Annotated in this window: 49 protein-coding genes and 3 pseudogenes (2 of these 52 cut by a window edge); 35 read left to right on the top strand and 17 right to left on the bottom strand. The window is 53.2% G+C overall.

Annotated elements, in window-relative coordinates; translation table 11 throughout:
- From ACR0IV_RS10795 to ACR0IV_RS10780, 4 genes are all read left to right on the top strand, one after another.
- Positions 1-203: the end of a glutathione S-transferase family protein gene (locus ACR0IV_RS10795; RefSeq protein WP_480659068.1), read on the top strand. 517 nt of this gene lie to the left of the window's left edge; the window shows 203 of its 720 coding nt (coding positions 518-720); the start codon falls outside the window, past its left edge; the stop codon is at positions 201-203.
- Between the two features lie 3 nt (positions 204-206).
- Complete coding sequence (locus ACR0IV_RS10790; RefSeq protein WP_480659066.1) at positions 207-860, top strand: DsbA family oxidoreductase; 654 nt, start codon at positions 207-209, stop codon at positions 858-860.
- Positions 861-1052: 192 nt separating this feature from the next.
- The gene (locus ACR0IV_RS10785) at positions 1053-2243 is read left to right on the top strand and encodes a low temperature requirement protein A (RefSeq protein ID WP_480733994.1); all 1191 of its coding nucleotides are present in this window, start codon (positions 1053-1055) and stop codon (positions 2241-2243) included.
- A complete protein-coding gene (locus ACR0IV_RS10780; protein ID WP_480659063.1) occupies positions 2236-3198 on the top strand; it encodes an ion transporter in 963 nt (320 codons plus the stop codon). The genes ACR0IV_RS10785 and ACR0IV_RS10780 overlap by 8 nt, the downstream gene beginning before the upstream one ends.
- Positions 3199-3202: 4 nt before the next feature.
- On the opposite strand, the gene ACR0IV_RS10775 is transcribed toward ACR0IV_RS10780, so the two are convergent.
- On the bottom strand, positions 3203-3814 hold the full coding sequence (locus ACR0IV_RS10775) for a TetR/AcrR family transcriptional regulator (RefSeq protein WP_480659061.1): 612 nt from the start codon (positions 3812-3814) through the stop codon (positions 3203-3205).
- Between the two features lie 93 nt (positions 3815-3907).
- Here ACR0IV_RS10775 and ACR0IV_RS10770 point away from each other — a divergent pair, with 93 nt between their 5' ends.
- Entirely contained in the window at positions 3908-5047 is a 1140-nt protein-coding gene (locus tag ACR0IV_RS10770; RefSeq protein WP_480659059.1) for an aromatic ring-hydroxylating oxygenase subunit alpha, read from the top strand.
- A gap of 636 nt (positions 5048-5683) precedes the next feature.
- On the opposite strand, the gene ACR0IV_RS10765 is transcribed toward ACR0IV_RS10770, so the two are convergent.
- Both ACR0IV_RS10765 and ACR0IV_RS10760 read right to left on the bottom strand, forming a co-directional pair.
- Positions 5684-6586 carry a glutaminase gene (locus tag ACR0IV_RS10765; RefSeq protein WP_480659058.1) on the bottom strand — a complete coding sequence of 301 codons (903 nt, stop codon included), beginning with the start codon at positions 6584-6586 and terminating at the stop codon, positions 5684-5686.
- 175 nt (positions 6587-6761) lie between these two features.
- A complete protein-coding gene (locus ACR0IV_RS10760) occupies positions 6762-8189 on the bottom strand; it encodes an alanine/glycine:cation symporter family protein (protein ID WP_480472170.1) in 1428 nt (475 codons plus the stop codon).
- Between the two features lie 207 nt (positions 8190-8396).
- Here ACR0IV_RS10760 and ACR0IV_RS10755 point away from each other — a divergent pair, with 207 nt between their 5' ends.
- On the top strand, positions 8397-9239 hold the full coding sequence (locus tag ACR0IV_RS10755; protein WP_480659411.1) for a helix-turn-helix domain-containing protein: 843 nt from the start codon (positions 8397-8399) through the stop codon (positions 9237-9239).
- A gap of 357 nt (positions 9240-9596) precedes the next feature.
- A complete protein-coding gene (locus ACR0IV_RS10750; protein ID WP_480659057.1) occupies positions 9597-10961 on the top strand; it encodes an alpha/beta fold hydrolase in 1365 nt (454 codons plus the stop codon).
- A 344-nt stretch (positions 10962-11305) separates the two neighbouring features.
- Here ACR0IV_RS10750 and ACR0IV_RS10745 read toward each other — a convergent pair whose 3' ends face one another.
- The 4 genes and pseudogenes from ACR0IV_RS10745 to ACR0IV_RS10730 all read right to left on the bottom strand — a co-directional run.
- Positions 11306-13285 carry a bifunctional 2',3'-cyclic-nucleotide 2'-phosphodiesterase/3'-nucleotidase gene (locus ACR0IV_RS10745; RefSeq protein WP_480659055.1) on the bottom strand — a complete coding sequence of 660 codons (1980 nt, stop codon included), beginning with the start codon at positions 13283-13285 and terminating at the stop codon, positions 11306-11308.
- Between the two features lie 616 nt (positions 13286-13901).
- A pseudogene (locus tag ACR0IV_RS10740) lies at positions 13902-14755 on the bottom strand (IS110 family RNA-guided transposase); the annotation flags it as partial.
- 592 nt (positions 14756-15347) lie between these two features.
- Positions 15348-15710, bottom strand: a pseudogene (locus tag ACR0IV_RS10735) (TniQ family protein); the annotation flags it as partial.
- Between the two features lie 35 nt (positions 15711-15745).
- Positions 15746-16582 (bottom strand): annotated as a pseudogene (locus ACR0IV_RS10730) (ATP-binding protein); the annotation flags it as partial.
- Between the two features lie 165 nt (positions 16583-16747).
- On the opposite strand from ACR0IV_RS10730, the gene ACR0IV_RS10725 reads away from it, so the two are divergent.
- Together ACR0IV_RS10725 and ACR0IV_RS10720 are read left to right on the top strand one after the other, a co-directional pair.
- Positions 16748-17212, top strand: a complete 465-nt coding sequence (locus tag ACR0IV_RS10725; protein ID WP_480659053.1) for a phage regulatory CII family protein — start codon at positions 16748-16750, stop codon at positions 17210-17212.
- Between the two features lie 75 nt (positions 17213-17287).
- Positions 17288-18652, top strand: a complete 1365-nt coding sequence (locus ACR0IV_RS10720; protein WP_480659051.1) for a type IV secretory system conjugative DNA transfer family protein — start codon at positions 17288-17290, stop codon at positions 18650-18652.
- Positions 18653-18774: 122 nt separating this feature from the next.
- Here ACR0IV_RS10720 and ACR0IV_RS10715 read toward each other — a convergent pair whose 3' ends face one another.
- Both ACR0IV_RS10715 and ACR0IV_RS10710 read right to left on the bottom strand, forming a co-directional pair.
- Positions 18775-22209 (bottom strand): tetratricopeptide repeat protein, encoded by a 3435-nt coding sequence (locus ACR0IV_RS10715; protein ID WP_480659420.1) that lies wholly within the window; start codon positions 22207-22209, stop codon positions 18775-18777.
- A gap of 886 nt (positions 22210-23095) precedes the next feature.
- The gene (locus ACR0IV_RS10710; protein WP_010442296.1) at positions 23096-23329 is read right to left on the bottom strand and encodes a hypothetical protein; all 234 of its coding nucleotides are present in this window, start codon (positions 23327-23329) and stop codon (positions 23096-23098) included.
- A gap of 135 nt (positions 23330-23464) precedes the next feature.
- Here ACR0IV_RS10710 and ACR0IV_RS10705 point away from each other — a divergent pair, with 135 nt between their 5' ends.
- From ACR0IV_RS10705 to ACR0IV_RS10650, 12 genes are all read left to right on the top strand, one after another.
- Positions 23465-24217 (top strand): Crp/Fnr family transcriptional regulator, encoded by a 753-nt coding sequence (locus ACR0IV_RS10705; protein ID WP_480659049.1) that lies wholly within the window; start codon positions 23465-23467, stop codon positions 24215-24217.
- 473 nt (positions 24218-24690) lie between these two features.
- Positions 24691-24972: a hypothetical protein gene (locus ACR0IV_RS10700; RefSeq protein ID WP_480734155.1), complete on the top strand. Its 282-nt coding sequence runs from the start codon at positions 24691-24693 to the stop codon at positions 24970-24972.
- A 3-nt stretch (positions 24973-24975) separates the two neighbouring features.
- A complete protein-coding gene (locus ACR0IV_RS10695; RefSeq protein WP_010442293.1) occupies positions 24976-25329 on the top strand; it encodes a hypothetical protein in 354 nt (117 codons plus the stop codon).
- Entirely contained in the window at positions 25319-26173 is an 855-nt protein-coding gene (locus tag ACR0IV_RS10690; RefSeq protein ID WP_480659047.1) for a hypothetical protein, read from the top strand. Before ACR0IV_RS10695 ends, ACR0IV_RS10690 begins: the two co-directional genes overlap by 11 nt.
- A gap of 92 nt (positions 26174-26265) precedes the next feature.
- Positions 26266-27465, top strand: coding sequence for an N-acetyltransferase DgcN family protein (locus tag ACR0IV_RS10685; RefSeq protein WP_480659046.1), 1200 nt, complete (start codon positions 26266-26268; stop codon positions 27463-27465).
- Entirely contained in the window at positions 27462-28577 is a 1116-nt protein-coding gene (locus tag ACR0IV_RS10680; RefSeq protein ID WP_480659045.1) for an alanine/ornithine racemase family PLP-dependent enzyme, read from the top strand. The genes ACR0IV_RS10685 and ACR0IV_RS10680 overlap by 4 nt, the downstream gene beginning before the upstream one ends.
- A 172-nt stretch (positions 28578-28749) precedes the next feature.
- Positions 28750-28884 carry a hypothetical protein gene (locus tag ACR0IV_RS10675; RefSeq protein ID WP_260026602.1) on the top strand — a complete coding sequence of 45 codons (135 nt, stop codon included), beginning with the start codon at positions 28750-28752 and terminating at the stop codon, positions 28882-28884.
- 79 nt (positions 28885-28963) lie between these two features.
- Positions 28964-29536 (top strand): hypothetical protein, encoded by a 573-nt coding sequence (locus tag ACR0IV_RS10670; protein ID WP_170743321.1) that lies wholly within the window; start codon positions 28964-28966, stop codon positions 29534-29536.
- 570 nt (positions 29537-30106) lie between these two features.
- A complete protein-coding gene (locus ACR0IV_RS10665; RefSeq protein ID WP_170766037.1) occupies positions 30107-30739 on the top strand; it encodes a tyrosine-type recombinase/integrase in 633 nt (210 codons plus the stop codon).
- A gap of 1502 nt (positions 30740-32241) precedes the next feature.
- Positions 32242-32379 carry a hypothetical protein gene (locus ACR0IV_RS10660; protein WP_480659044.1) on the top strand — a complete coding sequence of 46 codons (138 nt, stop codon included), beginning with the start codon at positions 32242-32244 and terminating at the stop codon, positions 32377-32379.
- Complete coding sequence (locus tag ACR0IV_RS10655; protein WP_480659042.1) at positions 32379-33068, top strand: hypothetical protein; 690 nt, start codon at positions 32379-32381, stop codon at positions 33066-33068. The genes ACR0IV_RS10660 and ACR0IV_RS10655 overlap by 1 nt, the downstream gene beginning before the upstream one ends.
- 73 nt (positions 33069-33141) lie before the next feature.
- Positions 33142-33390: a ParB N-terminal domain-containing protein gene (locus tag ACR0IV_RS10650; RefSeq protein ID WP_170452343.1), complete on the top strand. Its 249-nt coding sequence runs from the start codon at positions 33142-33144 to the stop codon at positions 33388-33390.
- Here ACR0IV_RS10650 and ACR0IV_RS10645 read toward each other — a convergent pair.
- The 3 genes from ACR0IV_RS10645 to ACR0IV_RS10635 all read right to left on the bottom strand — a co-directional run bounded on the left by ACR0IV_RS10645 (position 33382) and on the right by ACR0IV_RS10635 (position 35568).
- Positions 33382-34449: a fatty acid desaturase gene (locus tag ACR0IV_RS10645; protein WP_480659040.1), complete on the bottom strand. Its 1068-nt coding sequence runs from the start codon at positions 34447-34449 to the stop codon at positions 33382-33384. The genes ACR0IV_RS10650 and ACR0IV_RS10645 overlap by 9 nt on opposite strands.
- A gap of 18 nt (positions 34450-34467) precedes the next feature.
- Positions 34468-34674, bottom strand: coding sequence for a cold-shock protein (locus ACR0IV_RS10640; RefSeq protein WP_170430361.1), 207 nt, complete (start codon positions 34672-34674; stop codon positions 34468-34470).
- A 504-nt stretch (positions 34675-35178) separates the two neighbouring features.
- Positions 35179-35568 (bottom strand): MerR family transcriptional regulator, encoded by a 390-nt coding sequence (locus ACR0IV_RS10635; protein WP_480659039.1) that lies wholly within the window; start codon positions 35566-35568, stop codon positions 35179-35181.
- A gap of 98 nt (positions 35569-35666) precedes the next feature.
- Between ACR0IV_RS10635 and ACR0IV_RS10630 the strand changes: the two genes are divergently transcribed.
- From ACR0IV_RS10630 to ACR0IV_RS10595, 8 genes are all read left to right on the top strand, one after another.
- Positions 35667-35990, top strand: a complete 324-nt coding sequence (locus ACR0IV_RS10630; RefSeq protein WP_170499188.1) for a hypothetical protein — start codon at positions 35667-35669, stop codon at positions 35988-35990.
- A 4-nt stretch (positions 35991-35994) separates the two neighbouring features.
- A complete protein-coding gene (locus ACR0IV_RS10625; protein ID WP_480659038.1) occupies positions 35995-36213 on the top strand; it encodes a GDCCVxC domain-containing (seleno)protein in 219 nt (72 codons plus the stop codon).
- A 1019-nt stretch (positions 36214-37232) separates the two neighbouring features.
- The gene (locus ACR0IV_RS10620) at positions 37233-38273 is read left to right on the top strand and encodes a sugar ABC transporter substrate-binding protein (protein ID WP_480659037.1); all 1041 of its coding nucleotides are present in this window, start codon (positions 37233-37235) and stop codon (positions 38271-38273) included.
- 167 nt (positions 38274-38440) lie between these two features.
- Positions 38441-39973, top strand: a complete 1533-nt coding sequence (locus ACR0IV_RS10615) for a sugar ABC transporter ATP-binding protein (protein WP_480659035.1) — start codon at positions 38441-38443, stop codon at positions 39971-39973.
- Between the two features lie 12 nt (positions 39974-39985).
- Complete coding sequence (locus ACR0IV_RS10610) at positions 39986-41146, top strand: sugar ABC transporter permease (protein ID WP_217354249.1); 1161 nt, start codon at positions 39986-39988, stop codon at positions 41144-41146.
- An 83-nt stretch (positions 41147-41229) separates the two neighbouring features.
- Positions 41230-42297 carry a substrate-binding domain-containing protein gene (locus ACR0IV_RS10605; RefSeq protein WP_480659033.1) on the top strand — a complete coding sequence of 356 codons (1068 nt, stop codon included), beginning with the start codon at positions 41230-41232 and terminating at the stop codon, positions 42295-42297.
- Positions 42298-42357: 60 nt separating this feature from the next.
- Positions 42358-43341: a carbohydrate kinase family protein gene (locus tag ACR0IV_RS10600; RefSeq protein ID WP_480659031.1), complete on the top strand. Its 984-nt coding sequence runs from the start codon at positions 42358-42360 to the stop codon at positions 43339-43341.
- 34 nt (positions 43342-43375) lie between these two features.
- Positions 43376-45724 (top strand): glycoside hydrolase family 65 protein, encoded by a 2349-nt coding sequence (locus tag ACR0IV_RS10595; protein ID WP_480659029.1) that lies wholly within the window; start codon positions 43376-43378, stop codon positions 45722-45724.
- Between the two features lie 51 nt (positions 45725-45775).
- Here the strand turns inward: ACR0IV_RS10595 and ACR0IV_RS10590 are convergent, their stop codons facing one another.
- Positions 45776-46267, bottom strand: a complete 492-nt coding sequence (locus ACR0IV_RS10590; RefSeq protein ID WP_480659027.1) for a hypothetical protein — start codon at positions 46265-46267, stop codon at positions 45776-45778.
- A gap of 803 nt (positions 46268-47070) precedes the next feature.
- Between ACR0IV_RS10590 and ACR0IV_RS10585 the strand changes: the two genes are divergently transcribed.
- Positions 47071-47733, top strand: coding sequence for an HAD family hydrolase (locus tag ACR0IV_RS10585; RefSeq protein ID WP_480659025.1), 663 nt, complete (start codon positions 47071-47073; stop codon positions 47731-47733).
- A gap of 480 nt (positions 47734-48213) precedes the next feature.
- Here the strand turns inward: ACR0IV_RS10585 and ACR0IV_RS10580 are convergent, their stop codons facing one another.
- Positions 48214-48846, bottom strand: a complete 633-nt coding sequence (locus ACR0IV_RS10580; RefSeq protein ID WP_480628407.1) for a tyrosine-type recombinase/integrase — start codon at positions 48844-48846, stop codon at positions 48214-48216.
- 292 nt (positions 48847-49138) lie between these two features.
- On the opposite strand from ACR0IV_RS10580, the gene ACR0IV_RS10575 reads away from it, so the two are divergent.
- The 5 genes from ACR0IV_RS10575 to ACR0IV_RS10555 all read left to right on the top strand — a co-directional run bounded on the left by ACR0IV_RS10575 (position 49139) and on the right by ACR0IV_RS10555 (position 53095).
- The gene (locus ACR0IV_RS10575; protein WP_480659023.1) at positions 49139-50053 is read left to right on the top strand and encodes a LysR family transcriptional regulator; all 915 of its coding nucleotides are present in this window, start codon (positions 49139-49141) and stop codon (positions 50051-50053) included.
- A 196-nt stretch (positions 50054-50249) separates the two neighbouring features.
- Positions 50250-50768, top strand: coding sequence for a peroxiredoxin family protein (locus ACR0IV_RS10570; protein WP_480659022.1), 519 nt, complete (start codon positions 50250-50252; stop codon positions 50766-50768).
- A gap of 56 nt (positions 50769-50824) precedes the next feature.
- Positions 50825-51895: a DUF4331 family protein gene (locus ACR0IV_RS10565; RefSeq protein ID WP_480659020.1), complete on the top strand. Its 1071-nt coding sequence runs from the start codon at positions 50825-50827 to the stop codon at positions 51893-51895.
- 84 nt (positions 51896-51979) lie between these two features.
- Positions 51980-52537, top strand: a complete 558-nt coding sequence (locus ACR0IV_RS10560) for a cytochrome P460 family protein (protein WP_480659019.1) — start codon at positions 51980-51982, stop codon at positions 52535-52537.
- A gap of 99 nt (positions 52538-52636) precedes the next feature.
- A complete protein-coding gene (locus tag ACR0IV_RS10555; RefSeq protein WP_480659018.1) occupies positions 52637-53095 on the top strand; it encodes a hypothetical protein in 459 nt (152 codons plus the stop codon).
- Between the two features lie 235 nt (positions 53096-53330).
- Here ACR0IV_RS10555 and ACR0IV_RS10550 read toward each other — a convergent pair whose 3' ends face one another.
- The 3 genes from ACR0IV_RS10550 to ACR0IV_RS10540 all read right to left on the bottom strand — a co-directional run.
- Positions 53331-54539 (bottom strand): linear amide C-N hydrolase, encoded by a 1209-nt coding sequence (locus tag ACR0IV_RS10550; RefSeq protein ID WP_480659016.1) that lies wholly within the window; start codon positions 54537-54539, stop codon positions 53331-53333.
- A 358-nt stretch (positions 54540-54897) separates the two neighbouring features.
- Positions 54898-56829: an amidohydrolase gene (locus ACR0IV_RS10545; RefSeq protein WP_480659015.1), complete on the bottom strand. Its 1932-nt coding sequence runs from the start codon at positions 56827-56829 to the stop codon at positions 54898-54900.
- A gap of 548 nt (positions 56830-57377) precedes the next feature.
- Positions 57378-57671 carry the end of an autotransporter family protein gene (locus ACR0IV_RS10540; protein WP_480659014.1) on the bottom strand. The gene runs 1983 nt beyond the window's last position, so 294 of the gene's 2277 nt are visible here — the last part of the coding sequence; the start codon falls outside the window, past its right edge; the stop codon is at positions 57378-57380.

The raw sequence follows: 57671 nt of genomic DNA, 5'->3' as shown, positions 1-57671 counted from the left end.
GTGCTTATGTCTGGGCACGGGTAGATGTGTCAGACCTGCCGCATCTGAATGCATGGTTCGACCGCGTTGATGCCCGGCCCGCCGTGCAGCGAGCGCTGACCATCCCCAAGGCAAACCCTCAATTCTGGGATGCAGACGCAGATGCCAGTGCCTTTGCCAAGGAGAACGCCGCGCGTTTTTCCAGCGATGTGAAAGGAACCTGAACCGTGCAAGACGCTCTCTCCATCCGTGTCGACATCGTGTCGGACGTTGTCTGCCCGTGGTGCGTGATTGGCTATCACCAACTGGCCAAGGCCGCGCACGATGCCGGGATCGAACTTGATATCCATTGGCACCCGTTCGAGCTGAACCCCCAAATGGCCGAGGGCGGAGAGAACCTGCGCGAACATCTGGCTGCAAAACACGGGACGACTCTGGAAGGATCGATCAAGGCACGTGCCCGCCTGACGCAGTTGGGAAGCGCGCTTGGGTTTACCTTCAACTATGCGGACGACATGCGGATGTACAACACGTTACGCGCACATCAACTGATCGACTGGGCCTCTGAACAAGGCAAGGGGCACGACATGAAACAGGCGCTGTTTGCAGCGTTCTTTACGCGCCGCGAGGACGTCTCGGACTTGCAGGTTCTGTCTGATGCAGCCGCCAGTATCGGGTTGGACCGTGCCAAAGCTTTGACTATGCTGCAAAGCGGGGAACGGGCTGAAAGCGTGCGCCAGGAAGAGCAGTTCTGGATCCGCCAAGGCATTCAGGGCGTCCCTGCAATGGTGTTCAACCAACGTCACCTCGTGACCGGCGCACAAGGCGAAGAGAACTACGCCCGAATCTTGCAGCAACTGCAAAACGATCAGGCCGCGTGACGCCTGCAGAGCCCGTCGCGGTTCGAACACCCCATGACAGATGCTTTTTGCCCGGCATGCCCTTGCCGAGCAGCCATCGCAGGGGTTGTATGGTGTCGGTCTGCGCGACAAGCTTGGTGCAATACCAAAATCAGACATAGGGTGGCCGCATGTCGGCCACCTCAATCTATCAACTTCATGAGTTCATTCTTTATGGCCCTGCACGAACACCCCATGTGGCGAAAGCCTCAACATCATCAAGACCTTGACCATGCACATGACCACGTCCACTGGGCCGAGCTGTTCTATGACCTGATCCATGTCGTGACGATCTTCCTGTTGGGCAACTACCTGTCGCACCACCTTGATTTGCACGGATTTCTTGTGTTCGCCGGGGTTTTCATCACGCTATGGTATGCGTGGGGTGAGCTCAGCATTTTCAATTCGATCTACATCAGCACCGATTTCTGGCACCGCCTCATCATGTCGGTGATGATCTGTACGGTGATGTTCATGGCCGCGGCGATCCCTGCGATTGACGGCAAGGGCTGGGTCTTTTTCGCCCTGGGCTTTGCCGCGAACCGGGCCATGATTGCAGCGCTTTACTATCGGGCTCGACGGGTCAATTCCTCGGGCGAGTCGATGTCGTCCGTGCAGATCCGCAACTTCTCGGCCTTTGCGGTTATCTTTGCCATCACGGCGTTTCTGCCGACACCTCTTGCCAATTGGGTATTCGCCGCCGCAATGGTGGCCACACAGGCGTTATACATGATCCCCGGTGTCACTGTCCTGCGCTTCGAGCGGTTCGTCCCGCGGCTTGGTCATATGGCTGAACGGTTTGCCCTGCTGACACTTATCGTATTGGGCGAAGGGTTCTTCAAACTCGTTGTCACCCTGTCCGAAAAAGGCATCTACAAAGTCTCGCCCGACGTGTTGGTCAACTTCATCATCGGCGGCGTTTCGATGTTCGTGATGTGTTGGATCTATTTCGATTTTGTCGGCAACGCCAAACCGAAGGACAAAAAGGTGTCGACCCTGGTCATCTGGTGGCTTGCGCACCTGATATTGATGCTTTGCGGCGTCATGGTCGGTGTGGCCCTTGCTGCAGAGGTCAAAGTCGGGTTCTGGGAGCCATACCCAATTGAATATGCCGCCTTTGGCTGTTTCGGCCTAGCCGGTTACATCGCCATGCTTTGGGTGCTTCAGAACGTCATCGAACACCGCCTTGCCTCGAATTTCGGGCGCTGGGATGTGCGGGTGTTCGGAATTGTTCTGGCAATTGCCTGTTTCTACATTGTCCCACATGTCCCTTCATTGGTTGGCAATCTGGTCTGGGGTATCGCCCTACTCTCGCAAATCGCGTTTCCGTTGATGCGCGCCTGGTCGAAGTTTCGACATGAGTGAAGCTGTGACAGGTTCAAGCGGGCTAAGAAGAAGAGTGTATTGGTGGCTCGAACGCCCGGACCGGGCTGCCAAGGGTCCTTGGTTGCTGGAAATAGCCCTGATCGCCCTGATAACGCTGAACGTGGCTGCCGTCATCCTTGAGACGGTCGACTCTATCTACGACCGCTGGGGTTTTGCGCTTAACCTGTTCGAGGGTCTTTCTCTGTTCGTATTCGTGGTCGAATACGTGGCCAGACTCTGGGTCGCGGCGGAGAACCCAAAGTATGAAACGCGTGCGTCCTGGGCCGTTTCTCCGATCGCCATCATCGACTTGCTGGCGATATTGCCAGCACTGCTCTACCTGTTCTTCCCGGTTGACCTGCGTCTGCTACGGACCTTCCGTATGTTGCGGCTACTCAAACTCACGCGGTACTCGCCCGCACTCGGCATGTTGCTTGCCGTGTTCGAGGAAGAGGCTGGCGCGTTCTTTGCGGGTTTCTTCATCCTGATGGTGATGCTGATCTTTGCGGCGAGCGGTGCTTGGCTGGCAGAGCATAAGGCGCAACCCGAGGCGTTCGGTTCCATCCCCGCAGCGATGTGGTGGGCGATGGCGACATTGACAACCGTTGGCTATGGCGACGTGACCCCCGTAACGGTCGCGGGCAAGGTTTTCGGCGCTGCGATCACAGTGATCGGCATTGGTATGGCCGCTTTGCCCGCAGGGATCATCGCCAGCGGTCTGAATGATCAGCTGCACCGCCGACGTGCCAGCCTGGAGCGCGAGTTTAGAAAGGCGCTGGAAGACGGCGACATCTGTGAGGCGGACGAGGCAGACATCGATGCCGTTCGCAAGCAGTTGGGGTTGTCTCGCCGCGCGGCAGACCAGATCCGGGATCGTGTGCATGCTGAAACGTTGTCAGAAACCGATCACTGCCCTACCTGCGGTCAACCGACTGAGCAAAAGGCCAAGCCCTGAGCGATCATTTGGTTCCAGTATCGGTTGGTTTGTTCGCTCCAAACAGGCTGTCCACTGTGCCCGAGATTTGCTGGGAAAAACTGCCAGCCAGCTCTTTGGCGTTGGCTTTTCCGTACATTCCGCCGATCGCGTTCAGGGAAATGGCAAAATACTGAATCGCTCCGATCAGCTGAAAGACTTGGGTGCGCAGTTCGGTTTCACTGGCATGCTGACCAACTGGTGTACTGCGAGAAATTTCCACTAACCTGTCCAGATAGACCTTCATAGGCCAAACCTTTGCGTTCTCATCGGCGTCCAGCAACGCCCGAACGGTCAGGCGTGCGTCATCAGGCCGTGACAAGTTGGACGCCAGAAAACGATTGAAATAGGCTTTGAGGTGCATCATCGAGTCAGGATGCTTTGCCGCTTCAACTTCGGCAAATTGCCGATCAGCGAGACCTGAAAGCACCTCCGAGTACAGCTGTTGCTTTGTCCCAAAGAAGTGCAACAGCGCCTGTTTTGAAACACCTGCTTCACCCGCCAATGCAGCAAGGCTTACGCCATGATAGCCGTTCGCAGCAAACTGTTTCGAGGCAATTGCCAGATAGACCGCCCTCGCATCATTCTGCCTGTTCATCTATCGAACTCCGTTTCTGACGTTACGTATCAGGTGCACTGCAACTTACCAAGTGGTAAGTAACTTACCGATTGGTAAGTAGAGGATCGAGCGATGGACAGACAAACCGAAATCGGGCTGATAAAGGAGATCATCGGGCTCGCGGATCAGAAATCGGCTTTTCTTGACGATACGATCGCGCATTCCCCGATTTCACGCTACTCCAGCCCCGAACGGTTCGAGCGCGAGCGCGCTATGATCTTTCAGCGGCGCCCCGTCATCGTCGCGCAAAGTTCGGAGCTGGAAGGACCCCGCGCTTTCCTTACCAAACGGTTCTTTGACTTACCCGTTCTGCTGACACGTGACGAAGATGGAACGGCCCGCGCCTTTCTCAATGTCTGCCGTCATCGCGGTGCAACGTTGGAGCGGGAGGCCAAAGGCTGCAAGCGCGTCTTCACTTGCCCGTACCATGCCTGGAGTTGGACCAACAAAGGTGAGTTGCGAGCCGTGCCGCAAGAAGCACAGGGATTTCCCGATCTGCCCCGCGCCGAACGCGGCCTACGCCAATTGCCCTGCGTCGAAATGCAAGGATTTATCTGGATAATCGCCAATCCCGGTGCTGCAGAGATGGACAATTGGCTTGCGGGTATAAGCCGCGATCTGGACTGGATTGGTTTAGATCAACACCGCATCGCAGCGATTCAGGAAATTGACATCAAGGCAAATTGGAAGCTGTTGATGGAAGGCGGGATGGAAGCTTATCATTTCCGGGTTGCTCACAAGAGCACAATAGGCCCCTATTTCCCTGACAACCTACTGACATACCAGATGTTCGGCCCTCACATGCGTGCAATTCTGCCTCGCATTTCGATGCCGGATCTGCGCGATACACCCGAAGACAAATGGGAGATCCGACGGGATGCCAATATGGTGTTTACCCTGATGACGAACACTCAGCTGCTGGTGCAGCAGTATCATGTTATGTGGTTCCATTTCGAACCCATTGCCCATGACATGACCCATGTCCGCATGGCAACGTTGGTTCCGAGATCCGCGCCAGATACGGAGGAGATGCAGGCGCATTGGGATAGAAACCAAAAGATCACCGTGACCGCCTTGAAGGAGGATTTCGAGTTGGGCGAAGAAATCCAATCCGGCTTTGCCACACGCGGCAATCCAAGCCATCTATTCGGGCGTTTCGAGGGGGCACTAAACAGGTTCAATATCTGCATCGAAGAAATGCTTGCGAACTAACGATCTCAGTCTTCGTATCAGCGGTTCGGCATCGCAATATTGCATTGGCTTGCGACGGCTTCTGGGTGCTTATATGGTAAGATCTTCTATCAAATTACACTTTCGATAATTGTTTGCCCGCATTATGTTCCATGCAAACGCTTGGCAAATTTGACAGATCACCGATAGGCAGAAGAAACAGGTCGTCAATGCTTTCAAATTCAGCAGTTGCTTGCTCGATTCGCGACAGCAGTAAATGCAGCATGGGCGGTTCCCGGACGGTCTCATGCACGCGCGACTGTACTGTGGGATGTAGATTGCGAACGACGCCGGTAATCCGCCGGATAGCAGTCATTGATCCTGTGCGCGGAGAACGTTTGTTTCGAGCCCAAACCAACCGATGCTGTTGAAAGCACCAATGTCTGCGATGCGCAGAAAACGGACTTTGCAATTTTCGGCGTGAAGCCCATAGCCGACATCTAACCCGATCCTCCAAAGCGGCGCTATGCCAGTCAAAGCCACCATTCGTTGCAAAAGCAGAATCTGTGTTCCTCTCAATCTTACAGCCTGCGGATAATCCCGTTGTCTGGCTACTTTCTCGCCAAATCGCGTGCAGTCCCCTCTTATTCCGAGCCAGGAGGACCTTCTTGGAACTCGCTAAAAAACTGACCAATTTGTCGCCTGAGAGAGCATTGAAGCAGCGCGTGTTCCGGCATGCGAATTGCCATAAGTATTCAGCCCAGGAGACCACAATGCGATAGAAGCGATTTTTGGTGCGATAACAAGCAAACCACCACCAACACCGCTCTTTCCGGGCAGACCCACCCGGTAAGCGAAATCACCCGAACCGTTGTAGTGTCCGCAAGTCATCATCAGAGCGTTTACCCGGCGGGCATGATGTCGCGAAATAACGCGAGGAGCGCCATCCAACCCAGCAAGAATGCGGCCAGCCATTGCCAACTGTTTGGTCGTCATTTCGATCGCACATTGATGAAAATAAACCCCAAGCGTAAGTTCCGGTGAATTAAAGAGGTTCCCATGGGATTTGAGGTAATGCGCAAGCGCAATGTTTCTGGATCCGGTCGCCTGTTCGGACGCGGCTACCCTGCGATTGATATGAATTTCGTCTGATCCAGCCATTTGCCGAACAAGTCCAAGTATTTCTGAAAGTGCAATTTTAGGCTCTCGCTTGGATAGCAAAGCATCCGTGGTAACAATCGCGCCAGCGTTGATGAATGGATTGCGGGGTCGACCTTTCTCGATTTCCAATAGAACGACAGAATCGAAAGTGGCCCCCGATGGTTCTCTGCCAACCCTTTTCCATAGTTGGTCCCCCACTCGCCCAAGCGCCGCCACAAGCGTAAAGACCTTTGATACACTCTGAATGGAAAACGGTGTGTCAGCCGAGCCCGCGCTAAACACATGTCCATCGTTCAGGCATACGCTTATCGCGAACTGCTTTGGGTCAATTTCAGCAAGTTCGGGAATGTACTGAGCCGTTCGCCCCCAGTCATCCTGTTTGAATATTTCAGCCGCAATGTTCTGCATCACACCGTTCATTAGGATCCCCCCACGCGTTGGCCGCATGTCGGGCCAGATTTCATGTGCAATTCGGACCGGAAATTTCTGTTTCCTCTAATACAACAAAGAACCTCGCCAAAACTGGCGAGGTTCAAGTTAGTTAGAGCTCGAGCATTGAAGACGAACATTAATCCGTCACGCTCCTTTGTGGAAATCAGTCTTTCACTTTCCCGGTCCATGCCGTGCGATCGATGTCCAGATCAGGAAAATCGTCTGGGTTCAGAACCGGGCGTTCCACACCTGCTGCAAGCTGCTTACGGAAGTCTTGCAAGATGCGGAGGCATGTCGGCAGCAGCATCATGATCACGACAAGGTTGACCAGGGCTAGCAGACCCATTGCGGGGTCAGAGAATGCGAACACCGATGTCGCACCCGGCGCTGTCGCCCCAAGAAACACGATACCCATAATAGCAACGCGCAGAACGTTGATCGCCATGGGGTGTTTGGTAATCACAGTCAGCGCGTTTTCACCCAGATAGTAGTTGTAGATGATCGAACTGAACGCGAACAGCAGGATGATGAACGTCAGGAAATACTGGGTCCATTCGCCCAGATGGCTTACCAACGACTGCTGCGTCAGGACCACCCCATCGATATCTGCACCGGGCTGATATACGTCGCTCAGCAACACGACCAAAGCGGTGCATGTGCAGATGACAATCGTGTCGATGAAGACTGAGAACGACTGGGTGATGCCTTGGCTGATCGGGTGACGTACATCCGCTGTTGCGGCCACGTTCGGAGCGGAACCCAGACCGGCTTCGTTCGAAAACAGACCGCGTCGCAGACCGTTCGCAATGGCCGCGCCCATGCCGCCACCGACTGCTTCTTCCCAACCGAAGGCGTTCGCAATAATCGAGACGAACACACCCGGTACGTCAGCGATATTGATTAGGATGATCACAAAGGCCATCAGCAAATAAGCCATTGCCATGATAGGAATAACCACATCCGCTACTTTGGCGATCCGATGAATGCCGCCAAAAACCACGAAGCCGGCAATCACAGTGAGCACAGCACCGGTGACGAAACGGCTAAGGCCAAGACTTTCTTCTGCAGCGCCCGCAACTGTGTTACCCTGAAACGCGTTGAAACCGATGGCAAAGGACGCGATCAGGCAGATCGCATAAACAATGGCCAGCCAACGGTACTGCTGCCCAAGCCCGTGTATGATGGAACGTGCGGGTCCGCCGCGGAAATCTCCATTTTCCTGACGACGCTTATAAAGCTGCGCCAGCGAGCATTCGACCAAGCTGGTAGCCATACCGACAATCGCGATCGCCCACATCCAGAACACCGCGCCCGGGCCACCAAGCGTAATGGCAACCGCAACCCCGGCGATGTTCCCGCCACCAACGCGACCGCCGACCGACACCAACAGCGCCTGCCGAGCCGAGATGGCATTTGGATCAGCGCTTTGGTTGTTTGAAGACAGCACACGGAACATGCGCTTGAAAAACTGAAACTGAACGAAACCGGTCAGTAGAGTGATGAAGACGCCAAAGATGACAAGAATTGGTACAAGCGACCAACCCCATGTCAGGTCATTAATGGCGCCGAACAGGCCGTCGAAAATTCCCATGTTTCCTATGTTTCCCTGTTAGTGATGACCATGCGCCGTGGGCAATGGTCTGATCGCCGCACCGCATCAAGTCTGGTAGCACCGGGCCCGCGTTCGACTCAATTTGGTGAGGTGATGCAACCAGTTGCAAAAAGGTCTTGCATGAGCGCCAGATAGCGCCACATTTTTGTCGGGTGTTGATCAAAATATCTGATGTTTTTGGATTCGATGATCCGAAAAGAAGGGAGTAAGCCAAATATGGCGGATGATTTCCAACGGAACCTGAGGTTGCTGACGAACCATTTCAAGTCTGTGGCCGAGGTTTGTCGTCAGCTGGAGATCAACCGGTCGCAGTTCAACAAATACCTCAACGGTGCCTCTCGGCCATCGCAACATGCCCTTGCGAAGATCTGTGATTTTTTTGGTGTCGAAGAAGGCGAGATACTACTTCCGCATGATAATTTTGCGGAACTGGTTCGACTTCGGCGTGACGCCAACGTTGGCCCATTGGCCTATTCTGCCTATCTGGAACAATTGGCCAGGCGCTCTCGCAATGATCTGTCCCGGTATGATGGTTTCTACCACGAATATTCCTATGCCATGACATATCCGGGATTGATCTTGCGGACTCTGGTGCGACTGTCGACAGAAGGAGGAGTCACGCGTTACTCGCGCATCGAAAACATGGCGATCAAGGGCCGGGACAAGGCCCGCATGCATGGTCGCTATAACGGGCTGGCCTTCTACCTGAACGACCGCATCTTTCAGGTCGATTTCGATGCGATCACTGGCGAAGAAATCAGTCAGACAATTCTTTATCCTAATTTCAAGAACCGTCACAATCGGCTTCCCGGACTGAAGCTCGGAGTCTCGACCAGCAGTTCCAGAGAACCGCTTTGCGCGCGCGTTCTCTATTGCTTCCTCGGAAAAGAAACCAACATTAAGGACGCTCTTAAGGCGTGTGCTGTTTTTGAACCTGACGATCCGGAAATTGATCGATCAATAGAGATGATGGTAAGAAACACAATGAACATCGACGACTCTCACTTTCGAGTAATGAGCGACTTGTAGGCTGCACTCAGAACCACATCTCGAAAGACGGAATTTTTGCCCATTGGAGGTCGATGTGAATAAGTCCGCTTTAGGCTGCCACCGCTCACTGATGAGGAGGGCAAGGGGCTGACATTTTTTGAATGAATATTGCGAAGTGAAACTTCATTAGCAACGCGAAGCCCGTCAACTATTCACCTGAGTTTTAAGTATCGCCAGCCGATAAGACATTTTGTTCGGTCAATGTGTTGCGATGCTAGTTTAGGAATTTGAAGACTTAGCTCAGTGCTCAAACACAAGTTTTGGTCACAAAAATCTATTCCTCTGTTAATTTTAGGTCACAAGAATTGGTTTTAGCAAAAAGGATCACATCAACTGATGAAGCGGAAAATTGCTGCGATCCTGAGCCTGGATGTCGTCGATTATACCAAGCGTATGTCAGAGGATGCTGAGGCCACGCTGAACACTCTACAACACATCTTGGATGATGTGATCAGGCCGTTGGTCCATGAATACAAAGGGCGAATATTCAAGCTGATGGGAGATGGAGCTTTGGTTGAGTTTGTCGCTGCCACAGATGCAATTGATGCTGCAAGCCAGATTTTCAATCAGATGAGAGATGAAGACGTAAATCTTCGAGGAGGTCTCCACGTTGGCGACGTAATGCCAAATGGCACAGACTTGTTCGGAGAGGCCGTGAATGTTGCGTCTCGCCTTCAGTCCAGTGCCCAAAATGGAAGTTGTCTCGTCAGCAAGACCGCTGCTGAAGTTGCGGGAACTTCGCTGGCAGTTGCGTTGCGACCAGAAAGCTCGATACGGCTGAAGGGAATTCCAAATCCGGTGGAAGCCTACTCAATTGATTTGGATGGTGACAAAAAACGCGCAAAGAACAAGCTGCTGGCTAACTCTCAAGACATGCGTTTTGCAAAATCGAAGGACGGTACAACGCTTGCTTGGACATCGACTGGAAGCGGTAGAAAGCTACTGGTCACACCAAACTGGCTTAGGCATCTGGAATACGATTGGACGATGAACACCATCGCCGGATGGTTGCCTCTACTTTCGGAGAACCACTGCCTTTATCGGTTTGATGGTAGAAACAATGGCTTGTCCCAGAGGGGTGTGCAGGATGTATCTCTGAACCGGATCGTCGAAGATGTTGAAGCCGTTTTGGACGCAGCCGGGATCGAAAAAGTGCCATTGTTTGGCATTTCCTTCGGGGCAACTATTGCTGCAGCTTTTGCCGCACATAATCCTGACCGTGTTTCGGGGTTGGTTCTACTTGGTGGATTCGCACAAGGGCTTGCGGTGCGCTCACAGCCCGGTATTGCCGCGCTTGGGCAAGCTATGATGGATATGAGTCTTGAGGGCTGGAACGATGAATATCCTTCTGCAAGAGACTTGATGGCCCAGTCATTTGCTCCAACTGCAAGCCCGCATGACCAGCGCGCTTATGCAGAGTTTATGAAAGTGGCAATGGACCACCAGGATTGGCTCAAGATTGGACCACTGGTCGCCGAAGTCGACGTAACCGATCTGCTTTCGCAGATCTCGTGTCCTGCTTTGGTCATGCACGCTAATCGAGACAGGATGCACAGTGTTGAACAAGGCAGGATATTCGCCTCCGGCATCGAGAATGCGCGCTTCATTGGCATTGAGACGGCAAACAACACAATGCCAGAGTATGATCCTGCCTGGCCTAAAGCCCTAGTGGAAATAGAGCGTTTTTTGAGTTCAATTTGAACAGTGTACGTTGTTCGTCGTCAAACCTTTATTGTTCGAAGGTAAGAGGATGCCGTGCGCCCCTCGATTCTCGATACTGGAATTTGAAATCTCAAGGCCTCTCGTCATCGACCGCTTTGTCTTGCATTGCAGTCCTCACCAAACGGCGTTTCGCATGGTAGGGTTACGCAGCCACTGGATGTTTTTCGGCGTCATATCATACCGCAGACATGTCTGAAGGGGTGTTATGTGAATCGCCTTCTGGTTGAGTGCGCTACCCATCGCCGCTTAGGACCAACAATCAATCAATGCAAGCCCGCCACCGGCTTCATTTGGTGGCGGGTGATTTTCGTGCTCACATTGAATCAGAGCTTGATCCGGAAAGCTGCGAAACCGTCGGCGCCTTCTCCGGCATCCTCGATTGTGACACCTTTGACGTCGCCCATATAATCCCGCGCTTTTGGGCCAGTCTCGAACAACACCGTGGTGTCCGAAAGCGGCGCAAAAGACCAGTTGGCATCTGCCTTTGGATCGATCGTGCCCTGCTCTACGATATAGCGCACGATGACGTCGCGGTTGGTATCCGGGGCTTCGAATACGATTGTGTCACCCAACGCGCCGGGGAATGATCCGCCGCCTGATGCGCGATAGTTATTGGTGGCGATGATGAACTCCATATCATCCCTGACCGGTTCGCCATTGTAGGTGAGGTTCACAATTCGCGCTGCATCGGCGTTAATCTCCTCGCCTTTCGGTCCAAAGCGCGAGGGCTGGGACAGGTCAATTTGGTAGGTCACACCGTCCACCACGTCGAAATTGTAGGATGGGAACTCCGAATTCAGCAGGATCGCATCTTTTGATCCGGCCTCCACCTGATTGAACATACCGGCCGAACGTTCCAACCAGCCCCTGACCTGTGCACCATTCACGCGGACTGCTCGCACCGTGTTCGGATAGAGATAAAGATCGGCAACGTTCTTGATGGCAACGTCGCCAACGGGAACATCGGTGTAATACTCTGGTCCACCGCGGCCTCCAGCTTTGAAAGGCGCTGCCGCCGACAGGATCGGCAGGCCTTCGTGCTCGGTGCCTTTCAGCATCTCTTCGACATACCACTTTTGCGCAATCGATACGATCTGGACAGATGGGTCATCTGCGACCAGAGCGAAATAACTATGCAACGGGGCCGAGGTCTTGCCGACAGCGCGACGTATATAGGCCAGCGTTTCGTCGTGATCTGTCGCAACCGAGTTGAGGACACGCTGATCATCTCCGACCAAAGCGGTGATTGAGCGATCCTCGTTTCTTCTGGAAATGGGTCGCGCCTCGGATGTGGTGGTCACCACTCGCCATTCATTTCCGTCCCTTTCCAGTAGCAGATCAAGCAGGCCAAGATGCGAACCCCAGAAGCCGCCCATAACGGCGGGTTTACCCATCAGCGTGCCCTTGTCGACATCGATACCGGCACGGTCTGCAAATGTTGGCGAAGGAAAGACCAAGTGGTTGTGTCCTGTGACCAGCGCGTCGATCCCTTCGACACCGGCAAGCACAACCGACGCGTTTTCCATTCCATCTACATGGTCGGCATCACCAATTCCGGAATGCGACAACGCGATGATCAGATCGCAGCCTTGCTCCTGCATCTCAGGCACATATGCCTGTGCCGTCTCGACGATATCCCGCGCTTCGACATTGCCCTCGAGGTGCTTACGATCCCAGTTCATAATCTGTGGAGGCGTAAAGCCAATCACACCGATTTTAATCGGGTGCTTCGTGCCGTCGCCCATTTCGATCTCGCGGTCGAGAATGGCGTAAGGTTGGACAAGCGTCTTGTCATCGCGCGGGCTTGCGCCTTTCTCTTTCGCTACGTTGGCCAGAACCACTGGGAAATCCGCACCTGCCAAAGAGGTCTCAAGGAAGTTTAGCCCATAGTTAAACTCATGATTGCCCAACGTGGCTGCATCATAACCCACCGTGTTGAATGCGGTGATGATTGGGTGGCTGTCTCCCTCTTTCATGCCGCGTTCATAGGCGATGTAGTCGCCCATCGGATTGCCTTGCAGAAAATCTCCGTTATCAACCAAAAGCGAGTTCGTCGCCTCAGAGCGGATTTCATTGATGATCGAGGCCGTGCGGGACAGGCCCACCGTGTCGCGGGGCTTATCGGCATAATAGTCATAGGGAAACACATGGACATGGATGTCGGTTGTTTCCATGATCCGAAGATGCGCCTGATTGTTGGCTGCAGCAGCCGAGAAAGGGTGCAGTGTAATTGCAGCAGCACCGATAGCAGTTGTGGAGAGAAATTGGCGGCGCGAAAATAGTGGACGATTAGAGAAAGACATTGGGCACCTCTCAAGTTGGTTGGCCAGCGTGCCTTTTGCAAGCTATCCGCGACATCCATATGACACACGTTGCAAGAGCATTTGACACGTTATTCATAGGCGGTGGTATTCAGCACCATACCCAAACATTGTAGGTTTGCTAAGGTCCAGAAGGCGGTGAACTTGAGCTTCACGTTGCTTGAACGATTAAACCAGAAATTTTTCAGCATACGAGCCTGAATGAAGCAAACAGGATGCCGAAAAGAGTCTCCTGTGACATAAATTCACTCGTTCATGCACCACTCCTTCGCAGTGGCGCAGCAGATGGTTGCCCCTGTCCGCAAACCGTTGGCTAGGCACCCAAAATTGCCGCGGCAGCGAATGTCATGTGTGGATGGCTCCTGCATAGCAAGACATTTTTTTGAGCTGATATGAGCGTCTGTCAGATGCAGTCGTGTGTCCGGCCTATTGGCGCAGCGCACGCGGCGGCTGGCCCTGATGGTTTCCGCTGACCAAGTCCCAAACGGCAATACGGACAACATGGTGTCCCAGACATTCGACGGGGTGTCTTGGTTGGCGGGCTGACATTGCTCCATCATCTCAATGGTCTTGCGTCTCTTATGTTCCTTTTGTCAGTTTATGCCGCATGGGGTTGGTAGCGTTCGTTTCGTGTCAGGACGGCCCAGATGATCCGAGCGGTTTTGTTCGCCATGGCCACGGTTGCCAGTCTTGGCGGCTTTCGGTCCAACAAGGCGACTGCCCATGGATCGGCGCGGTCCGGATTATCCTTCATGTGTCTCAGGCGTGCCGTCATGCCTGCCACCAAAAGGCGTCTGACATATCTGTCTCCCATTTTTGAGATACGCCCCAAACGTTCTTTGCCGCCGCTTGATCGGTTGATTGGTGTCAGTCCCAGCCACGCCGCAAACTCTCGTCCATTCTGGAACTGATGTCCGTTCCCTGCTGTTGCAACAATGGCTGAGGCGGTCACCGGGCCGACCCCGGGAATGGTTCGCAACAGCATCACCTGACGGTCTCTTCGACCCTCAAGCAGGATGCGTTTGTCGTACCAAAGAATGCGCAGATGCAGAGCAACCATCTGGTTACACAGGTTCGTCAAAACATCGACGGCAACTTCAGGAATACTCGGACGCTCTCCGTCCAGCACCGCCTTTGCAAACTTTACAGCTCTGCCGACCCCCTGCGCGATCACGATCCCGAACTCGCCCAACAGTCCGTGTAGCATGTTGCTGAGCTGGGTTCGCTGACGCACGACCATGTCTCGGGCACGGTGAAGGAACAGCACGCCCTGCTGTTCCTCGGTTTTGATCGCGACAAAACGCATCTTGGGGCGTGTTACGGCCTCACAGATTGCCTCTGCGTCGATGGCGCCCGACTTGCCGCGCTTGACATAAGCCTGCACGTACATCGCAGGCATCAAGCGGACTTCATGGCCAGCTTTTGGAATTGACGCGCCCAGTGGTGGCTCGACCCCATGTAGCTCCCGCGCGCGTTCAAGTGTGATGAGTTTGGGCGCTGAGATTTCCGTACCCAGAACTTTTGCGCCGGTCTGCAGCGGATAGTTTTCACGCACAAAATCCTGCACGCAAGCCCTTAGCACTGCTGTCGCCGGGTCCTCTTCAGTGTATTTAAGCCAGGTGCAGAATTCGCCCATATCTGTCGTGAAATAAGACCGTTTAGAGGAAGACTGGCGCCTGGCGCGCTCCAACTCAGATTTCAGGGCTTCCGGCCCACTCTTCAAAACCTCGAAACCAGCCGACATGCAAGCACGCTCTTGTTCGAAGTCCAAGTCCGAACGGTAGACGCCCCGGTCCATAGCAATCGCCATACCTAATGTCAGAGCGGCCTGATGAAGATGCGTCAGCTCCAGCGAGTCCAACCAGTCATCAGCGACCCCAAACTCATTTCGGCGGCTCAGGTAGGTTTCAAACGAAGATCGCCTAAGATTTGTTGCGTCTTGAGCGGCCTCAAAGATCAGATCCTGGTGACGCGTCACTTGCTCAACCACGTCGTAGGTGAGATGCGCATGCGACGCGTTGGGAAGCTGGAGCAACGGTACGCCATGTTTGGCACAGGTCCCGATCGACAGCACCAACCACTCAAGAAGTTGAAACGCGCTCTCAGGACCCGACCCATCAATGACATCCACAATACACTTCGGACAGATTCGGGTGGTAGCACGGCGGAACGAGCCTGTGGTGGCATAGGAATGCCCGACGCGGTACCGACAGGGGCCAACCAATCTGGCTGCCGCCAACTCCAACGCTTCAAGTGGCACCCCAGCCAGTTGTGACAGCCGCTCCAGCTGATCCGGATGAGCCGAGCAGATATGGGGCCATCTCAGACCCAGATCTGAGCAGAATTCCCTCGTAACACTAAGATTGCGACGTGACAGCCGGGCGACATAGGAAGCAGGCGTCTCCATGTGATGATGAGGCAGAGTGAGAGCGAGTTGTCGTTTCATTGCAAACCTCCGTCCAACGAGGGGTCGCCGTGATCCAACCAGCCCATGATGGTCCTAACATCTATGCTAATGTAGTCTTGGGCAAGGAATGGGTTGAAAGCAGGTATACAACCCGACTTGCGCCGGAATGCTCCTGCAAAATGTCCAAGTCGGAGCTGGGTTTCTCCGTCGTAGAGCGCCTCTTCTATCCCACTCAGACACATTTCGATGATCATTCCAAACTCATTGCCGCCTGCGTGAACCAGCCGCTTGAGAAACTCTCTCTGTTGAAGTTCGCTGGAATGTGTCAGACCAGACTTCTCAACGAACTCAGTAAAGATCTCTGTGACCTCGGGTTCGTGGGATATCCAGCTCACTGCACCCAGGTACACAACATCTATGCGCCTTTTAAGCTGAACATCAGAATTGATCATCTCGATCAGATCGGGCGTGCCAGACAGAACAAGACCAACCGGCCAGTCCTTATCGTTCATAAGCGATTTTAGGGTGTTCACCACATCATTGCGGGTTTTGACGCCTTTGCTGATGTAGAGGTCCTGAGCCTCGTCCAGATGCACAAACAGGGTCCTTCGCATTTGGAGAAACTGACGCACCTGCGTCCATATGATCCCAACCGATTTGTCCCGAGCGAGCGGATACCCCAGACTGGACAGGATCGTCGTGCCAACGTTCTTTAGCGTCGCTGGTGACGGCACCAATAGCCGGATCACTTCCGCCACGTCCAAGCCCTCCGTTGGCAGGATCAGGTCAGTATGATTGTCAAACAAGCGGTCTGCGAGAGTGGATTTCCCACTGCCGGACGCCCCGATCAGAGCAAGACCACACGCCTCACTGCGACTAGGGGTTGTTTGTGATGTGTCCCCTTCTCGTTCAAAGCATAGAGCAGGATAACTTCAGTCAGTTTGACATCCCAAAAATCGCAGCCCCCCAACGTCTCATAGACTCCGATGCCTTTCCGGTGCACCCTGTCAGAATAAAGGGTTGGATCTGGTGGACTTATGCGCGGAAATGACTTTGCTTCACTCGTTCACCGAATTCTGACGACTGAAGCCCAATTCAGCTCAAAAGAAGTCGCGAGGCATATGGGGCTGGAATACGATGCCTTTTATGCCCGTCTGCGCAACCGGACAGTGTTCTCGGCGAATGAAATTAAGGATTTGCTTTCGGCCATGCCTGACGCACGGCTTGTGGGCTATTTCCTCGAAGAAACAAATTTTGTAGTAGGCGACCGTATCGAAACCAGCGGGCATAAAGACGAAGAAAACCTGTACCGCGCCACCAACCGGATCGTTCTTGAAGCAGCAGAAGTGATGCGCGCCATGCATCTCGCACTGAAAGATCACTGGGTAGATCATCAAGAAGCCCTAACCATTCAGGCCGAGATAGAGGAGGCTGAACGCGCGCTCGTTGCCTTGCGTCTGCACATTGCCGAAGCATCCAAGAATCGCAGCATGTCAAAATAACACGCGTTAAATTGATTGCGCCAGACGTCGGAAACACTCATTTCCCTTGCTCCACCCGAAAAACAAGGAGCCCCAATGGATAGTTTTTCCGGCCAGCACAATCCTTTTGGCATTCGGTTAGGTTTCACCACGCCACAACACAAGAACACAGGGTTTTCCAACCGCCCACCCAATGAGCCGACAACACAGGAAATCCGCACCGGAGCAGAAGGCCACCTTATCAGCTTTGCGCCAACGGGCTCCGGTAAGACTTGGACATTGGCCATCCCCACCTTGCTGGATTACCCTGGGTCCGTTGTGGCCTTTGACCCGAAGGGCGAACTAACGAAAGCAACAGCCGGCGCGCGGCAAGCCATGGGTCAGGACGTGATCATTCTTGACCCCTTCGAAATTACCAGCCTTGAAGCAGAATGCCTGAACCCGATGGATCTGGTTTTGGGCAAGGAGCCAACACTGGAAGACGCCCAAAGTCTCGCGGCATCTGTCATCAACAGGGTGAGCGATCTGGATCCGTTTTGGGATATCAGCGCGCGAAACCTAGTCGCCCAACTGCTAATCTACACACAGTATGAAAGCCCGAAGGGGCTGCGAACCCTACACGAAATCAACTATCTGCTGAACCAAAGCCTGAAAGATTTCGGCCTCACCATCCGCGATATGGCGCGATCCAAAAACAATCTGGTTGCAAGCGGGGCTCATTCCCTTCCGACACAAGCAGACAGAACAGTGGCCTGTATTCTGGCATCCGCCCGAAGCCACACCGAAATTTTCAGAGGCGAAGCCGTTCGAAAAGCAACCAGCGCCACAAGCTTTCCCTTGGAAAAACTGGATGGGGATAATGGTATAACTGTCTATCTGGTTCTACCACCTGTTTACTTGCGTAGCCATTCCGCGCTTGTCCGTGTCTGGATGGAGGCTTTGATTGGCTGGCGCATTCGACAGGCTAATGAAGTCAAACGCGAAACACTATTTCTCTTGGATGAGGCCGCGCAATTGGGGCCAATGGATTTTTTGCTCACTTCGGTGACCCTGCTGCGCAGCTACGGAGTAAAGTGCTGGACCTTCTGGCAAGATCCCCAGCAACTTCAGGCCTGCTATCCTCAGGATTGGCAGACGCTTTTCAACAACTGCCGTTACCACACTGTATTCGGCCGCCAGTCATTCCTTGCCGAAGAAGCTTTTGCGCCGCTTTATGGAACAGTCGAAGCGGGCCTGAAGCAAAGCGGGTATTTCGTTGAACTCGGCGAAGCGCCTCATGCCTTTACACGCCCGGACTTTGATAGCGTGGCTGAACGCGTTCGTTCCCAGCCTAAATTCATGGTCGAAAGAAAAAAGCCAAAGCCAAGTAAAGCAAATGCGGCTTTGAGAAATCTGCTCAAAGAAGTTCGCGATCGCCCTGAGCCAGATGGCGGCGCGTGCGTTGATCCGATCCCATTCTAGTAGGTGCCCGCCGCTTGTAGATATGTTTGGGCTCACGTGACATTTCCTGTTCCAATCAGCTTCGGAAAACGTCCTCGCGAATGGGCGTTTTTCTACAGTGACGCTTACTGCACCACCCCGAATTACCCTCCTGCTTGCTTCAGTCTTCGCTCAAGCTCTTCCAGAAGCCAGTGGTCCGAAGGTAGTAAACGCCCTTCCTGATGAAGTGCCTGCGCAACATTCAAGGCAGCCTTGTACCCCTCGGCAGCGTCACTAACTGCTTCCGCAAGCTTGACATGGCTCACTACCAAGTCACGTTGCCACTCCGCGTTACCCGGATCGCGCGCCGCAAGTGTGGCGACAATCTCCAAGGACTTGCGGTATTCCGACAATGCCTCTGGGCCATCCCCCGTCGCCGCCAAAACTTCTCCGACCTTGGTGTGGCTGACAGACAGATCGCGTTGCCAGTTCGCATTGTCAGGATTGCGCGCCGCGAGTGTGGCGGCAATCTCCATGGCCTCGCGGTATTCTGAAAGTGCACCCTGGCGGTCTCCCGCGGCCGCCAGCATATCTCCGACCTTGTTGTGGCTGATCGAGAGGTCGCGTTGCCAGTTCGCATTATCAGGATCGCGCGCCGCAAGTGTGGCGTCAATCTCCAAGGACTTGCGGTACTCAGCAAGCGCCCCCTGGCGGCTCCCTGTGGCCGCCAGCATATTTCCGACCTTGGTGTGGCTTACCGAGAGATCACGTTGCCAGTTCGCGTTGTCCAGATCGCGCGCCGCGAGTGTGGCGGCAATCTCCATAGCCTCGCGGTATTCTGAAAGCGCACTCTGGCGGTCTCCCGTGGCCGCCAGCATATTTCCGACCTTGCTGTGGCTGACCACAAGATCACGCTGCCACTCCACGTTGTCCGGATCGCGCGCTGCAAGTGTGGCGGCAATCTCCATGGCCTTGCGGTACTCTGAAAGCGCCTCTTGGCGGTCCCTTGTGGCCGCCAGCATATCTCCGACCTTGTCGTGGCTAATCGAGAGATCGCGCTGCCACTGCACATTGTCCGGATCCCGCGCTGCGAGTGTCGCGGCAACCTCCATAGCCTTGCGGTACTCAGCAAGCGCCCCCTGGCGGTCCCTTGTGGCCGCTAGCATATCTCCGACCTTGGTGCGGCTGACCGAAAGATCACGTTGCCAGTTCGCATTGTCAGGATCGCGCGCCGCAAGTGTGGCGTCAATCTCCAAGGACTTGCGGTACTCAGCAAGCGCCCCCTGGCGATCTCCCGCGACCGCCAGCATATCTCCGACATTGTTGTGGCTGACAGACAGATCGCGTTGCCAGTTCGCATTGTCAGGATCGCGCGCCGCAAGTGTGGCGTCAATCTCCATGGCCTTGCGGTACTCAGCAAGTGCCCCCTGGCGGTCTCCCGTGGCCGCCAGCATATCTCCGACCTTGTTGTGGCTGACCGAGAGATCGCGTTGCCAGTTCGCATTGTCAGGATCGTGCGCCGCGAGTGTGGCGGAAATCTCCATGGCCTCGCGGTATTCTGAAAGCGCACCCTGGCGGTCTCCCGTGGCCGCTAGCATATTACCGACCTCTTCGTGACTGACAGAGAGTTCGCGCTGCCAGTTCGCATTGTCCGGATCGCGCGCCGCGAGTGTTTTATACTTGGATAAGAGTTCCTCAAAGATGCGCGTCGCCGCAACTCTATCGCCCCTCCGGAACAGAGTATTGGCTACGTTCCCCAACAAATGAATTGAGGCACCACCTAGTATCCAAGATGCACCGGAGCCACTTCCATGCTCTGCGCTGAACCGTTCCGCAGCTTCATAAGCCCCTTCATAGTTGCCGAGTTCGTTCTGAATATGCACAAGTCGCGCAAGAGCCAAACCCGCTTGGGGTGAGCCTGAGAGCAACATACGATCCGACGCCAAAGCAAAGGCGTGCGCAAGATCATCCTGTGATAATCTGGCAAAGGAACCAGGTTCTTCGACTAATGCTTCAAGCAATTCATCCAGTATCTGATAAAGCTCACCCTCCTTCGGCCAGTTCTCGAGGCTGACCGAGGCCATACCAGAGTGCCGGTAGGTTTCAGCAGCCTCTGCAAAAAGCCGTTCCGTGAAACGCGCGATGTCATTGCGGGACTGATCGACAACATCGCGCACAAATCGGTAACGGATTTCCCCGTCTTTCAATCCGCCGCGCGCTGTCGTTTCAAAACGCGCCTCGGACAGCCGGTCGACCAGACTGACGACAAAGCGGTTTCCCAGCACACTTGCCAAGAGCAAGGCCCGCCTTGCATCAGGAGCTGTATCGTGCAGCCGTTCAAGAACGATTTCATCAATTGGAAGTTCGGATAACTCCAGGACCTTTACGCAACCATCTTCTGTCAAATCCGCCTGCTGATCCATGTCTTGAAACCAGATAGGGCGTGATTTCATTCGCGCTGCAATCTGCTCCAGTTTGCGTGGGTTCCCTCCGCTTTTCTCAACGATTTGCGCAACGATCTGTTCAGAAAGCCCCGGAAATTGGTTCTTCAGGGCCGGCGATAGATCATCAACAGGGTCTCCAAGATCAATCTGGACATAGCGCTGTTCTGACAAAGTATCACCACCGACTCCTGTAAATGGCCCGGGATCGCTCGACCTGCGGCTGCTCGCATGGTGCAAGACCTCTGCGATTTTACTGCGGGGTTGCTCAACGTTCTGCCCATCTCGCCACTTAAGAAGCTGGCGGCTCCAATGTGTGAGAACAAGCAACAAAGGCCATCCTTCCCTGGTACTCGTCGCGATTAGCTTTTCGGTAAATGCTGCTGTTGCTTGATCCCTGTCAGCAAACTGCGCGTCGTCAATTAGGACGACAAGCGGAACCCCAACAAACCCCTTTGAAGCAGGTGAAAAGAGGCGGGACAAATCGGCAATAACACCATCAACAACAGAGTCGATCCTTTTCCCAGCAGCATCCAAAGGAGCATCGCCGTCATTTATGTGCTTTTTGACAATTGAACCGATATTCAAAACACTCGCGCCGATGCGCTTGATCAACCCTATGCCGATGGCTTCACCGGCGACTTCTATCGAAGCATCCGCAAGTTCGATTCCAACTTCTGACGCCAGATCTAACGCCTCAACGACAAGCGCACGTTTGCTCGACTTTCGGCGCGCCCATAGTTGTGCTGCTGTTAGGTGAGGAAGCAAATCTTCCAGGCCGTTAAAGACAGTATTCCCGGGGTTGGGACCATCGGCAACTGCAAGACCCCACCAGACAAAACTCGAGGTTGCGCTGTAGTTGAACTGGTTGTTCTCGGCTTCTGGCATCACCGCAACACGTTCAGCTAATCGAGCATAGTCATCAGGCCAATAATGTTCCGGATCATATTCCGTTGTCAGGTGTCGATACAACTCCATTGCTAACCGGGTTTTACCCAATCCTCTCTCCGCGTGGATCATCACTACGCGGTTAATTGGCTTTTCCACTGGTTTGCTGGGTTTTAGCTGCCGCGCGGCTTCTGCGACTTCTTCATAGGCACTCTTCGATCGTTCTAAGTCGGCATGGCGATTCTCACCGCAAAAGCTTAGTTCTTGCACGCTAAACCCTCTAATCAATCACTAGGTATGAGAGCACCACCACCTACTAAGGAGTGCCATCGTAAGGAACACGTTCTATTTGATTGAATTCTTGCACGGCCTTGATGTCTAAACAAAACTTTTTTGGGAACCTCCTAGAGAATGCAACGTTGAGGAGATTTTCTTGGTAGCGCCCGCATGTTTCTGTCGGACAAGTACAGAAGGTGTGTGCCTTGTTTCGCTTTCCAAAAATCTAGCACGACTAATCAGGCTCGAAAGCTATTACACCTAACTGGAATGCTGCGCCCGCATCTAAAGTCAAAATGTGCCATTCCTGATTCTCGTTGCTGTCGCGAAGCGCGCGATCCGGACGTTTGTTTCTGGAGAGGCAAAGGCGGCTCAGTCCACTCTCCGGACCTCCGATGCGTCACATGTGGACGGAAAAAACGCGGACAAACCGGACTTGTGCGATTGCGGCAATTGCTGACGCAGCATTGATTTGCTGTCGCAGCACATTCATCGCTGCGTTGCAGCTGTTGTCGCCAGACCGGTCATTCAAAGCTATGATGATGCGATACTATCAAACTGTAGTTTCGAGGCACATAGGATCAGCAACTTAGACGCCGAACAAAGCCAACGTTTGCGTTGTCGCAGGCAGTGCAGCAGGACAGGCCATGCGGGCCTTCAGCCAGTAAGCAAATTCTCGTTGTGGCTCATGCAGGTGGCGGGGAAGAGGGAGTAATTCGCGGTCGTGGAATTTTTCATTAAGTTGAGATATTGCAGAGATTGGATCTTTGGTTCTTGCTTCGTGTTTGAATTGATCGGGAACGAAGCACCAATAGTGCTTCTATTTGTTGTTATGCTTTTTTGACGAGCGTAATCTTGTTTTTCTGACAGGAAATTAACGTTACTGCCGAACGCGATAGCCGGAAGCAATGATCTTGTTTATCAGAACAGCGGCGGCCTGGTGCATGTCCTTTTCATCGTTATTGCCGACCGCTGTTTCGTGGACAGCAGCTGCGTCATGCAGAACTCCCACAATTTCATGTTCGGGCAGAAGCTCACGATCTTTAATTGCAAGCAAAAGCGCTTCACAAATTGAGAGTGCGGCCATTCCTGAATGGTCTTGCCGGTCAGCCATGGTAGACGTCCTTTTCTAACAGGCGTCCAAGCATGGAAGCGCCACGATGAATTGCACCATACTGGCATAGATTGCTGTATACTTAACTGATCGAAAGCAGTCTTGGCGTCGGATAGTTTCGCGGGCTGCTCATCGATGAAGGAAGAATATTTGCCCACTATCAATAACAGCCCCCTCACCCGAAAGCTCTCAAACTTCGTCTCTCTGACTGAGGTTGAACTTGCGGTATTAGCGCGCCTGCACAAGCGTCGCAGGACCTTTGAAGCGGGACGTGACCTTGTGCATCAAGGGCAATCAGAGCAGGCTGCCTACGTTCTGTCCTCGGGCTGGGTTTGTTCCTACAAAACCCAGACAGACGGGTCGCGTCAGATCGTCGACTTCCAAGTACCGGGTGACTTTCTGGGCTTGCGGAGCGTTCTGCTGCACACCTCGGATCACAGCATAGAACCAATCATGGAAATCCAAGCCATTGAAGTAGTAGTGGATGATCTCCTGGAAGCATTTGCGCAGACGCCCCGGCTGGCGACAGCAATTCTTTGGGCGGTCTCTCGAGATGAAGCGATGGTGGTTGAGCACCTGGTCAACATAGGACGGCGAGATGCGGGTGAGCGTATGGCGCATTTTCTTTTGGAACTTGGTGTTAGGCTGACTCAGGTCGGGATGGCAAACAAGACGGGATACACTTGCCCCCTGACACAATACCACCTTGCCGATGCGCTGGGACTGAGTGCCGTGCATGTTAATCGTGTCCTACGGCAACTGCGGGAGAAGGGGTTGGTTACTTTTCAATCCGGGCAAGTGGTATTTGATGATTATGACGGACTGGTGACGTTGGCCGGTTTTGACTCCACTTATCTGGATCAGGCCGGGCCACTGTTGAAGCAATAGGTTCACCCCTACAGAGATGCCGGGATTTTGATGATAGTTGCCTGGTTAGAGACGCCATTCGCTTCGGCAGATTTTGGATTTCACCGAAAAAGAAGCGCAAGATAAATACAGTCCAATTGCGGTACTGGATTTCCTGCGCTTCTCAAATACTCGTTAAGAACACGCCAGCAAATATCCCGCCAACACACATCACGTTGCCGGAATCCAAACATCGTTGCACTGACGCAGGTTAGTCAATTTTTGGCAGTACCTGATCCTCGGGCACCAAATGCATTTAAGATTCCAATAAAATCTCAGGTCATTGGCCGCAGACTAACATCGATCAGCGCGCGTCTGCCATTTGCACATTATTCTAAATTACAACGCCAGTACTACCGCAGCGCTTACGAGCGTGTACCGCGGCAGACTGCGCGGGGAAGATCCAACAAACTAAATGGAGGACCAAGGTGAGCACGAGATCGTCCAGTTCTTTGGTGACGTTTTCAAATCCGTTCTCTTTGTCCGGCTACCCGGATGAACTTCCTGCAGGCGAGTATGAAGTAGTTGTTGTTGAAGAACTACTACAGGGCCTGAGTTTCGAAGCATATCGCAGAACCGGAACCTACCTGACAGTTCAGGGCAAAGGCAGCAAGCCAGACCGCACGGAAATGCGCCCAATTGACCCAGAAGATTTTGAACTGGCGCTCAAGCAAGACCAAACCTTGGCCACATCTAACAATGACAGCGATGCGGCGCTTTCCCCGCAGGAGGAATAGATTATGAACACGCCCGAATGGCTTAAACCCGGAATCTACGGCGCCCTGATCGGAGGGGTTTTCGTAGGCGTCGTTGGATTTTCTTGGGGTGGATGGATGACCGGCAGTAACGCGGACAAGATGGCCAACGCCATGTCCCGCGACAATGTAATCGCTGCGTTGGTTCCGATCTGCGTCGACATGGCGAGAACTGACACCCAACGCGCCGAAAAAATAACGACGATCAAAGAAGCTACTTCTTTCAAGCGAAAGGATGCCGTTATGGCAGCCGGCTGGGCAACGGTACCGGGATCCCAAACCCCCAACAAAGATCTAGCACAGGCCTGCATTGAGGGGCTGAACCTGGATGGATCGTAACTCAATCACTCAACATTCGGACAACGTCGTTTGCACCAGGACAAATCGAAAAAATCAGCACTGGTTTTACTCTCACTTCATGACGGCGCTGTTTGTTGGCGTTTTCAGCTGCTTGACGGGCTCCCTTATCTCATCAAGTCCCGCATCGGCAGAAACAAATTCGATCCCGGATAACGCGCATCCCAATAAGTATGGCGACGGTTGGGAATGCGATTTGTCCTATCGGTTGGAAGGCGAAGAATGCGTGGCCATTGTCGTGCCGGGAAATGCATACCCCACAAACAGAACCTACGGCTCAGGGTGGGCATGTTTGCACGGCTTTGTTGAAGTTGGCGGCACCTCATGCACTGAAGTGATTGTGCCTGAACGTGGATATCTCGATCCATCAGGTGAGAGGTGGCGGTGCCTGCGTGGATACACAAGAGTAGACGATAGCTGCCAGAAAATCGTGGTGCCGGATAATGCTTACCTGACGAATAGCACTTATGGATCTGCATGGCGTTGCAACCGTGGCTACGAAAAAAACGGAGAAGCATGCGTGGCAGTAGCGGTGCCGGAAAACGCTTTTCTGAACGCATCAACCAGCGGGCGTCCCTGGACGTGCGAGCGTGGGTATTTTGAGCGCGACGGACGATGCGATGCCGTCTTTGTGCCTGAAAATGCTTTCTACGATGACGCGATCCATGGAGTTGGATGGAAATGCGAACGTGGCTACGAGGCGTCCGGTGATCGCTGCAATGCAATCGAGCTACCGGCAAATGCCCATATCGACCGATCCGGCAATGGGTGGCAATGCCACAAAAACTATCATCGATCAGAAGGGCTGTGTGTTCTGAACCAGTGAGAATTCAGACAGAAAGCCCACTTTCCCAAACTTCACAATTTTTGCCCGTCCTTACCAAGGACGCGCGTTTCACACTCTAAAAAGGAACAAATATGAAACCCGTACCCATTGCGTCGGATGCCAAGCAGTTCATTGCCAGCGATGCGCAAAAGCTGGCGCCTGAACAAGCAGTTTTTCCAGAGCTTCACCGCAAGACACTCGTGACAGATACACCGACTGCAATTGTGTATTGCGAAGGAAACTTCGCAAAGATCGATGGCAAGACGGCTAATGGTCTCGTTCGACATTCACAGGCCTATCGCGTTCTTTCGGTGATCGACAGCACGTATGGCGGTTGTGACAGTGGCAAAGTGCTTGATAATATCGCAAATCAGGTTCCCATCTTCGATGATCTTGATGCCGCCGTCGCTAATGAAGCTACGATCCCCGACACTTTTATTTACGGAATGGCGCCGGCCAGCGGCAGAATGTCCCTTGAGGATCGCGAAGTTGTTGTGGACGCGATAACGCTCGGAATGAACATCGTCAGTGGGCTGCATGAATTTCTTAGCGATGACAAAGAGCTCGCCGGATTTGCCAAAATTCACGATGTCACGATACGGGACATTCGCAAGCCGCGACCCAATCGCGACCTACGCCTGCTAGATGGTAGTGTTGGCGACGTCCAAGCGATCCGCATCGCGGTGTTCGGCACCGATTGTGCAATTGGAAAGCGTACAACCGCAACAATCCTGACAAGTGCCCTTAACGCGCATGGGATCAAAACAGTTTTGGTCGGCACCGGCCAAACAGGTTTGATGCAGGGCGCCAAGTATGGTGTCGCGATGGATTCAGTGCCGCCGCAATTTTGTTGTGGCGAACTTGAGCGCGCTGTCGTTGCGGCATCCGAAGATGAGCGCCCGGATGTCATAGTGATCGAGGGCCAGGGCGCGCTAAGCCATCCGGCCTTTTGCGCATCAGCCTTCATTCTGCGAGGCAGTCAGCCACATGCAGTTATCCTTCAACACGCGCCTAAACGAAAACGTCGATGTGATTTCCCCAACATGACTATGCCCGACCCTTGCGATGAAATCACCCTGATCGAGGCTTTTGCGAACACAGAGGTAATTGGCATGACGATCAACCATGAAGGAATGAATGATATTGAGATTTCAAAGGCCATCACAGACTATAACCGCAAATTGTATCTCCCGGTCACTGACGCATTGAACCGTCCTCCAAAAAACTTGGTGAATATGGTTCTATCTGCCTTTCCGCGCTTGCAACCCGTACGTGCTACGACGATTGAATGAGCAAGCTGCGTATTGACGTTGATCTGGACAAAATTCGGTACAACACACGGTTCCTGGTCGACCACCTTAGACCCCGCGGAATTACGGTGACAGGTGTGACAAAAGCCGTTTGCGGTCATCCTGAGATTGCGAATGCTATGCTTGAAGGTGGCGCGACAGGGCTGGCGGACGCGCGGATCAGCAATATCATGCGTATGCGCGATGCTGGGATCTCGTGCTCCATATCCTTGATCCGAACGCCCATGCTGAGCCAGGTCGCGCAAGTTGTTGATAACTGCAATGTCAGCTTCAACACAGAGATGGACATTATCGCAAGCCTGGCCGTGAGTGCGCTGGGAAAGAACATTACTCACAATATTATCCTGATGGTGGAAATGGGGGATATGCGGGAAGGCATCTTGCCTGAACACATTGAAAGCACTGTGTCTCAAATTCTTAGAATGGAAGGGATTTCTCTGAAAGGGATTGGTGCAAATTTTGCCTGTCTGGGTCATGTGGCACCCTCTGCAGGAGCAATGGAATTGCTTTCGTCGCTTGCCGTCGGCACCGAACTTGCAAATGGACCCGCTCTGGAAACAGTGTCAGGCGGCGGTTCAGCCAGTTTGCCATGGGCGCTTGGCAAGGGGGCGACCGGGAAGATCAACAACCTGCGTCTGGGTGAGGCCATCCTGCTGGGTACTGATCCCGTTTCGGGGTACGCGATCGACGGGCTTTACACCGATGTTTTTACACTTTGGGCGGAAGTGATCGAAACGAAAACCAAATTAAATCCAAATCCTGTGCAAATGACTTATCCTATGCCTTCAATGCGGTGTGTGACTTTAGACAGTCCTTCGAACACTCGGTCGATCCTCGCCATTGGACTTCAGGACACCGATGCTGCGGGTCTAATATTCCCTGCTGGCGTCACGTTCGTCGGAGCCACCAGTGATCATATCGTTGTTGAAACCACCGATTGTCCGGCTCGCGCTGGTGGCGAGATGAAGCTGAGAATGAAGTATGGCGCGCTTTCGCGTAGCATGGCAGCACCCGATGTAGCAAAGGTCTTCCGGGGTGCTAGCGCATTGGCAGAATTCAGCGCTGCGAACAATGATCGCCCATATTCGAAGTGAAGGCAGCGCACCAAGATCGTCGCCGATTAAACCCAAACCTCAGTCTACCGTCTTATTCTACAGCTTTACGTAGTAAATTGGGCCACCAACACCTATATTGGTGGTATCCGCATTCACTTTTCACACCCTATCTGGGCTCGTGGGTGTTGCGGACAATCAAAGGATCAAAATGATGTCTTTCAAAGACCTGACGACCAGGGCGGCTGCCGCACTGAAGGAAAACGATGCGGACGCGTCAAAAAAAGAAGTGACGTCGAAAGGGCAGGACACCGTCCCCGAAAAACCAAAGCCTAAACCCCAAAACTGATAATACCCTGCCGGGAGTGGGTGGCTTGTTCTTGTCTGCATCTCCGAGCGAGCGGTATCAGCAAAGGAGAACTACCCAAATGAACCAACTAATCAGCAAGACAATCGCAGTCTTTTCCAGGCCGTTTACTTTCCCTGGCTTTGACGAATTGCTCCCGGCGGGCGAATACGACATAGAAACTGAGCTTTCCGCACCACCAGATTATTTGGATCCAGAAGCCTGGAAAGCATCAGTGCTAATCTTTCTGCTTCCACGGAAATCTCACCCCGGTCTGGCGCGAACCTTGACCGTTTCTCTTACTGATTTGGAGAGAGCCCGCGCAAAGGATAAATTGTCTTCAAAGCAGTTGTCGCAGTTCTTGCTCGACCAACTTTTGGCCGATCCCATGGTGCAATTGATTATGGAAGCGGATGGTGTGTCTGAGACTCAACTTCGGCACCTCTACTCGGAGTCGCTCATTTCTGAGGCAGACGACGGATCATCAGATCAACGAGCCATACCACGAGGATGCGCAAGCGGTTCTCGGTATGCTTTCGCTGTCCAAGCTGCTGAGAACGAAGGAATGCCAGTTCGTCCTATTAAAACCCCTCGGATTACAGGCCGTCCCATCGGACAGTCTGAACCAGGCAGCTCCTTCAATCTCAAGGCTTAGGGCTCGGAACTTTCTTTTCCAGTCGCTGTATAAACCAAAACAGAAATCGAGGCCAAGAACTGATGGAAGACTTCGACAACGAAGCAGATCCGATCGTGGCTCGCGCCCACAATGATGTGCCGCAAGAACGCCCGTGCCTACGTTGCAGAACGCCATTCTGGAGCGAAGGGTTCGGAGAGCGGATTTGTCGACGCTGCAAGGGGTTGAGCGCGTGGCGAAATGGCGTATCGGTAAGCCCCGGGTTAGCTCGGCGTCGCTGATAACCTGACGCCGGTCTTACCAGCTTTTCTGATCAAATCTCATTTTATCTTATTGGTGCTGACCCAGCCCGCTGACCCGGGCCTTTTAACCTGGAACCCGATCGGTAATCGGTGCTGAAGACGAAGCGCATGCGCGGTTTGGATTCGAACCGTTTTTCTGTGTGGCGATACGGGCTCAAGCTGCCGAATGCACACACTTAAACCATGCCAGTATTCATAATCGGACAGCAGGCATTCACGCCGCTTGTACTATTCGGTGGTCAGCGCGGTGCTGTTGCTTGGGTGCGGAGGGTGGATCGGAGTGCAAAATATGCCAAGAGTCCAACTACCTGCAGTCACCCCAAAACCCAGAGCTTGGAACAAGGGGCGGATCATCGGTCAGAAACGACCGCTACTCCCAAAACAGGTCTGGGCGATCCGTGCACGGCTCGAACTTGCTGGAAATCTGCGTGATCTCACAATGTTCAACGTCGCGATTGATAGCAAGCTACGCGGCTGCGATCTGGTCAAACTCGCTGTGACCGATCTTGTCAAAGACGATCGCGTCCGTGAGCGTGTTTCGGTGATCCAGAGCAAAACCAAGCGATCTGTTCAATTCGAATTGACGGAAAACACGCGAGAAACTGTATTGGTATGGGTAAAATCACCGGAAATGTTTGCTAGCCGGTTCATGTTTCCAAGCCGATTCCATGATCGACCACACATCTCGACGCGCCAGTATGGCAGGCTGGTTCGAGACTGGGTGACCGCAATCGGATTGGAACCGAGCGGATATGGCACGCATTCGCTTCGCCGAACCAAAGTAGCTGAGATCTACCGCAAGACAGGAAATCTCCGCGCGGTCCAACTTCTGCTTGGGCACACAAAGGTCGATAGCACCGTGCGATACCTGGGCGTTGAATTGGAAGACGCGCTAAGCATTGCAGAGCGCATAGACATCTGAGACAGTTTGGCGAGCGGCGCTGTCGGTCGCCAATCCATAGTGGTTCTAGTTCTTTTACGCAGGAGTGGGACGTAGCGTGCCCTGAGCGGAAGTGTCAAAATCTTGTTGCGTACGCTCGCAGCACAGTTTTCTCGGCTCAGGCGCAATTTACAGGGTGCGGGACCGAGCGACCATTTGATCGCACCGCGGGTACTTGTGCAGAAGCGGCGCGAAAATCGCCGCGTTGCAGCCAATGTCATCAGGCCTGTCATTCATAGTCACGGGGAAGCCTTGATCACATACTCCTCTTTCGCCGCACTCAGGCCAGACAATTTCTTTCGGTAGTTCACTAAGGATCTTGGTCACCGGCAGTTTCAAAAACTACCTGCCCTGGCGGTACTTGCATTGCGACAAGGGAAACTTCCTTGACTCTATTCTGGCTAAGGACCACAAAAGTGCATTGGTGAAAATTACTCGTCGCCGCGATGCTGCCGGCTTCGATGATCCAATGGCCTTCAGAATAACTGTAGCATGTGCCCCAGCATAGGAACGGGTTTCGCTGGGGTCTTCGCTATGAGCTCGTTCCTCGCAAGCATTCGCAACTGTCACCCGCCATACACCAGTTATCGCGTGACCCAGGAAAGAAGGCGCCGTATGAACAGCACATGGCTCATAAATTGCGTGCTTGATGCCCGATAGATCAGGTCTCAGGCTCCGTTTCAATCAGTCATTAATCGTGTTTACACGCTGCATTCTTTGTTTGATCCCGGCACTCTTGGTGTTGCTCCCAGGAACGCAGCTTCCTGCCCAAGTCGCAGGCAATGCTGATGGATCGGTCTGTGACGAAGGCTTCGAAAACAAGAACGGATCGTGTCAAAGAACAGACGTACCAAAAAACGCATATTTGACGGGTAGCTCCTATGGCAGCGGCTGGGAATGCAATCATGGTTTTCAAAACGTTGAAGAACTCTGTGAGGAAATAAGAGTTCCGGAAAATGCCTATCTTGCCTCAACCGGAGATCGGTGGGAATGCAACCGGTTGTTCCAGCGTATCGGGGACGAGTGTGAAGAGGTGATTTCACCTCAAAATGGGTACGTCGAAACTAGGTTTGGCGCACAAGAAATACACTGCAACTGGGGATTTCGTAAGGAGGACCAGGATTGTGTTGCGATTAATGTCCCGAGCAACGGCCGCCTGACTGACAAAAACAGCGCGGATGGTTGGGTGTGCCTCAGAGGTTACAGGGCAGCGGAGAGTAGCTGTGAACCTGTGGCAATTCCACAGCATGCATATCTTGCGCCTGAAACCTTTTCTGGATGGAAATGCAAACGAGGTTTTCGCGCAAACCGGGACAGATGCATTGCGATCCGTGTCCCTTCAAATGCTCACTTGAATCGGAGAGGTGACGGTTGGGAATGCAATCGGCCGTTTACACGACAGAACGATAAGTGCACCGAAAATGTGCCGCGACAATAGGTTGGTGGGAACCAATACCTCCTGACATATCCGGAAGGACGAATCCGTGAACCATAACTCGATTGACGAAAACCTGGGTAAAATACTCAAGGCCGAAAAGGCGCAACGCTGGTCCTACAGCATAAAGATGTTTGTCGCGTTGGCGGTGTTTGTTGCGGCCATAATTGTGGTGGTGTTTCTCTGATGCGTAAAAGCACCCCTCAGGTTAGCCTCCGGCACCCAAAATCGGCAATTCGCGTCCTAGATCAAAGAGCATTTCAGGAACGCAGTGTTCGTAAGTCGCGGAACGCTGACGTAGCCGGTGTGATTGAGGAAGAGTTTGGCAAGTACTTGATTAAGGCTGGCATTCTGAGCGGTAACAGCGTTGCGCGCGCATTCCCCAAGCCACCAGCCAAAACGCAGGCAATGATTGCTGATGCAGTCGGCGAAACACCAGCATTGGCCATTGAAGCCTTAAAAGGAATTCTCGAAGAACGAGACAGGAAACGTAGCGGTCAACGCCGTTTGGAGGGAAACTCCGGCACCTTCGTTCCCAGTGAAAGAGAATATGCAGAGGCATTGCGCCAGATCAGGCTCACCCCTGCGCAGGTCACAATGCTCAAAGCACTTACAATCGCGGGCAAGGACGGTCTGACTATTGGTCACTTGTCACAGGCAGCCGGTTACAAATCGCGCGAGGCGTCCATCAAGGTCTTCAAGAAAATCGGACTATTGATCGCTGAATATCTGGAACTCCAACTTCCCGAAGCCGGATCGGTGCAGAATGATGGCGCCGCGCAAGTTCTGGCATTTTCTCACGTCGAAAATGACGATGAGCCAGCCACTTGGATCATGCATCGGGAACTGCGCGATGCTGTTCGTTCGGTTCTTTGACGTGCGTTCCCGCCCCGCTTTTGAAGCGAGCTCTGTACCGGAATAAATGCAAGAAAGGTTGCACACGTAGCTTATGCTGGAGAAGAAACCATACCCGCTCGACCTGATCTATGTACCTGTGAAGCGTGCAAAAACACTTGATCAGCAAAAAGTCCTGACGCTGGCCGAAGATATTCTGAAGAACGGCCAGAAGACCCCGATCCAGATACGCGCGGACAACAAGAGGTTCGTGCTGATTGAAGGCCTTCACCGACTAGAGGCCATTCGCGCCCTCGGCGGTGATACTGTCGAAGCCTTTTTGGTGCGCGCCAGGCTACACTAGATGCCAATTGGAATTGGCGTTCGACAAAGCCTCGGAAAAAGTCAGCAGACGTTGACTTTTTTCATCCCAAAGATGCAATCGTGCGCAATGAAGGCTCTCATATAGAGTAATACGCTGGCAATTTTCCAACTCGGAATGGTCACGCAATACCTCGTTTAGCCGATAAAACGGTATGCGGCTGGCAAGGTGGTGAACATGGTGCACACCGATATTGGCAGAGAACCACCGCAGGATGCCTGGCAGGGCATAGTGAGAACTTCCATAGAATGCGGCGTTCTGAAGATTCCACACTTCTTCCCGCTCCCAAGTCGTGTGTTCAAACTGGTGTTGAATATAGAATAGCCAAATACCAATCGATGCGGCGACGATCATGGTTGGAAGGAATACAAAAACCAGTACATCCAGGCCTCCGGTCCAAAAAATCAGAGCCAGGGCCACCGCAATCGCGGCGTTTGTTCCCATTGCACTTGCCCAATACAGCCAGCCTGACCGCATGAAACCAAAGGGCAAGCGATTTTGAAAAAAGAACGTGTAGACCGGTACGATACAGAACAGGAAGAAGGGGTTCCGGATTAACCTGTAAGCGGCACGACCGGACCACTTGCGCTTCAGGTATTCCTCTACAGTCAACGTAGGGATATCGCCCATCCCGCGCCGATCAAGGTTGCCGGTTGAGGCGTGGTGAATCGCATGGCTTTGCCGCCAGACGTCATAGGGTGTCAGGGCGAGAACAACCAGAACCCGGCCAGTCCAATTGCAAACATTGCGGCTTCTAAAGAAAGATCCGTGACCACAATCATGCATGATGATGAAGATACGCACCAGAAATGCGGCGTTCAGGATGGCCAGTAGAACAGTGACCCAGATACTAAGGGATAGCGCAAACCACGCTGCGCCCCATAGCGCGAAAAAGGGGATGACAGTGATTGTCAGTTCAAAAACGCTACGCTTCGTATCGGGCACACGGTATTGCGCGAGCGCCCGGGTCAATTCCTGCTGTTGCAACTGACTTGTTCTCCAAGGGCTTTTAGCAGCCCGTTGTGCAAACGAGCACCCCATAAGGGTGCCCGTAAAAGGTCAGGCCAGTGCCAGATTGGCGGCGCTGTCGCGTCCGTCACGGCCAGCTTCGACGTCAAAAGTGACCTTCTGGCCGTCTTTCAATTCGCTGATGCCGGAACGTTCAAGTGCTGAGATATGCACGAACACATCGCGCTTACCATCTTCAGGCTCGATAAAGCCAAAACCCTTGGTCGAGTTGAACCATTTTACTGTGCCATTTGCCATGGTGGAAGTCTCCTAATACTTGCCGCCCGCATCATTGCGGCGACTCGGCGTGGTCGGTCTGAATCGAAAGACTGAACGCCGAGTTTGGGAGACAGCAGGTCGAAAAAGAAAAACGTAAGCCTTGTGTATATGGAATTTGAGTACACACGATACAAGCCTTGATACAATGGAAAGCAACAGAAGATCTGAGTCTGCCTAGCCCAATTTGGGACAAAGATAGGCAGAACGCATTGCTCTGCGTTTCGGAAATCAGAGGTCGGCTTCTGATAAAACCTGCCGAATGCGTATGCAGCAAATTGATTGCTCAGGCACGGCAGGTAGGGCTCACTGTCCGAAATCGCCGCGTGCTTCAAGAACACCGCGGCCAGGCACAAATGTTCATTGATTGATTGAAACATTACTAAATCAACGAGTTGACCTCTCTAACGAACGGTAGATTCTGCGCGGCCCGAATCTTGGGTCATGCTGCGTTGGCATAGGGCGACTGCGAGCCTCAAAGTGCCATTAGTAGGTCCGTATCTGCGTAAGCATCGGGCAAGAAACGTTACCGATGTTACAGTTGGCCGTAGGTTCATTCAGGGCGGCCTCCAATCGCTTAAGTTCGATTATCTTCATACGCACATTGGAGATATGAAGCTCGGCCAGTTCCTTAACGGATTGGCAATCCTCGCTATCACCTTCGGACAGGTTGAGAAGCACCTTTGCATCGGCAAGCGCAAAACCCAAGTCTCGGCACTTCCTTAGAAAACAAAGCCGTCCCACATCGTGCGCAGAGTACATGCGTCGATTATTCGATGCCCTTTCTGGTTTCGGCACGATCCCTTCGCGTTCGTAGTAGCGGATAGTTTCAATTCCGACACCGCTTTGCCGGGATGCCTCCCCAATCGCAAACATGTGAGATTTCCTGTCTTGATCCTGTAGTGGCTACAGAAGTTATTCGAGAGGTTGTTGTCTCTACAACTCCGCGCGACGTAGTCCATCAGGGAAACAGAATGCAGAAGTACCTTAGCCTCAGCTATTTGGGATCGCTATCAGCGCTTGGCGTCGCGACTTGCTGCGTTTTGCCCATGATGATGATGTTACTGGGGCTGGGCGGCAGTTGGTTGGCAATCTTTGGGAAGGTTGCGGCAGCGAGTTACTATGTGCTGACGATTTCAACGGCGCTCGTCGCGATATCGTGGCTGGTATCTTATCGGCGCGGTTCCTTACCGACGTTAAAATGGCGGCTTGCAGGAACAACTCTAATCACCGGCGTGGCTTGGGTCGTTGTGTTTAACGAGGCACGGATTAACGATTACCTGATCATGCAGATGTGAGACTATGACAAAACAAACTGTAGTCCTAGAAGGCACCCTGATTTGCCCGAAGTGCGGCCACAGCGAAACCGAGCAAATGCCAACGGATGCTTGCCAGTGGTTCTATGAATGCAAGTCGTGCAAAACAGTTTTGAAGCCGTTGGAAGGCGACTGTTGTGTTTACTGTTCATATGCCACGGTCCCGTGTCCACCAATTCAGCTAGGCGATAGCTGTTGCGGATGAAGTGAAGGACGGCTTTGTTGAGCAAACTGTGAACTGCCGCCGCGAGCATCGCTGCTATTTGCATGAATGACAGTTCTTTCCGCTGCTTGGCCGCACAAGATATTCGGCAGTTGCAATGTTGTTACTGCTACAAGCGCATGCAGCAATAAAATCCAGGGTACAGGTTGGGCTCTTTGCAGGCTTTCTCTGCGACTTGCACCAAGAGCCGGTCTGTATGAAGCGACGTTCGCTGCACGCCGCATGAATAGGCGAGACGTGGACTTTGCTGCCATTGCCATTTCAGGTGTTTGCTAATGTAGCATTCTATTGCAGGTGCGGCACGCTCATCGCTGCGATGCAGCCGATGTCGTCAGAGCGGTCATTCAATGCCAGTCAGAGGCGCGAAATTCGAACCGCCCTTTCGCTGCAACCACGACCGACTAACGAGAAGCGGGAAAATACCGTCATTGGCGTTCGTGATCTGAACGGCCACTTTTTGTCCTTCGCGCCGGCGGCGAAAACAGCAAAGGATAAACCGGACCTTCGCTGCTCTCGCGAAAAGCCATTCCCAGTCTTGCTTAGCGGTCATTCGACGACGTCTGCGTGAACTGACTTATTGGTCCGCTTGAGTATGCAAACAGAGAAACCGCCAAACGGTTTCGGCCTGGCTATCTCATCAGGATGTTTGATTGCCGATTTCGCGGCTTTGCAACCCGCTTTGCGATTATGGCACAACTCTGTCGCGGCCTGTCCAAGAGGATTCAATGTATTCAATTAGTGAGTGGCAATCAATTATGGTGTTGTTAAATATGTAAAATCCCTTTGGGCGCAGAAGTCCCAACGGTATTGAGAATATCTATGCTTTCTAAATATACAAATTCTCCTCTCAATCTTCACCGCTATGTTAGCGTTATCGCTTTGAGATTGACGCTTGTTCTTACCGGTTAGCCGGCACCCAGCACAATTTGCGAAGCATTTAGCGTTGCCAACCCGATTGGACCGGCAGCCAAGGAACATACACTGGAGGAAATATGTCCCTTTTGCAGACCATTACCCGTAGAGCCGCCTTGCTTTCTGTCGCCGCCGTCGCACTAACTGCCGGGACAGCGTATGCAGGCGATGTCAAAATTGGCTTTCTGCTGAAAACCATGCAGGAAGAACGCTACAAGCGTGACCGCGCCGCGTTTACTGCGAAAGCTGAGGAACTGGGCGCCGAGGTTATCTTTGATTCAGCGAATAATGACGAGCTGACGCAGCTCGCGAAATTCGAAAACATGCTCGCCAAGGGAGCAGATGTCATCGTGTTGCAGCCCGTGAATACCGGCACTGCCGGTAGCATGGTCAGCATGGCAAACAGCGAAGGTGTGCGTGTTGTCGGGTATGACTCAATGCTCGTGGATGGGCCGCTGGATGCGATGGTGATGCAAGACAGCTGGGCCGTGGGCCGCTTGCAAGGCGAAGCCATGGTCGAATGGCTGCAGGAGAAGAATGGAGAGGTGTCCGGCAAAATCGCCTTGATTCAAGGTCAACCGGGCGACTCCAACGCGATTGCCATGAGCAGCGGTGTGTTGGAGATTGTCGAAGCGAACCCGGGGTTGGAACTGGTAACAAATCAGGCGCATGAAGGTTGGTCATCTGAGAAGGCCATGGCGACTGCAGAAAACACGCTGACCTCTAACAGCAACAGCATCGACGCGTTTATCGCCAACAACAGCGGCATGGCCCGTGGTGTTATCGCGGCATTGGAAGCACAGGGGCTTGCGTCATCAGACAAAGTATTTGTAGCCGGATCCGATGCCGACCTGGCAAACATCCAATACGTGGCGCAAGGCAAGCAGGCTGTAGAAATTTGGAAACAGATCGATCCACTTGCGGAAACCGCGGCAGAAGTTGCAGTGGCGTTGGCTAATGCGCCGGACACTGCACCTGCTGATCTGGTCGAGGTGGACAAGGTTATCAACAACGGTTTCGCCGATGTGCCGACAATCGTGACTCCGATCACGCTTGTGACACAGGACAACATCGATGACACGATCATCGCTGGCGGCTTCTACTCCAAGGAAGAAGTCTACGGGAACTGATCCTCGGGACCTTTTCCTGAAGGAGGGCTTTTCGCCATCTGGCTCCCTATGCGTGTACTCCCCGCGCGCTGCTTCATGGTGCCCTCCTTCCTTAACCCGTCACGGCGAAACTGCCGGTCAGGGTGGGGAATGTCCGAAATACCTTTCTGAATGTGATGGGAAAAAGCATGTCTGAAGTCGTCCTGAAAATGCAGGGTATCATCAAGGATTTTCCCGGTGTTCGCGCCCTGAACAATGTCAATTTCGAAGCCCGCTCGGGCGAACTCTTGGCGTTGATGGGAGAAAACGGAGCGGGCAAATCCACGCTCATGAAAGTGCTTAGCGGGGTTTGGCCCTATCCAACTTACGAGGGCGATATCTTTTTGCGCGGTGAAAGAGTCCGGTTCGCGAATACGAAAGAGGCCGAGGCGGCCGGCATTGGCATCATCTATCAGGAACTCAACCTGATCCCCGGTTTGTCGGTTGCCGAAAACATCTTTCTGGATCGCCAGTTCACCGATGCCAAGGGCAGGATCAACTGGAACCAGACATTTGCCGAAACCCAGAAACTGCTGACCGAACTGGGTATCAACGACATTCGCCCGACAGATCTGGTGCAGAACATCACTGTGGGCAAACAGCAGATGGTTGAGATTGCCAAAGCCCTGTCGCTCAAGGCCGAGATACTGGTGCTGGACGAACCGACGTCGGCACTGACCGATAAGGAGGTCAAGGATCTCTTCCGTATCATCCGCAAGCTGAAAGCCGACGGCGTCTGCATGTGCTACATTTCGCACAAAATGGAAGAGATCGAGCAGATCGCCGACCGGATCGCGGTTCTGCGCGATGGCCAAACGATCGGTGAAGTCACTCCGATCGCGGATATCACGCTGGATCAGATCATCGCCCGAATGGTCGGGCGCGACATCAAGGATATGTTTCCCAAGGTCGATTTCACACCGGGTGAGGTGACTTTGGAGGTCAACGATCTGTCCGTCACAAACCCCGATCTGCCTGGCAGCTATCTGGTCAAGAACGCCAGCTTCGTTGCCCGCAAAGGCGAGATATTGGGCATCTCCGGGCTAATGGGCGCGGGCCGGACCGAATTGGTTGGCGGTGTATTTGGTGCCTATCCGGATCAGACCACCGGTGATGTGAAGCTGAACGGGCAAAAGCTGGATATCAAATCTCCGAAGGACGCAATCGATGCCGGTATCGCGCTGCTGACCGAGGACCGTAAGGCACTGGGTTTGTTTCTCGACAAATCCATCTCCTTCAACACGACAATTTCCTCGCTTGAGACGATCAGTTCAAAGGTTCTGGGCATCATCAACACCCAGCAGGAACGCAAAGTCGTTAAGGAATATGTCGACCAGCTTGGTGTCAAAACACCTTCCATTGATACAGTAATCGGAACGCTTAGCGGCGGTAACCAGCAGAAGGTCATTCTGGGTAAGTGGCTGAACTCGCGCCCGGATGTGTTCATCCTGGATGAGCCCACACGCGGGATCGATATCGGCGCTAAGGTCGAGATTTACAAGTTGCTGAACGAACTGGTCCAGCAGGGTGTCACCGTCATCATGATTTCTTCGGAACTGCCCGAGGTTTTGGGCATGTGCGATCGGATTCTGGTGATGTGCGAAGGCGAGATCGTGTCGAACTTTGAACGGGACGACGCGAAGAAAGAAGCAATCATGGCGTATGCCACCGGCAGCGCATAAGGGAGGAAGCAAATGAGTGCTGACAGCAACGTTGCAGGTGTTGGCGTCAACGGCGCCAAGGAAAACCACCTGATAAACTTCATAAAGGACAATGCGACGCTAATTGCGTTGATCGTGCTTGTCGTTGGGCTCAGCTTTGCCGACGACGCGTTCTTCACCGCGCGGAACCTTAGCAACCTGTCCCGTCAGGTTACCATCATCGGGATCATTGCCGTAGGCATGACCATGGTCATCCTGATTGCGGGTATTGATCTATCCGTTGGCTCTGTCGTCGGGTTATCAGCAGTCGTCTGTACGCTCATGATGCAATGGGGCGTGCCGACAATATTGGCGGTGCCTGCAACCCTTTTGATCGTGGGTGTTGGAATAGGTCTGTGGAACGGGTTCTGGATAGCCAAGTTCAACATACCACCATTCATCATAACCCTTGGAATGCTGACCATCGCACGCGGTTTGGCACTGACCCTAACCAACGGCAGTTCTGTCCCGGTAACGAGTAATGTGTTCCCATTGATTGGTGGGGCTTATATCCCGCCGATGATGTCCAGTATCGTGCTGATTGTGTGTGCTGCGCTTGCTGTTTATTCGATCTTCCGGGACGTTCAGCAAAGCAAGGCGCATGGCGTCGAAGTGAATATGCAGGAACTGCTAGTCAACGGGGCCGTAATGATCGGCGGGTTTGCTTTGGCCTTCCACGTGTTCACCAGCTACAAAGGGATCCCTGTTCCAGTCGCGATCTTTGCAGTCATTGCGTTTGCCGGGATCTATACGCTGAACAGCACCCGTTTTGGTCGCCGCCTCTATGCGCTTGGCGGAAACGAAGATGCGGCTCGCCTGTCCGGCATTAACGTCGTCCGCACCAAGATGATTGTCTACACGGTCATTTCGGTTCTGTCGGCGCTGGCTGGTATCATCCTGGCCTCGCGTCTGAACGGTGCCTCGCCCAACCTTGGAACGATGTTCGAGCTTGACGCGATTGCAGCGGTTGTTATCGGCGGTACCAGCTTGGCGGGTGGTTCTGGCAAGGTGAGTGGAACCATCATCGGTGCCCTGCTGATCGGGGTCCTGAACAACGGCATGAGCCTGCTTGGTGTAGTCACGTTCTATCAATTGATCATCAAGGGCCTGATCATCATCCTCGCCGTCTGGTTCGATGTGATGCAGAAGAAATAATGTTGCTGGCCTGCCCCCGGTCATATGCACCGGGGGCAAAGCCAAAATCCCCGAAAACTTGAATGACAGTTGGGAGGTAAGCGATGGTCCAGTCCATTTTAGCAACCTTACGCACAAACGGCCTCAGAGCTTTGGGTTTGGCCGGCCTTCTATCGGCATCGCTGCCAATGATCGCGGCAGCGCAGGACAACGCCAAGATCGGGTTCCTGCTCAAGACCATGCAGGAAGCCAGATACCAGACAGACAAATCTCTGTTCATCGCCCGCGCGGAATCCCAAGGTGCAGACGTGATCTTCGACAGCAGCGGCAATGACCCTTTGCGTCAGTTGCAGCAGGTTGAGGAAATGCTGGAATTGGGGGTGGACGTTCTGGTCCTGCAACCCGTCAACACCGCAACAGCTGGTGCCCTTGTTGATTTGGCCCACGATCAAGGCGTCAAAGTCGTCGGGTACGACTCGATGCTGCAGGACGGGCCGCTTGACGTCATGGTCATGCAGGACAGTTGGGCTGTCGGGCAGCTTCAGGCCGAAGCGATGGTGGACTGGCTGAATGATATCCGCGGTGAGGTCAAAGGCCGGGTCGCCCTGATCCGCGGTCAGCCTGGTGATGCCAATGCCGAAGCGCTTAGCAGTGGTGTGTTGAAAGTAATTTCCGATCATCCGGGGCTCGAACTTGTTGCAGATCGCAGCCATGTAGACTGGTCGCCGGATATGGCCAGAGACACTGCCGAAAACCTTCTGGTCGAATATGACAACGACATCGATGCATTCATTGCCAATAACAGCGGGCTTGCTTTCGGGGTTCTGGCAGCATTGTCGGATGAGGATCTGGCATCGGCGGATCAGGTCTTTGTTGCCGGTTCAGATGCTGATCTGAGAAACGTCCAAATGGTTGCTGATAACGTACAGGCGCTGGAAATCTGGAAGCAAATCAAACCTCTGGCCTATGAGGCGGCGGATATCGCCGTGAAAATTGCCCAGTCTCCGGATGCGGAAATTGGCGATTTGATCGGAGAACATACGCTGATCGACAATGGTTTTGCGGAAATTCCGACGGTTATCACCCCTGTTTTAGCAGTGTCAAAAGATACGATCGACAGCACGGTGATCGACGGTGGGTTCTATACCAGCGAACAGATCTATCAGAACTGAAGCTGCTATAATCACGCATACGCACGTCGGCAAAACAGCGAATACAAGCAAGGGACCAAAATGTCTGACAAGATCAACGTCGCAGTCCTTGGCCCGATCCCAAGGGACAATATCACCAGCTATCAAGGTGAGAAATTCAATAAATTTGGCTGCGCAGTTTACACGGCGGTCTGCATGTCCTCGCTGGCCGGTCCGGGTTCGCGGATCAACGTCGTCAGCCATGTGCGCAGGTCAGATGTCGACATTGTTCGCACCTTGCTGTCTGAGTTTCCGCATCTGGATGTTAGCCATGTCACCGGTGATGCAGATCAGGGCGCGGTGATCGATCTGGTCTACGTAGATCAGAACCATCGTAATGAGAAGCAAACGGGTTTCATGAACCCGATCCTGCCCGACGACATCGAAGATCTGATGGACTGCGAGGCCTTTGTTTTCGTGCCAATCACGGATTTCGAGGTTCCGTTGGAAACAATCCGATACATCAAGGCCAACAGCGATGGCCTGGTTGTGTTTGATGCGCATGGTCCGACCAGTGGCTGTTCAGCACATGGCGAACGGTATCATAAATTCTGGATCGATCGGGATCGCTGGCTTCCGCATATCGACCTTCTGAAGATGAACTTGGAAGAGGCTCAATGCAGTTGGTTCAAAGGGGAATACGGCTCTGACGAGTTGCAGGACATAAGCGAGCTCACGATGGACCAGTTGCCCAAGTTCGCCCAACACTGCTTGGATCTGGGCGTCAAGGCGCTTTACGTCACGCTGGATCAACACGGCTGCGCCGTTTACCACAAGGATGCAACCGGCCGGATGCGGGAACATCTGGTCAAACGGGTGCTTGTCGAGGATGTGGTTGACACCACGGGTTGCGGTGACAGCTTTGCTGGTGGCTTGGCTTTTGGCTACCTCAAGACTGGTGATTTCGTCAAAGCCTGCCAGTTCGGAAACTGTGCAGGGGCGCAGCGCTGCTCGAGCAGCGAGCTGGATGTCTACGGATCACTTGAAGAAACCGAACGTCAGATTGCCGAAACCTACGGCGACTGAATTATCCGAAATATCACCCGAATGGAGCCCTGACATGCAGACATTGCTGAGCAGTAGCGACTGGCTGATTGAAGAAACCCAATTCAATCTGGATGAGGCGAACTTCAAGGAGACCATTTTCACGGTCGGCAACGGCTATCAGGGCACACGCGGATCGCTGGAAGAGGGCCACAAGGGTGAACTGTCTGGCACCTATCTGGCCGGTGTTTACGATCACCATGACTCGACGGTAATCGATCAAGTCAATGTACCGACCTGGTTGCCATTTCGGGTCCGTGTCGAAGGTGAAATTCTGGATGTCCAAACGTGTAAAGTGGTCGAACATAGGCGCGTATTGGATCTGCAGACCGGATTTCTGCTTCGGGATACTCTGTTCGAAGATAGCACAGGCCGTCGTACCCGCATCAACAGCATTCGGTTTGCCAGTTTTGCCGATCAGCACATCTGTGGCATTCGCCTGATCGTCACTCCGGAAAACCACTCGTCCGAGATCACTGTCGAAAGCGCCCTTGATGCCCATCGATACAATCTGGATCGATTGCCAGCTTATCAAGGAAACCCGGATTTCCATCCCGAGGTAAAGTGGGAAAAATGGGCCAAAAGCCGACACCTGAAGGTCACTCAGTCACATGCAAGCAGCGATGCGTCTTATATCGAAGCTCTGACTCTGGACACTGGCATTTCGATTGGCATGGCGTCTGCCTTGGATTGTCCTTCCTTCAGCGAGTTCAAAGGCGCAAACCTTGATTATGAGCAGGTTTCGCAAACCGTTTCTGTCGAGGCGCTCAACGGGCAAAGTCTGACTTTCGAAAAGCTGGTGTCGATTTATACATCGCGAGATCTGAACGGCGCAGAATTGGCGGCCAAGTGCGAAGCCTCCCTTGAGACCGCGCATGCCAAAGGGTTCTCCGCATGTCTAAGCGAAAGTGCCGCAGCCTGGCGCAAAAAATGGGATTCCTGTGATTGTGTGGTGACAAGTGATCCTGAAGCAACGCGGGCGATGCGCTTCAACATCTATCACTTGCTTATAGCAGCCAACGAAAACGACCCGCGCGCGAACATCGGCGCCAAATCCATGTCTGGGGAAGGCTACAAGGGTCACGTATTCTGGGATACCGAGATATTCCTGCTGCCATTCTACATTTTCACGCAGCCGGAGACGGCCAAAGCCCTTCTGAAATACCGTTACAACACGTTGAACGGCGCACTTGAGAACGCCCGATTGAATGGGCTTAAGGGCGCACAGTACGCATGGGAATCAGCTGATACCGGAGTGGAGACAACACCAAAATGGACAGCGGACGGCGCGAACCGCATATGGACTGGAGAAGAAGAGATTCACGTCACCGCATGCGTGGCATATGGCATCCTCAGTTATGTTGCGGCGACCGGAGACAGAGATTTCCTTCGCGATTTCGGTGCCGAGGTTTTGTATCAAACCAGTCGGTTCTGGATCAGTCGGCTGGAATGGAACAAAGACAAGGACCGGTACGAGCTGACAAACGTTATCGGGCCGGACGAGTTTCACGAACATGTCGACAACAATACGTTCACCAACCGAATGGCGAAATGGCATCTGGAGCAATCGGTGCGTGTTTTCAAAGAGTTCAGCATGGCTTCGTCAGCGGTTCATGACGAATTGCGGATTCGGTTAGACTTAACAGAAAAGGAAGTGGATAATTGGTTGGAAACGGCCGAAAAAATCTATGTTCCCTTTGACCCGTCCCGCAATCTGATTGAGCAATTTGAAGGGTATTTCCAGCTCAAGGACATTCCCATCACCGAATGGGACAAAAACCGTATGCCGGTCTACCCCGAGGGGCATGATCACTTTTCACTGAATGGCTCGATGTTGCTCAAGCAACCTGACGTGATCATGTTGAATTATCTTTTGCCTGACGAGTTTTCAGACAAAATCAAAAAGGCGAACTATGCGTTTTACGAAAAGCGCACGATGCATAAATCATCGCTCAGCCCGGCCATTCATTCGATCATGGGGATCGAAGTCGGCGACATTTCCTCGGCTCATCGCTATTTCGAACGTTCTGCCTTTGTTGATCTGGTCAACAATCAGGGAAATACACAGGACGGGATGCATATCGCATCGGCAGGTGGCACGTGGCAGTCGCTTGTGTGTGGATTTGGCGGGTTCCGGGTCAAGCAAGGCAAGATGACGTTCAAACCCTGGCTGCCTGAGACATGGTCCGATATCCGATTCAATCTGAAGTGGCAGGGGAATGATGTCGAAGTTGCGATTTCTCATGAAGAGTGCCGGTTTAAACTCATTGCTCCGTCCGGCATGAAAGAAAACATCGAGGTAATGGGTCATCCTGTTACTTTGATTGCAGGAGAGGAAGTGGTCTTCGCGCCGCAGCCAGCTTGACGACCAGGGCAATTCTCTCAGGAATGGTCTAGGTGCGCCGAGGTCTCGCAGTCAGTCTGCAAGGACCTCGGCAATGCGCATGTGCAGTTGTTCCGCCGCTGCGTGATCAATGAGCAATTCGTTGACAAGCCCTCGGGTGATCAATTCGAATATCGTATCACCTCGTTCCTTCTGAATCGCGACGACCACAACCCCACTTTGGTTGGGATCGTCAAACGCCCGATCTGCGATGGCCTTGACATGCTCTGTTTTGATTCCGGTCCACAGCCCGTTCAGCTCGTCAATCAGGTCCATCTTGGCCTGTGAAATTTCGGTTCTCGGGATCAAAATGCCGCCAAGGTCCCCGACAACTAATTGCCGAAGATCGTCAGCCCTTAACCCGCCTGCCTGAACCAGTTCTTCAAAGCTGCCCAGAACCGGAGTGCTTGAAGATCCAACGCTGGAAATCAGCATATCCATTTTGCCAATCAATGCGTCTGGACCCGAAAACACGCGGTGAAATCCCGGGGTGTCAGAGATGTACTGCCAAATGGAACGGCGCATGGTTTCATCGTAGTGACGGGGTATGTATGCCGGGAAACCCGTTAGCTGAGGGCTATCCTCTGGCTGGTCGTTAAATAGCTCATCAAACGTTCCGGCAAGCCGGCTGGCAGAGTATCCGTGCTGAGCCAGTGACATCAATTCTGCGCAAACTGCTGCAAACTCAGTCTTTTGCGATTTATCTATGGGTTGCCTTGAGGCTGCAATCCCGTCTGCCAGAGACTTGATTGTTCGACCCCACGCAACGCCGATGACGTTCGATTTCTCGATCAGTTCTATCAATCGTCCGGATGCGGTTCGTCCAAACCTGGTACGGCGCTGTGACAGCGCAGCCTCGGTGTTCCCCGGGCCGCTTTCAAACACCCCAAGCCGAGGCGGTCTGAGGTTGTTCCTGCTGCAATATCGTTTCAGATCAGAATTAAGTCCAGTAGGTGCCAGCAATTCATCCATCTGGACAATCCACTCGTCTGAGAATTGTTCTTTGACGAAGCGTTGTTCGATTACCAGGTAGTTTTGGCGTTCAGCGTGTTTCAGCAACCGCGATACGTGCGGTTGAGAGAGGCCTCCAAGAATGGCTCCGATCTCTACCTGTGACATGTTGTGCGTCGCGCGCATATAGGCAGCGCACTGGGCGCGTTCTTCAAATGGAAGTTTTTTAACGTCGATCATTTGTTCACTATTGTTCGTTAGCAGGATCCTGACAGGGTGAATAATTATGCCAGATAAACATTCACATGCCAGCCGATTGAAGAAAATTCCTTACATGCTACGTGTTTCTTGCACAGGCTCGAACCAGGAGATTCAGCATGCCGATCAAAGGACTGATCTTTGACCTCGATGGTGTTTTGGTCGACACCGTACCGGCGCATTTTGCTGCTTGGAAACGCATGTTCGAAGAATACGGGTATGAGTTTGGAAGGGCGGAATACCGGAGGCTTGTCGATGGGCGCCCTCGTTATGATGGGGCGCGAGCGGTCATGACCCGGCATTCGGAGAATGAAGTCAGAACCGCCGCAGACAAAAAAAATGACTATTATGTTGAAATGATCGAGCAAGGCGAATTTCGGGTCTTCGATGCTGCTGTGCGCCTCGTAAGACAATGCCAGTCGGAGGGATACGGTCTGGCGGCTGCTTCCAGCAGCGCCAACGTCCGAGCCGTTCTTGAAAAAGCTGGTTTGTTGGATGCCTTTCCGGTTGTTATCGGGGGCGATGATGTCGAAAAAGGGAAGCCCAACCCTGATATATTCCTCACCGCCGCCCGCGGGCTGGGGCTGAAAGTGGATGAATGTGTCGTGATCGAGGATTCCTCCTCCGGGGTCGAAGCGGCAAAGAATGGTGGTTTCTACTGCGTGGGTCTTCTTCATGAAGATCACGAGAGTGAACTAACGGCTGCGGATTGCGTCATTTATTCGCTGGCCGAGATTGACATTGAACAGATAGACGAATCCAAGTCGAAATTGCCTGTCTGAGTACTTCTTTGCGAAACAGAACTGACTTTTTAGGGACAGATAACAAATTTCACATAAATTTTAGTATCTTGTGCTCACACTCGCATGACTCCGTGTGCCCGAGTCGGACTATTGGCCGCTTCGGTCAAGCTCCGATACGGCGCTTGACCCTGTTAGTAAGGCGCAGTTGGGACCGTTTGCGCGCGTGTAAGGCGTTTGGCTGAAGGCCCGGAAAATCCGCGAACTGTTCGACTGGCCTTCCCCCTGTCTCGCGCTGGCAGCGAACTGCAGGTTTGACGAACCGCAACGCAGCATCGAAGTTGTCCAATGGACGGCAGCTCCGGGCCGTCCTCAATATCGCTAACGTCGGGTTTCAATGGTTGTCCGGCAATTACGTCTGCGCAGCATCCGGCACTCTGGGCTCGATCCGCCCCGCCGCTGCGCCGCGAACGCAGGTCCGCTCAGGATTGGCGAACGGCAAGAGCCGCCCGCCAACGTGGATCAGATGTCGATTTGCTCGGCAATGCTCAGCGCATCTTCGAGTTCGACACCAAGGTACCGTACTGTGCTGTCTACCTTGGTGTGACCGAGCAGAAGTTGAACCGCTCTGAGATTTCCGGTTTTGCGGTAAATCTCAGCTGCTTTGGTCCGGCGCAGCGAGTGGGTGCCGTATCCACTGGGTTCTAGCCCAATCGCGGCCACCCAACCCCTCACAAGCCGGCCATATTGGCGCGTTGAGATATGCGGGCGGTCATGAAACCTGCTGGGAAACATGAAACGGCAGCCGAGCATCTCCGGTGACTTGATCCATGCGGCAATGGTATCCCGCGTGTTTTCAGAGAGTTCGAACTGAACGGGCCGCTTGGTTTTACTCTGGATCACGGACACGCGTTCGCGAACGCGATCGTCCCTCACTAGGTCGGTGACGGCCAGTTTCACCAAATCGCATCCGCGAAGCTTGCTATCAATGGCCACGTTGAACAGCGCAAGATCGCGCAGGTTGCCCGCCAGTTCGAGCCGCGCGCGGATCGCCCAGACCTGTTTCGGCAACAGTGGTCGTTTCTGGCCGATGATCCGGCCCTTGTTCCAGGCTCTTCGTTTCGGGGTAACAGCGGGAAGTTGGACTCTTGGCATAGTTTGCTCTCCAATCCTCCCGCCAATCCCAGACATCAGCACAGCGCTGACGCCTCAGTTTACTGGTGGCTTGAATAGCCGTTGTCAGGTTGCTGTTTCATTGGCGAACGACGCAAACGCATTGGGCAGCTTCGAGCCCAGATCGACACTTGCTGCACGATACCACGACAGCTTTTCAGCGCTTCAAAGCTGACGTCCGGTTTCATCTTATTGCAGGAAATTTGACTTAAATTTCGTGGCAGTTGCCATGCGTGAAGAGTTTCAATCTAATTGGATGCAATCGTGAGCGCTCATGCGCAAATCGAAAGCTATCAAGGTGGCACCAATGGATCTCAACCAAATCAAGTACTTTGTGCACCTAGCGGATACCTTGAACTTCACCGAGGCTGCGCGCCTTAGTGGCGTGTCTCAACCCAGCCTGACCAAGGCTATTCAACGGCTCGAAGATGAACTGGGAGGGCTTCTCATCTACCGCGATGGCAAAGACAGCCGTTTGACCGCACTTGGCCGTGAGATGCAGCTAGAATTTATGCAGATCGTGGCTAGGCTGAATGCCATTCGCGAAGTGGCAGACAATTCAATCAGTGGACGAAAGCGGGTACTATCCGTCGGGGTGATGACGACGATTACCCCGTTAGTTATGTCGCAGTTCTTTGAGTACGTGCTGTCACAGCTGCCGGACGTTGAGTTGCACATTACACCGATGCCTCCGGGTGAAAGCGAAACCGAAATTCTTTCTGGAAAATACGATCTGGCGATCCTACCCGAAACTCCTGCCCAGAATTTCAAGATCGAGTCTGTACCCCTGTTTGAAGAACCGATCAGGCTGGCGATGGCCGAAGCACATGCCTTGGCGAAAGACGACGAGGTAACACTTCAGCAGATCGCACAAGAAAACTATATCGACCGGCTTCACTGTGAATTCCGCACCCGGATCATCGAGCATCTGATGGATAGGGATGTCTCGCTTGTCCCTCGCGTACGCTCCGAACGCGAAGATTGGGTGCAGCAGCTTGTTGCCAGCGGTTTGGGCGTTTGTGTGCTTGCAGAGCGTTCGCAAATCGTGGCTGGTATAACATTGCTGCCAATCCACGGATTTGACCTGCGCCGGCAGGTCACGCTTGTTGCAGTGTCCGGATCAGGCACTCTGAAAGAAGTTCGTCAGATCGTCCAAATGGCCCGCGACTTTGATTGGAGCGCGCCGTAGGTCGTTAAACCACGAGATGCATCAAAATTTCTACAGCGCTCAACACTGACCGGCTGGGCATAGAACATATAGCCGTCAGGAATTGGTAAAATCCTCCGGTCCTGCTCATAATTAGGTCACTTCAACGCGATGATGCCGCACCTGCTCAAAGCTCTACCTGGTGCAGCACACGCCACGCGTTTCGTGATGAGGGGCCATGCAATTTGGACGACTACATGACGTGGCGAGGGAATTTCGCGTTGCCAGCTGGATTGATGGCGACGGCAACTCTGATCCCGAGCCTTTGCGACTTTGCGACCTTGGCGCTGGCTACAAAGTCGTCTTCTGCTTCCAGCATTGGTGCCCTGGTTGCCATACGCGCGGTTTCCCGACGCTATTGGAGCTGCGCGAAGCACTGAGAGATCAAGAAATTGGTTTTGCGGCCATACAAACTGTTTTCGAAGGGTTTGATACCAATACATTCGACAAATTGAGCGTGAACCAAAAGCGATACGGGCTAAACATCCCCTTCGGGCACGATCTGGCGGCGGATGATGAGCGTTACCCGACCTTTATGGAAGATTACCGTACCGCGGGAACACCCTGGTTCACGGTGATCGATCCTGACAATACCGTAGTTTATGCCGACTTCCGGCTTGATCCACCCCGTTTGCTAGCCGCGCTTGAGGCAGAGGACGTTCAGTTCGGTTCGAAACGCCGGAGCCGACACACTTAGCGGCGAACTCCCTCTCGGCATCGAAGCTCAATCAACACCCAAGAAAGGACTGTGAAATGACATTTCTATCCAAATTAACCATTGTAGGGTTATCGGCTGCACTGGCCGTCTCAGGCATGACAAGTTCCGGGCTTGCATCCGGCCATTTTATTTCCGGATTGCAAGGGCAGTACCCTGCATATGACCTCAACGACACCTATGTTTTTCAATCCAGTAAGGACGGCTACACAACAATAATCTCATCTGCCAACCCAAGCGCGCCGGGTGAAGCGGGGCCGATCTCCGGAACAACCTTTGGCGAAGAAGGTCTGTACAATCTGCACATCTCTCAGGACGGGGAGTTCACTACGGGCATGACCCTCACGTTCTCCTTTGACGGAGACACGGTGACAATCGGCAATATCAATAATCCAAATGCTGACGTTGGCGAAGCCGGTGATGCTCTCGGCAGTGGCAATGTTGGCGAAACCATCGAGTTGGGCAACGGTATCCGCATCTGGACCGGTCGGGGACAGGATCCATTTTTTGGCAATGGCATCGGTGTTGCTGCCTTCAACGCAGCTCAGGCCAGTGGCCAATTTGCGCCTGATGTCTACAAGGAGAGCGGAGACCTGTTTGTCGGAGCAACTGCCAGCTTCATCGTGGCGGACATTCCCAACGAGATGCTCAGCAATGAAATCAAGGTCTTCACCACCTCCGCTGTGCCCTACAATGAAAATTGGGCGCAGGTCTCACGCCATGCAAACGTCCTGTTTCCCTATGTGTTCTTTGCGGACACTCCCACGGTTCAGGAAGATCATGAGCAGCACAGACCGGATGAAGATGTCGCTGTTCGTCGCAAAGCGCTCGTAAACAACATCTTCTGGGCCGTATCTGTATCGAATGGTCAGGAAGGCAACGAGATGGCCTATGCCAATATGGTTGCCGACACGCTGATGCCGGATGTGCTGACCTACAAACCGGGTTCCGAGGCCAGCTATACTGTTGGAAGCCTGAACGGGCGCAGTCTGAGTGACGATGCGATGAATACCGTGTTGGAATTGATGGCTGGCGTAGCAATTGACGACAACGCCAACGATGCCAACCGCTATTCGGCTGAATTCCCATACATTCTCGGCGTGGAGTGACGTCGCTCTAATCAAACAACCACTTCCCTCGGCAGTTCGCACTTTTGGCGGCTGAACAGGGGAGGCTAGTCGGGAGATGAAATCATGAAACAACTCACTGTGGTTACCCTTGCAGCCATTCTAAGCACGAGCACAGTCTTTGCTGAAGACGTCGCCAGATTACCCATTCACTACAACGCGGATGGATCTGTCGACCGCCCCCTCAATTACAGGCAATGGGTCAATGTTGGCACATTTATCCTACCGAAGGGGGCCGTTAACATCATTGACCTGAAACCGGCAGAGACAGCCGAAGCGCTGGATACCTATGTCGAACCCCACACTTATGCGATCTATATGGCCACAGGCGTTTGGCCGGAAGGCGCTCAGATGGTCAAGGAGTTCACGGCTCTCGCGGAACCGGCCGAGGACGGTTCGGTTTCCGAGAGCCATTTCATTGGCCGGAGCTACATCATCAAGGATTCCGAGCGCTTTCCCGATGAGACTGCAAATCTGGGTTATTTTCAGTTCGGGCATAAAAGACAATATGCAGATACCGCCTCGCTTATGCCGCGTGATCGCTGCTCTTCCTGCCATGAAGAAAATGCAAGCGACCAACAGAATATCTTCGCGAGCCGCCATATCGGGCTGAAGCGAGATTGAACAGGTCGGTTATCAGCCAGACTGCCCGCAAACTCGTGGGCGGTCGGAGCAAATCAATGGTTACTTGCTTGGCAAAACAAGGGAATGAAGGGGATCAGAATGAACGAAGAAGTTAAGGGGTGGCAATGGGCTATGTTTGCAGGGCTGGTGCCGCTGGCCGCGGGATTGTTCATGTATGTCACATCAAAATGGAACTTTGCTCACCCGGATTCAATGTGGTCATTTATAGTACACAGATTAGACTTCAGCTTTGGCCAGCTTGCTGCGGTCAACCCTGAGGCTGGTCCTCTTGTCGTATTATTAGGTGATCTGGCGAGCGTGAATATTGTTTCTGCTGCTTTAGCCGTCGTCCTAATTTCTAAATTTGCGCTGCGCAGAGGCCAAAAGTGGGCGTGGTGGTATTTGCTCTTTGCCCTTGTTTGGGTTGGTTTACATGACCTCTATGGTGTGACCAAGTTTGCCATTGAAACTGGCGCTCCAATGTTTGTCATGCCGTGGACCTTCTGCATCCTCATGGGTATCGGGCTCTACAAGACGCGAAATCAGATCTTTCGTTAATCGAAAAAACCAACAGGGCCGACAAATCACGAGGGCTGGTTTTGGCGCGTTGCGGAAATTGCAAAGTTCGCTGGTGAATGTCCGGTTTGGGCTGCCTCCAGTCACTAGTGCGAACAGTGGTGAACGCGGCTTCGAGCCTAGCGCCGTTAATTCGCTGGAGCGGTAAACCCTCCATTCCGAAGTTTTATTGGGCCGCAGCCAGCGGTGATGCCGCCACGGCCCGCGTGGTAACACGTCAATTCGTTGGGGTCACATCGACTAACGTTGATTCGCGATCACCGCTGGTTTCAAAGACGATCATCTCGTCTCCCATAGCTCCGAAGTCAATCTGCTTCATATCGACCATGTGCACCGTTCTGTCATACATCGTGTGATAGTAGTAGACGAGGTTGAGAGAGTCCGCAGCGGTCGTGATCTGAGTTGCGCTGTAAAGCAGGTCGTCCGACTGCACATCGTCTTGAGCGCCCTCCGCTGCATCGGCCGGAATGTTGAAATTATCCAGAATGCGAAACGCCTCGCGCACGGTGTCATAGCCACCTTGCGTCTCCCGCGCCGTCTGAGAAAAGGCGACTGCGCGGACAAACCGGGATGGGGGTGTGAAGTCGCCTGGCAGCCCTATCATTCCACTCCCAGCGCCAAGGGGCGCAAAAGTAACGCCACTTGCCTCAACTTCCGGAAGCCCAAGGGCCGACAGGTTTACGTAGTTGTTTAGGTTCGTCATGTGCCAATCGTAGTTTGGCGAATTGGTGATCACGCCAAGCGGGGCATCGAAAATCGTCAGTTCACCGTCAATGTACTCGACAACGATCCTTCCGCCGAACCGGTCAGCAACCAACATATGAAATGGGAAGGGAAATCCGAGAGTCTCATCTACGACCCCGACAACACGGACATTCGCCAACCCGGCGGCAGCCTCTTCAACTGTCTCAAATTGGGAAAGAACATAGCTGGCTAGCAAATCGCCGGGAATCGTGTTGTCGGAAAGGTCAGGGTCGTACTCCTGATACTCAGTAAATCCGGGCAGATAAAACAGCCCGGCGGTCAACCCAGCTTCGTTGATGCCATCTGCGGGAGCCCCATGATCCAACATGCTGATACCGACCATTCCAAATCGGCCGATCCAGTTTGCTCCGTCTTGCCCATCTGGCATTTCGCCTGCGGTATACGTGAAACCTCGCGGAATAATGTTGATCTTTGTCTCAAGATCGAACGGCCCCCATTCGGCGGTCCTTGCGCGAACGATGCTTCCATCCTGCCCTGTCAACATGATGCCAGTGCATCCCCAGGCCATCGATACTGAAGCCACAAAGGCTATGGTCGCCTTTGGTAATATCCGAAATAATTCGATATGACGCATGGTCGTTCTCCAATTGGACTGATCTGATCTCATGAACTCACTCGACCAAGCTACCACACCGGTTCTCAAGTTGAATGAAGTTTGCATGATCTTCAAATAGGTAAGAAGTCCGCCTATTCCGTCTCGGACTTTGCAAAGTCCGACTCTGAATGTCTAGTTTGGGGCTGCGACCAGTCGATCATGCAAGCCGCAGAGAATGGCCGCATAGAGCCCACTTTGACCGATGCTGCGCGATGCCCGAATGGCTGCAATACGCAGAAAGCAGACAAGTCAATTTTTGGCCGTCGGTCCAAACCTGTCGTTAGGCATCGATTGGCCAATCTGAGCTATGGCGCGTTAGACCAGATGTTCGCTGCGAACGCCACACCTGTGGCCCTTCTAACAAACTCAATGCAGGAAGCCCTCAGCCCGTTCTGTTTGTTATGACATACTCAAGCGTTGTTAGCTATTGGTTGCCTTCGGTCGGCGCGACAAGCGATGCATTGACAATGTCTCCTAAAGTGCGAACCACGCAGGCGCCTGAATGCGGTGCTCGGGACAAAACCGATGGCCGCATCCGGCTCAACGCACTAGGCGATTTCTGCATTTCTTGGGCAATTGCGAACGACCGCAGGAAATCCGCATAGGGATCGCTGCCATTACCGCGTGGTTCGTAGTTCAGTCGCCCCTCCCGTATTCCTTCCACGTAGATCGTTTCATCTTCTTTGATGGTGGCAACGACCCGGTTCTGATCCAGCTTTTCAGGATCAATAGCGGTGGGGTCTTGCGCCAACAGAACAAAATCCGCGAGCTTCCCGACCTCGATTGAGCCTTTTTGAACTTCCTCAAAATGCTGCCAGGCTGGCCAGATTGTCAAAGCCTTCAAGGCTGTCATTACGTCAACGCGCTGGTGTGGCCCAAGAATGTCTCCGGAACGGGTCCGGCGTGTAACGGTCGCATCGAGTATGCGCATACTGTCGGGGAACGCCACCGGAGCATCATGGTGCGACCCGAACATCATGTCCCGTTCAACGAGCCAGCCTGTGGGCGAAATATTGTCTGCGTTGACCGGTCCAACCGTGTGATCACGATGCCAATCACCCCAATAAAACGTGTGCATCGGAAAAAGCGACGGAAACACGCCGAGACGTTTATATGCATCCACCTGATCTTCACGCAAAAACTGACCGTGGATCAGTACCGGGCGGTTTCCCGGGTCGCCGTATTTGGTTTGAGCAACCTCCAGCGCCGCGATCAGCATATCCGAAGCACCTTCGCCATTGGCATGCGTGATGATCTGGAAGCCGCGCTCGTAGCACCAGTTCACAGCCTCCTGCACTTGCTCCATGGTTACGGCGGCATAGCCAGCGTAGCCTGCGGGATAGTCACCTACCGGATCGTAATAGGGTCGATCCCGAAGTGCCGTGAAGCCTTGCGGTGACCCGTCGATGGTCAATTTACAGCCGCCAACGCGGATACCGTCTGCGTATTCGGATGAAGTATTTTCAGCGATGTAGTCTTGTGCCTCCAACACGTCTGGAAACGCCACGACATCGATCGGGATTTTGCCTTCGGCGGCCACAGCTTTGAGGGCTTCCACCACTTCTCCAGAAGAACGCCCGTCTTGAGCCGTCGTATAACCAAAACTTGCCCAGAGCTCCGCGCCTGCCTCGGCGAAGGCCAACAGGGCGTCCGGGCCAAGTTGACCCAAAATTGGAACAAGCGCGCCGAAGAACGCATATTCCTCAAGAACTCCGTTTGGCTCTCCGTTTGCGTCTCGCTGTATGATGCCACCGGCAGGATCCGGCGTGGCCGCGTCAAAACCCACAAGTTCCAGCGCCCTGGAGTTGGCGACCCCGATGTGCCCGGATTGATGCACAATAATAATTGGCAGGTCAGTTGTTACTGCGTCCAGGTCCTCGCGGGTTGGATGCCGCAGCTCAGCGAGTTGAGCGTTATCGTAGCCAAACCCGATGACAACACCTGCGCGTTCGACAGCTTCGGTGTTTTCTTCAACCCATACGCGCAACGTCTCTTGTAGACTTGCTATGTCCGTGACGTTGCCGTCAGGCGGGGCCAGCAAATTGGCTGAGAGCGCTTGCAATCCGCCAAATACGACGTGCCCATGACTGTCTATGAACCCCGGAAGCATCGCCCGACCATCCAAGTCAAACAGTTCGGTGGCATCACCCTGCTTGCTCATAACCTCTGTCAGGTCCCCTACCGCAAGAATGCGCCCGTCCTTGACAGCTACAGCCTCTACGGTCGGCTCTTCATCGTTGATCGTCAGGATTGGTCCGCCCGTATAGATCGTGTCGGCAATTTCTTGTGCGGTCGAAGAAGCCGCGATTATCGTAGTGGCAGCGACAACTACTGATCCAAAAAGTCTAAATGACATCTGTTCGCTCCTTCAATTTACATCAAAATAAACACAGTCGGTCGCCACAAGGGCATATTCGGTGCGTTTCTATTTTTTAGCAGCGACGCAAACAGCCATTCGACAAGAGAACTGTAGCATCGGAATCCTTCAACTTGACCAGAATAATCTTTTCTGAACGATCGATTTAAGCTGATAGCGGTCATTGATTGTTTAGGATCCAATGGCAGTTTTGTCCGCAAAGCAGACCTTCGCTACTCTTGCAGAAATATGCGCTATGAACTGCAGCTTTCACGCATAAAACGGACATCGCGCAGTCGCCAGAACGGCTTATTGCTGCAGTTGTGGTTTGGTCGACAATGTCACAATGCAGTTCCCCAAAACGGGCAATCGCTGTGAGTGGGCGGTCTGATCCTATTTGAACTGAGACGTCTCAAACTATTCGTTAGTTTGCGGCGTGTACGACAAAACCAATTTGGGCTTATGAGCTTCTGAAAAGAACACACTTACGACAAATGCCCGACGGATCTTTTTGAAGTCGGCGCGCTGTATCAAGCGCACCGAGAAGATCAGAAGCGAAAGATTGCTCTGAGTTCAGCAACCGCTCCAAAACCCCCATCAAATGTGGGTTGGAACTCGCCGTTGAACCCGACAGTGCGCAGACCGTCTTCCGAGGAATACCCGACGTCGAGGCCAAAAAATCCTGCGACCATGTCTTCTGCATTAGCCACAAACGAGAATGGTGTCGCTGCCACAATCGCATCGACATCATCCGACCCCGCATCGAAAGTTGCGTCGATACCTAATGTCCAATTGAGATCGAACACACCGCCGTTTGATTGCGTGAATGTCTGGGGAAAGTT

Source organism: Ruegeria sp. C2 (genome assembly GCF_056537765.1).
Note: the sequence above shows the minus strand (reverse complement) of the source record. Positions and strands in the feature narration are given on the sequence as shown.

Coding starts and splice junctions, on each gene's coding strand:
- ACR0IV_RS10600 (WP_480659031.1), top strand. CDS start 42,358: ATGTCTGACAAGATCAACGTCGCAGTCCTTGGCCCGATCCCAAGGGAC.
- ACR0IV_RS10675 (WP_260026602.1), top strand. CDS start 28,750: ATGTCTTTCAAAGACCTGACGACCAGGGCGGCTGCCGCACTGAAGGAA.
- ACR0IV_RS10605 (WP_480659033.1), top strand. CDS start 41,230: ATGGTCCAGTCCATTTTAGCAACCTTACGCACAAACGGCCTCAGAGCT.
- ACR0IV_RS10545 (WP_480659015.1), bottom strand. CDS start 56,829: ATGTCATTTAGACTTTTTGGATCAGTAGTTGTCGCTGCCACTACGATA.
- ACR0IV_RS10785 (WP_480733994.1), top strand. CDS start 1,053: ATGGCCCTGCACGAACACCCCATGTGGCGAAAGCCTCAACATCATCAA.
- ACR0IV_RS10610 (WP_217354249.1), top strand. CDS start 39,986: ATGAGTGCTGACAGCAACGTTGCAGGTGTTGGCGTCAACGGCGCCAAG.
- ACR0IV_RS10550 (WP_480659016.1), bottom strand. CDS start 54,539: ATGCAAACTTCATTCAACTTGAGAACCGGTGTGGTAGCTTGGTCGAGT.
- ACR0IV_RS10655 (WP_480659042.1), top strand. CDS start 32,379: ATGCGTAAAAGCACCCCTCAGGTTAGCCTCCGGCACCCAAAATCGGCA.
- ACR0IV_RS10780 (WP_480659063.1), top strand. CDS start 2,236: ATGAGTGAAGCTGTGACAGGTTCAAGCGGGCTAAGAAGAAGAGTGTAT.
- ACR0IV_RS10630 (WP_170499188.1), top strand. CDS start 35,667: ATGCAGAAGTACCTTAGCCTCAGCTATTTGGGATCGCTATCAGCGCTT.
- ACR0IV_RS10640 (WP_170430361.1), bottom strand. CDS start 34,674: ATGGCAAATGGCACAGTAAAATGGTTCAACTCGACCAAGGGTTTTGGC.
- ACR0IV_RS10750 (WP_480659057.1), top strand. CDS start 9,597: ATGAAGCGGAAAATTGCTGCGATCCTGAGCCTGGATGTCGTCGATTAT.
- ACR0IV_RS10685 (WP_480659046.1), top strand. CDS start 26,266: ATGAAACCCGTACCCATTGCGTCGGATGCCAAGCAGTTCATTGCCAGC.
- ACR0IV_RS10745 (WP_480659055.1), bottom strand. CDS start 13,285: ATGTCTTTCTCTAATCGTCCACTATTTTCGCGCCGCCAATTTCTCTCC.
- ACR0IV_RS10710 (WP_010442296.1), bottom strand. CDS start 23,329: ATGGCTGACCGGCAAGACCATTCAGGAATGGCCGCACTCTCAATTTGT.
- ACR0IV_RS10725 (WP_480659053.1), top strand. CDS start 16,748: ATGCGCGGAAATGACTTTGCTTCACTCGTTCACCGAATTCTGACGACT.
- ACR0IV_RS10770 (WP_480659059.1), top strand. CDS start 3,908: ATGGACAGACAAACCGAAATCGGGCTGATAAAGGAGATCATCGGGCTC.
- ACR0IV_RS10650 (WP_170452343.1), top strand. CDS start 33,142: ATGCTGGAGAAGAAACCATACCCGCTCGACCTGATCTATGTACCTGTG.
- ACR0IV_RS10720 (WP_480659051.1), top strand. CDS start 17,288: ATGGATAGTTTTTCCGGCCAGCACAATCCTTTTGGCATTCGGTTAGGT.
- ACR0IV_RS10580 (WP_480628407.1), bottom strand. CDS start 48,846: ATGCCAAGAGTCCAACTTCCCGCTGTTACCCCGAAACGAAGAGCCTGG.
- ACR0IV_RS10765 (WP_480659058.1), bottom strand. CDS start 6,586: ATGAACGGTGTGATGCAGAACATTGCGGCTGAAATATTCAAACAGGAT.
- ACR0IV_RS10665 (WP_170766037.1), top strand. CDS start 30,107: ATGCCAAGAGTCCAACTACCTGCAGTCACCCCAAAACCCAGAGCTTGG.
- ACR0IV_RS10595 (WP_480659029.1), top strand. CDS start 43,376: ATGCAGACATTGCTGAGCAGTAGCGACTGGCTGATTGAAGAAACCCAA.
- ACR0IV_RS10570 (WP_480659022.1), top strand. CDS start 50,250: ATGCAATTTGGACGACTACATGACGTGGCGAGGGAATTTCGCGTTGCC.
- ACR0IV_RS10625 (WP_480659038.1), top strand. CDS start 35,995: ATGACAAAACAAACTGTAGTCCTAGAAGGCACCCTGATTTGCCCGAAG.
- ACR0IV_RS10695 (WP_010442293.1), top strand. CDS start 24,976: ATGAACACGCCCGAATGGCTTAAACCCGGAATCTACGGCGCCCTGATC.
- ACR0IV_RS10690 (WP_480659047.1), top strand. CDS start 25,319: ATGGATCGTAACTCAATCACTCAACATTCGGACAACGTCGTTTGCACC.
- ACR0IV_RS10585 (WP_480659025.1), top strand. CDS start 47,071: ATGCCGATCAAAGGACTGATCTTTGACCTCGATGGTGTTTTGGTCGAC.
- ACR0IV_RS10775 (WP_480659061.1), bottom strand. CDS start 3,814: ATGAACAGGCAGAATGATGCGAGGGCGGTCTATCTGGCAATTGCCTCG.
- ACR0IV_RS10645 (WP_480659040.1), bottom strand. CDS start 34,449: ATGGGGTGCTCGTTTGCACAACGGGCTGCTAAAAGCCCTTGGAGAACA.
- ACR0IV_RS10555 (WP_480659018.1), top strand. CDS start 52,637: ATGAACGAAGAAGTTAAGGGGTGGCAATGGGCTATGTTTGCAGGGCTG.
- ACR0IV_RS10560 (WP_480659019.1), top strand. CDS start 51,980: ATGAAACAACTCACTGTGGTTACCCTTGCAGCCATTCTAAGCACGAGC.
- ACR0IV_RS10575 (WP_480659023.1), top strand. CDS start 49,139: ATGCGCAAATCGAAAGCTATCAAGGTGGCACCAATGGATCTCAACCAA.
- ACR0IV_RS10635 (WP_480659039.1), bottom strand. CDS start 35,568: ATGTTTGCGATTGGGGAGGCATCCCGGCAAAGCGGTGTCGGAATTGAA.
- ACR0IV_RS10565 (WP_480659020.1), top strand. CDS start 50,825: ATGACATTTCTATCCAAATTAACCATTGTAGGGTTATCGGCTGCACTG.
- ACR0IV_RS10705 (WP_480659049.1), top strand. CDS start 23,465: ATGAAGGAAGAATATTTGCCCACTATCAATAACAGCCCCCTCACCCGA.
- ACR0IV_RS10615 (WP_480659035.1), top strand. CDS start 38,441: ATGTCTGAAGTCGTCCTGAAAATGCAGGGTATCATCAAGGATTTTCCC.
- ACR0IV_RS10680 (WP_480659045.1), top strand. CDS start 27,462: ATGAGCAAGCTGCGTATTGACGTTGATCTGGACAAAATTCGGTACAAC.
- ACR0IV_RS10670 (WP_170743321.1), top strand. CDS start 28,964: ATGAACCAACTAATCAGCAAGACAATCGCAGTCTTTTCCAGGCCGTTT.
- ACR0IV_RS10590 (WP_480659027.1), bottom strand. CDS start 46,267: ATGCGCCGTTCCATTTGGCAGTACATCTCTGACACCCCGGGATTTCAC.
- ACR0IV_RS10755 (WP_480659411.1), top strand. CDS start 8,397: ATGATCCGAAAAGAAGGGAGTAAGCCAAATATGGCGGATGATTTCCAA.
- ACR0IV_RS10760 (WP_480472170.1), bottom strand. CDS start 8,189: ATGGGAATTTTCGACGGCCTGTTCGGCGCCATTAATGACCTGACATGG.